Genomic DNA, 55,757 nt, shown 5'->3' with positions numbered 1-55,757 from the left:
CCAGCGCCCGTCGATAGGTGTCCGTCACCTGCGCCGCAGGCGCGTAGGTCGCCGATGCCGGGTCGAACCCGGTCTGCTGCACCGCCCAGCGGTGACACTGGTAGCGGTCCTGATCGACCTGCTGTGGCGACTGCCCGTTGGCCGGGTAGGCAATCACGTCATAACCATTGCCCGGTTGCGCCGGCGCCGCAGCCATCGGCGGGCTTACCACCACATAGTCGCGGCTGTCGTCCAGGTACTGGTAATAGGTGCCTGCAGCCAGAAAGAACAGCGCACTGCCCACCCACACCTGCCGCGCATAGTCGGGCAGGTAGTTCACCCGTACCCCGTAAGGCGGCGCCACCACCACGTAATGCGGCCCCTGCGGGCGATACCAGTAACCACCGGAATAGTAATAGTCACTGCCACGATACGGCACGCGCCGGTACGGTTCCGGGAAGCGGTCTATGGTGTGCCCCGGCCGATACTGAGGCCCGGGGCCCCAGCCATTGCCGTGCCCTTCGCCAGGGCGCTGCCCCGGCCCGCCGGCCTGCCAGTGCTGATTGGCGTCATTGCGCCGCGGCACGTCCTGATAGTACCCCTGGCGTGGCGGCTGGGTCTGGCGGACCTCGTCCGGGCGCGCGTTGAGCGGCGAGGACGCAGGCGGGCGCTCGCCGCCATTGGGGTCCTGCTGTGGTCCGCGACGCTCGTCCTGGGCCTGTGCGCCCAGGCTCAGGCAAAGCAGACCAACACCTGCCAACTGCCAGATGCGCGACTTCATGCTGTTTCTCTCCCGCTGGCATTCATGGCCTACTCTATCAGGCCGCCTGCCACGCGCCAGCAGGCGCCAGATGAAATTGCGGACATTAAAAAAGGGTGACCCTGAGGCCACCCTTCGAGATTTTCGTCCGTGCTCGGCGCTTGTGACGCCGGCTCACCTCACGCTGTCTTGTGAACAGTGTGCAGCCCGGGGGCCGAGCACAACCCGGTGGGGTTGCTGGCCGCAGCGCCCCTGATTGGGGCCGCCGCTGTGGACATGTGTCCGGGCAGTGATTCTGTTGACCATCATAGGCAAGCGCCGCGACAGAGGATTGCGAAAATTGCTCAACAAAACATTACTTGCGCAATTTTTAACTAAGGATTGATAATCCGCAGCAATCGAAACAGAAAAGGCTTCATTCATGAGCAAGCTCGACCGATACGACCTGAGCATTCTTGCCGAATTGCAGCGCGATGCGCGCATCTCCAACCAGGAACTGGCCGAACGGATCGGCCTGTCGCCCTCGCCCTGCTCGCGGCGGGTAAAGCAACTGGAGGACGATGGCTACATCTCGCGCCAGGTCGCCCTGCTCGACCGCAAGAAGCTGGGCCTGAGCCTCACCGCCTACGTGCTGATCGGCATGGACCGGCACACCCCCGAGCGCTTCGAAACCTTCGAGGCCGCCATCCGCAGCCTGCCCCAGGTGCTGGAGTGCAGCCTGGTCACCGGCATGGATGCCGACTACCAGCTCAAGGTGGTGGTGCCAGACATGGATCACTACCAGAAGCTGCTGCTCGGCCACCTGACCCGCATCGAAGGCGTCACCAGCGTGCGTTCAAGCTTCGTGCTCAACCAGGTGCTGGCCAGCACCGAGCTGCCCCTTACGCACCTGCGTTAGTCAGCGCTGCGGGCCGGGCGTATAATCGCGCGCTTCAACCTGGCGGAGAAGATCGATGGATCCTGCGTTGTTCGAAGAATGGATGATGACCATCCTGGTCACCATCCTGATTGGTTTCATGGGTTTCATCGTCTGGGACCTGGCGAAAAAATCCAAGGCTGGCAAGTTCGGCACCTTCATCCTGTTTTTCGTGCTGGGCCTGGGCATTCTCGCCTTCGTCATCAAGAGCGTGGTCATCGGCTTCATCGAAGGCGTCTAGCGCCGCGCCGGCACCTCGCGCCAGCAGCCCTGGTCCAGCCCATCCAGGCTCCAGTCGCCGATCCGCACGCGCACCAGGCGCAGGGTCGGCAAGCCTACCGCCGCGGTCATGCGTCGCACCTGCCGGTTGCGCCCCTCCTTGATCACCAACTCCAGCCAGGCGGTCGGCACGCTCTTGCGAAAGCGTACCGGCGGGTTGCGCGGCCACAGTTGCGGCTCTTCCAGATGACGCGCCTGGGCCGGCAAGGTCATGCCGTCATTCAGTTGCACCCCCTCGCGCAAACGCTGCAGCTGCTCCTCGGTCGGCTCGCCCTCCACCTGTACCCAGTACGTCTTGGGCAACTTGTGCCTGGGGTCGGCAATGCGCGCCTGCAACTGGCCGTCATTGGTCAGCAGCAACAACCCTTCGCTGTCGCGGTCCAGACGCCCGGCCGGGTATACGCCCGGTACATCGATGAAGTCCTTGAGGGTGGCGCGGCCCTCCCCGTCGCTGAACTGGGTCAGCACGTCGAAGGGCTTGTTGAACAGGAGCAGACGCGGCGCGGCCGGCGGCGCCTTGGCCTGGCGACGCGGGCCGGCGGGTTTGGCCGCGGCGGGCCGCGGCTTGGAACGGGGGGGTAACGGCATGGGGCCTCAGCGGAACGGCGGCTCGTCGAAACTGCGCAGTTTACGCGAGTGCAGCGAGTTCAGTTCGGTGCGCAGCAGGTCGAGCGCCGCAATACCTATCTTCAGGTGCTGGCTGACCGCCCGGTTGTAGAAGGCGTTGGCCGCCCCCGGCAGCTTGATCTCGCTGTGCAGAGGCTTGTCGGACACGCACAGCAAGGTGCCGTAGGGCACGCGCAGGCGGTAGCCCTGGGCGGCGATGGTGCCGCTTTCCATGTCCACTGCCACAGCCCGCGACAGGTTGATCAATGGGCGCTCCTGGGCCCAGCGCAGCTCCCAGTTGCGGTCGTCGTAGGTCAGCACGGTGCCGGTGCGCAGGCGCTTTTTCAGCTCGTCGCCACGTTCGCCGGTCACCTGCGCCGCCGCTTCCTGCAACGCCAGCTGCACCTCGGCCAGGGCCGGGATCGGAATATTGGGCGGCAGCACACGGTCAAGGATGCCGTCGCGGCGCATGTAGGCGTGGGCCAGCACGTAGTCGCCGATGGTCTGGGATTGGCGCAGGCCGCCGCAGTGGCCGATCATCAGCCAGCAGTGCGGGCGCAGCACCGCCAGATGGTCGGTGATGTTCTTGGCGTTGGACGGGCCCACGCCGATATTGACCAGGGTGATGCCATGGCCGTCGGCAGCAATCAGGTGATACGCCGGCATCTGGTAGCGGTGCCACACCACCCCGGCCACCAGCGCCTGTGCCTCGCCATTGTCCATGGCCTTTTCGATCACCACGTTGCCCGGCAGCACCATGCGCACGAAGCGCGGGTCTTGGCGCAGTTGCTCCAGGCCGTGGGTGATGAACTGGTCGACATAGCGGTGGTAGTTGGTGAGCAGGATCCATGGCTGCACATGCCGCCAGTCGCTGCCGGTGTAATGCACCAGCCGGCGCAGCGAGAAATCGACCCGCGCCGCGTCGAACAGCGCCAGCGGCAGCGGGTCGACGTTGGCCCAGTCGTACAGCCCGTCGGCGATGCCGTCGGTGGCCGCCGACAGGTCGGTGCTGGGGAACACCCGCGCCAGCGCCGCAGCGGTGATGCCGGTGCCGGCCAGTTCATCGCCCTGCTCGACCACATAGGGGTAGGGAATGTTCTGCTCGCTCAGGCCCACTTCGACCGTCACGGTAAAGTCGCGCATCAAGGGCCCGAGCTGCTCCAGCAGGTAGCCGCGAAACGCCGCCGGCTGAGTCACGGTGATGCTGTAGGTGCCCGGCAACTGAACCTTGGCGTAGGCCCGGGTGATCACCGGTACGTCACCCTGATACTGGTAGGTCAGGCGCAGTTCGGGGTAGCGAAACTGCGCGCGCTCGGCCGCATTGGGCTCGGTGCGGTCCTTGAGGTAGCGCTTGAGCGCCTGGCTCAGTGCGGCGGTGGCGGATTCGTGCAAGGCGGCCAACTGGTCGACGGCTTGCTCGGCGGTTTCCACGACAACGAAGGTTTCATCGGTACGGCTCACAATGTACTTCCTGTCTGTCTGACATGCATGGGCCCATCTTGCCTATATCCGCCGGCAAAGGCACGCACGTTAGAGCGGCCAGTTCGGTGTGGCCCGCTGCACCAGCGCCGCCACGTCCGCCCCGCGCGGCAACGTGCCGTAGACCCGGCCGCTGCCGGACAGCCGGCTGCCGATGAAGGCGTCACTGACCGCCGCGTTGCCGGCCTCCAGCAACAGCTTGGCCTGCACCGCCAGGGCGATGTCCTCGGTGAGCTGGCGGGCGCGGTACTGGATGTCGCCGGTATCGGCGAAGGCCGCCTTGAGGTTGCCGATGTGTGCGGCCAGACGCGGATCGCCATGGCCATCGCCCAGCTCCGCAAACAGCGTGTCCAGTACACCGGGCTCCTTGGACAGGGCACGCAACACGTCCAGGCACTGCACGTTGCCCGAGCCTTCCCAGGTCGAGTTGACCGGGGCCTCGCGGTACAGCCGGGGCAGGATGCTCTCTTCCACATAACCGGCGCCGCCCATGCATTCGGCGGCCTCGTTGATCATGGCCGGCGCGCGCTTGCAGATCCAGTACTTGCCCACCGCCGTCATCAGCCGCGCAAAGCGCGCCTGGTGCGGGTCGTCGGGCTGGTCCAGCGCATGCCCCATGCGCAGGCTCAGGGCCAGCGCCGCCTCGCTTTCCAGGGCCAGGTCGGCGAGCACGTTCTGCATCAATGGCTGCTCGGCCAGCACCCGGCCCCCGACCGTGCGGTGGGCGCAGTGGTGCGCGGCCTGGGTCAGGGCCTGGCGCATCAGCGCGCTGGAGCCGACCATGCAGTCGAAACGGGTCATGGCCACCATCTCGATGATGGTCGGCACGCCACGGCCTTCCTCGCCGATCATCCAGGCCAGGGCGCCGCGAAACTCCACCTCGCTGGACGCGTTCGAACAGTTGCCCAGCTTGTTCTTCAGGCGCTGGATATAGAACTGGTTGCGCGTGTCATCCGGGCGATGGCGCGGCAGCAAAAAGCAGCTCAGGCCCTTGTCGGTCTGCGCCAGGGTCAGGAACGCGTCGCACATCGGTGCCGAACAGAACCACTTGTGGCCCACCAGCTCGTAGGCCTGGCCCGGCCCCGGCGCGCCCACCGGGTAGGCCCGGGTGGTATTGGCACGCACATCGGTACCGCCCTGCTTCTCGGTCATGGCCATGCCCAGCGTAACCCCCACCTTGTGCTGGTCGCCGACATTGCGCGGGTCGTAGGCGGTGGCCAGCACCTTGGGTACCCAGTACTCGGCCAGCTCCGGTTGCAGCCTGAGCGCCGGCACCGCGGCAAAGGTCATGGTCAGCGGGCAGCCGCTACCGGCTTCGGCCTGGCTGTGCAGGTAGGTCATCGAGGCACGGGCGACATGCGCGCCGGCACGCGGCTCGGCCCAAGGCAGCGAGGGCAGGCCATGCTCGATGGCAGTCCGCATCAGCTCATGGTAGGCCGGGTGAAACTCCACCAGATCGATCCGATGCCCATAACGGTCATGGCTGCTGAACTGCGGCTTGTTCTGATTGGCCAGAAAGCCTGCGGCCATCAGCGGCCCACCGGCCAGCGCGCCGTAGGCATCGATGCGCGACTCGGCCCAGCCCGCGCCGTAATGGCGCGACCATTGCTGCAGCGGCAGGTCGAGGCGATACAGATTGGCGCCGTCGAGGCTGGGCGGCTGGTTGGTGACTTCGTGGGTTTCGGCGTACTGGTGCAGGTTCATCGGGGGCTCCTGGCAGATCCGGACGTGACCCCAGTGAATCACGCCCCGCCCCCGGCTCAAAGTGACAAAAACGCCTAATCAGCCGCGATTTGCCCCGATCTGGGCGCCCCGGAAAACCCGCTGGGCACCCGGGCCGTCAAGGTCAGTTCGAAGCAACTGCCCTCGCCCGGGCTCGACTGATGGCTCAGCTGTGCGTCGATCAACAGCGCCAGCTTGCGACAGATCGACAGGCCAATGCCCAGGCCGCCGTACTCGCGGGTCATCGACCCATCAACCTGGAAGAAACGCTGGTAGGGCGCTGCCTCGTCCAGGCAGTGAAAGCCGATACCGCTGTCGCGCACACTGAAGGTCAGGCTCGTCTGATCGACGCCCATGGGCGTGGCCCGCACCTTGAGCAGCACGCCGCCGCGATGGGTGAACTTGAGCCCGTTGTCGAGCAGGTAGCTCAGGCACATGGCCAGCTTGCGCCGGTCGCCGTGGATCACATCCGGCAGATCCATGCCCGGGTCCAGGTTGAAGAACAGGCCCTTTTCCTGGGCCTTGGGCAGAAAGCGCACACGCAGTTCGTGAAGCAACCCATGCACGCTGAACAGCTCGGTCTGCACCTGCAGGCGTCCGGCCTTGAGCTCGGTGAGAATCAGGATGTCGTCGACCATGCGCATCATGTTCTGCGCGGCAGCGTTGGCGGTGTGCTGGTAGGGGGTACGCTCCTGCTCGCTGGTGGCCATCTGCATCAGTTCCAGCGAGCCGATCACACCGTTCATGGGGGTGCGCAGCTCATGGGTGACGGTGGCCAGGAACTCGTCCTTGAGGCGATTGCTGCGCGCCAGCTGCAGGTTGGCCTGCTCCAGTGTCAGCCCGGCCTCGCGCAGCGTGCGCGCCTGTTCTTCGCGCATGCTGTTGATGCGGTCGGCCAGGGCCAGCGACAACAGCCCCACCTCCAGCGCCGAACCGATCTGGCTGGCGTACATGGTCAGGAACACATTGGGCAGGTAGCCCAGCACCATCAGGGTGTTGACCAGCCCGCCGAGCAAAAAGGCCGACCAGGCGATGATGAAGTAGCGTGCCACGCGCATGCCGCGCCACCAGGCAAACAGCCCGGCGGCGAAGATGCTCACCGTGAACAGCAGCGCCAGCGCGGTAGCCAGGCGCAGGGCGATCCCGTAGTCCTGCGCCAGCGACATCACCATCACCAGCACCGAACAGGCCATCAGCCCCTGCAGGAAGCGGTCGAAGGCGCGGCTGTGGCTGGCCATCTGCAGGAAACTGCGCGCGAACTGGCAACCGAACAGGCCCGCGGCGCCGATGAACAACGGGGTGGCGGCGTTGGCCCACCACGGGTGGTCCGGCCAGAAGTACGCCACCCCGGCGCCATTGACCGAGACCTGGTACAGGCCGAACGAGGCGATGTAAAGGATGTAGTAGAGGTAGCTCCTGTCGCGCACACTGATGAAGATGAACAGGTTGTACACCAGCATCCCCAGCAGCACGCCGTAGATCAGCCCCAGCACATACAGCCGCGTGGGCTGCGCCTCCAGGTACGCATCGCTCGACCACAACGTCAGCGGCGCCTGTACCGAACCCTCGCTGTGCAGGCGCAGGTACAAAGTGGTCGCCTGGCCGGGGGCGAACGGCAGATTGAACAGGTAGTTGTTCTGGCGGATCTGGCGGCTGGCGTAGGGCAAGGCATCCCCGGTGCGCTGCGCCAGGTAGTAGTGCCCGGCGGCATCGGGCAGGTAGAGCTCCAGGTAATCGAGTGGCGGGTAGGCCAGCTCCAGCAGCCAGTGACGTGGCGCGGCCTGGGCCGTGGCGGTGTAGCGCAGGTCGAGCCTGATCCAGAAGACCGAGGTCGAATAGCCGGCGTTGAGCACGTCGGCCTGGTGCGGCTCGAACCGGCTGGCGAAGTCCGGCGAGCTCACCTGGGCGATGCTGGCGCTGCCATCGGGGTCTTCATACACCTGCATCAGGCGGCCCAGCGTCAACTGCCGGGTGGTGTCGTCGAAATCGGCAGCGCTGGCCAACAGTGGCAAACAGCACAGCAAGAAAGTCAGCAAATTACGCATACAGCCCCGGCGTGGCATGTGCAGTCGCGTCGCGTTGGCCTCCTGTCCGTTTGAGGCGACGAAATCCGACAGTACCTGTTATCGATTGGCGAGCACTCTAGCATAGGTTCCCGGCGCTTCCAGCGGTGTTGTTTCAATTCAATTCAGAGGCTCTATCTCGCGGCTTTCAGCCTATATCAGAGAAGCAATCTGACCTGTCGATCAAAAACACCGCCTGCCTGGAAGACCCGCCAAAAGCGTTTGGTGGTAAGCTCGCGCACCATGAATACCTACAGCTCCCGCCCCGTTGTCCTCTGTCTCTCCGGCCACGACCCCAGTGGCGGCGCCGGCTTGCAGGCAGATATCGAAGCCCTGATCGCTCAAGGTTGTCACGCCGCCCCGGCCGTCACCGCCCTGACCGTGCAGAATACCGTCAATGTCAGTGACTTCCGCGTGCTCGACCGCGAGTGGGTGCTGGCCCAGGCCAATGCCGTGCTGACCGACTCGACCGTCGCAGCGGTGAAGCTTGGCATGCTTGGCTCGCTGGCCATGGTCGACACCATCGTCGAACTGCTCAGCGCCCACCCGCACCTGCCGCTGGTGTGCGACCCGGTGCTGCGCGCCGGTGGCGGTGGTCGCCTGGGCAAGGACGAGGTCGGCTACGCCATGCGCGAACGCCTGCTGCCGCTGGCCACCATTGCCACGCCCAACCTGCCCGAGGCCCGCATCCTGGCCGAACTGCCCGAAGGCAGTGCCGATGAATGCGCCGAAAAACTGCTGCCATTCGTCAAGCACCTGCTGATCACCGGCGGCCACGGCGACGAACACGAAATTCACAACCGCCTGTACAGCCGCGACGGCGAGCACCACACCTGGACCTGCCAGCGCCTGCCGGGCGACTACCATGGCTCGGGCTGCACCCTGGCCAGCGCCCTGGCCGGACGCCTGGCCCTGGGCGAGCAGTTGCACAGCGCGGTACGCTCGGCGCTGGACTACACCTGGCGCACCCTGCGTGACGCCGAAAAACTCGGCCAGGGCCAGTACGTGCCACGCCGCCTGCCCCTGGATTTCTGTTCCTGACCGACCGCCCCGAGGCCTGCACGATGAAGTTACGTGGTTTGTATGCCATCACCGACAGCCAACTGTTGGCTGGCCGCTTTCTTGCCTACGTCGAAGCGGCCCTCGAAGGTGGCGTGACCCTGCTGCAATACCGCGACAAGAGCCAGGACCACGCACGTCGCCTGGGCGAGGCCGAAGCGCTCAAGGCCCTTTGCGAGCGCTACAACACCCGCCTGATCATCAATGACGACGCCGAGCTGGCCGCGCGCCTGGACGTCGGCGTGCACCTGGGCCAGACCGACGGCCCGCTGACCCCGGCGCGCACCCTGCTGGGACGCAGCGCGATCATCGGCGCCACCTGTCACGCCCAGCTCGACCTGGCCGAGCAGGCGGCCCGCGAAGGCGCCGACTATGTCGCCTTCGGCCGCTTCTTCAACTCGGTCACCAAACCCGGCGCCCCGGCCTGCAACGTGCAGCTGCTGGAGGACGCCCGTGGCCGCATCAAATTGCCGATTGCCGTGATCGGCGGCATCACCCTGGACAACGCCGCACCGCTGGTCGCCCATGGCGCCGACCTGCTGGCGGTGATTCACGGCCTGTTCGGCGCCGACAGCACGGCCGAGGTCACTCGCCGCGCCCGCGCCTTCAACGCCCTGTTCGCATCTGCCTGAGAGAGCCCGACATGTCTCGTTCCGAAACCCTGTTTGCCAATGCCCAGAAGCACATCCCCGGTGGCGTGAACTCGCCCGTGCGTGCGTTCAAGAGCGTGGGCGGCACGCCGCTGTTCTTCAAGCACGCCGAAGGCGCCTATGTCACTGACGAAGACGACAAGCGCTATGTCGACTACGTCGGCTCATGGGGCCCGATGATCCTCGGCCACAGCCACCCGGACGTGCTGGAGTCGGTGCGCAAGCAACTGGCCCACGGCCTGTCCTATGGCGCCCCGACCGCGATGGAAACCGAGATGGCCGACCTGGTCTGCTCGATCGTGCCATCGATGGAAATGGTGCGCATGGTCAGCTCCGGCACCGAAGCGACCATGAGCGCGATCCGCCTGGCCCGTGGCTTCACCGGTCGCGACAGCATCATCAAGTTCGAAGGCTGCTACCACGGCCACTCCGACAGCCTGCTGGTCAAGGCCGGCTCTGGCCTGCTGACCCAGGGCGTGCCAAGCTCGGCCGGCGTGCCGGCGGCGTTCGCCAAGCACACCCTGACCCTGCCGTTCAACGATATCGACGCGGTAGCGAAGATGCTCGGTGAAGTCGGCCAGGACGTGGCGTGCATCATCGTCGAGCCGGTGGCCGGCAACATGAACTGCGTGCCACCGGCACCGGGCTTCCTCGAAGGCCTGCGCAGCCTGTGCGACCAGCACGGCGTGGTGCTGATCTTCGACGAAGTGATGACCGGTTTCCGCGTGGCCCTGGGCGGCGCCCAGGCGCACTACGGGGTAACCCCGGACCTGTCGACCTTCGGCAAGATCGTCGGTGGCGGCATGCCGGTGGGCTGCTTCGGCGGCAAGCGCCACATCATGGAGCAGATCGCGCCGCTGGGCCCGGTGTACCAGGCCGGCACCCTGTCGGGCAACCCGCTGGCCATGGCCGCGGGCCTGACCACCCTCAAGCTGATCAGCCGTCCGGGCTTCCATGACGAGCTGAGCGCCTTCACCAGCCGCCTGCTCGATGGCCTGCAGCAGCGCGCCGATGCGGCCAGCGTGCCGTTCGTCACCACCCAGGCCGGTGGCATGTTCGGCCTGTACTTCAGCGGCGCCGACGACATCGTCACCTTCGACGACGTGATGGCCAGCGATGCCGAGCGCTTCAAGCGCTTCTTCCACCTGATGCTCGAAGGCGGCGTGTACCTGGCGCCGAGCGCATTCGAAGCCGGCTTCACCTCCATCGCCCACGGCGAGACCGAGCTGAAAATCACCCTGGATGCCGCCGAGCGGGCCTTCGCCAAGCTGTGAAACCGCTTAGCCGGCCAGGCCGCCCCCTGCAGGTTGCATGCAATCTCATGCAATCTGCAGGGGCCGGCCTGGCCGGCAAAGACGCCAGAACAGCCACCGCAAGCCTCCCCGCCTTCCTCCCTCGGCAGAAAATCGAGTAAAGACTTTGTAAGGTGGGCGCTGCTTATCCCATAATGTGCCACCAGACACATTGGCCGCAGCTTTGCAGAGGTAAGTCGATCACCATGAACCGCGCCGGCCGCGCCCTCGCACTGGGCTGCCTGTTGCTACTTCAGCCCCTGCTGGCCACCGCAGGCGGTAACTCGTTGCTGATCCCGGCAGCAGGCCGCTGCACCCTCAATACGCCTGCCGACGAACTGCAACAGGCCCTGGCCAGCTGCCAGCAGGCCGCGCAGTCCGGCGACGCACAGGCGCAGTACGAGCTGGGCGAGTTCTATTACGACGGCAAGAACGCCCCGCAAGACCTGAACAAGGCACTCAACTATTTCGAGCAGGCCTCGCTGCAAGGCCACGCCGAAGCGCAATATCGCCTGGGCAGCATGTTCTTTCGCGGCGAAGGCGTCGCTGCCAACAACGTGCAGGCCTATATCGTGCTGAAGATGGCCGCGGTGAACGGCGCTGAAGACGCGCTGGACATGGCCGACGAAGTGTCGGCAAAAATGCAGCGCGACGAACTGGAAATGGCCACCCAGGTACTCGGCCAGATCTTTCGCAAGTACCTGCTGGAGCTGCAGACCGTCGACGGTCGCACCCCCTTCGCACCCCTTCCGTAACGCAGCCGTTACTTCTCGGGCATCGGCATCGGGAACGGCATCACGTTGCTGACGCCACGGGCTTCACTGACCTTCGGCGTGCCCAGGCGCTCGACCTCGTCGATGCGCACGATCGAATGCATGGGCACGAAGCTGCGCACCACACCCTCGAACTGAGCCTTGAGCTTCTCCTCGCTCGGGTCGACCACGACCTGAGTGCGCTCGCCGAACACGAATTCCTCGATCTCCAGAAAACCCCACAGGTCACTCTGGTAGATCTGTTTGGCGTACATCTCGAACACCTGGCCCTGGTTGAGAAAGATGACTTTGTAGATGGGAGCTTCGCGTTTGGTCATTGGGGGCTGGAACAGTCACAGGGGGAAATAAGCCGCAAACTATAACATAGCCGCCCGAACGACAGCGCTAGGAACCCTCGACCACGCGCCCTATAATGCGCGGTTCTTTGAATCACCTGATGATCACGCATGGCCAAGAAGCTCTATATCGAAACCCATGGCTGCCAGATGAACGAGTATGACAGCTCGCGCATGGTCGACCTGCTGGGTGAACATCAAGCGCTGGAGGTGACCGAGCGGGCCGAAGACGCCGACGTCATCCTGCTCAACACCTGCTCGATCCGCGAACGGGCCCAGGACCGCGTCTACTCCCAGCTCGGCCGCTGGCGCGAGCTCAAGGACGCCAAGCCCGACATGGTGATCGCCGTGGGCGGTTGCGTGGCCAGCCAGGAAGGTGATTCGATCCGCAAGCGCGCGCCCTATGTCGACGTGGTGTTCGGCCCGCAGACCCTGCACCGCCTGCCCGAGATGATCGACGCGGCGCGCACCACGCGCCTGCCGCAAGTCGACGTGTCGTTCCCCGAGATCGAGAAGTTCGACCACCTGCCCGAACCGCGTATCGACGGCCCCACCGCCTACGTGTCGGTGATGGAAGGCTGCAGCAAGTACTGCACCTTCTGCGTGGTGCCCTATACCCGCGGCGAAGAGGTCAGCCGCCCGTTCGACGACGTGCTGGCCGAGATCATCCACTTGGCCGAGAACGGCGTGCGCGAAGTCACCCTGCTGGGCCAGAACGTCAACGGCTACCGGGGCCAGACCCACGACGGTCGCGTGGCCGATCTCGCCGAGCTGATCCGGGTGGTGGCGGCCGTCGACGGCATCGACCGCATCCGCTACACCACCTCGCACCCGCTGGAGTTCTCCGACAGCCTGATCCAGGCGCACGCCGAGGTGCCGGAGCTGGTCAAGCACCTGCACCTGCCGGTGCAGTCGGGCTCGGACCGCGTGCTGGCGGCGATGAAGCGCGGGCACACGGTGCTGGAGTACAAGTCCAAGCTGCGCAAGCTCAAGGCGGCGGTACCGGGCATCTGCATCAGTTCCGACTTCATCATCGGCTTCCCCGGCGAAACCGAGAAAGACTTCGAGAACACCATGAAGCTGGTGGCCGAGGTCGGCTTCGACTTCTCCTACTCGTTCATCTACAGCCCGCGTCCGGGCACCCCGGCCTCCGACCTGCCGGACGACACCCCCGAGGCGCTGAAGAAGGAACGTCTGGCCGCACTGCAGCACCGCCTGGACCACCAGGGCTTCGAGATCAGCCGACAGATGGTCGGCACCCTGCAGCGCATCCTGGTAACCGACTATTCGCGACGCGACCCGGGGCAGTTGCAGGGGCGCACGGAGAATAACCGTATCGTCAACTTCCGCTGCGACAATCCCACGCTGATCGGCCAGTTCGTCGACATCCATATCGACGATGCACGGCCACATTCGCTGTTCGGTTCGCTGGTGCAATAAGGGCCTGCGCCGGGCCCGACGAGTGGCCCGGCGACCCTTGATCGTTTCAGCGCTTTCACCGTAGCGCGGGTGGGGTTATCCTTGAATTCATCCAAATTGCCGTAGGGCGGCTAAAAACGACCTTGAACGCACCCATAGAACCTCATCGCTTCATCCTCGAGCCCTTCGAGGCTCATCGCTTCGCCAACCTGTGCGGGCAGTTCGACGAGCACCTGCGCCTGATCGAACAGCGCCTGGCCATCGAGATCCGCAACCGCGGCAATCAGTTCGAACTGATCGGCGAACCCAAACTGACCTCCTCTGCCGAGCAGCTGCTGCGCCGCCTCTACCGCGAGACCAAGGCCACCGAGCTGTCCCCGGAAATGGTCCACCTGTTCCTGCAGGAATCGGCCGTTGAAGCGCTGGAGAACCCGGCAGTCAACGAAGTCAGCGTTTCGCTGCGCACGCGCAAGGGCATGATTCGCCCACGCGGGCTCAACCAGCAGCGCTACGTGAAGGAAATCCTCGGCAACGACATCAACTTCGGTATCGGCCCTGCCGGTACCGGCAAGACCTACCTGGCCGTGGCCTGCGCGGTCGACGCGCTGGAGCGTGAACAGGTGCGTCGCATCCTGCTGGTACGCCCGGCAGTCGAGGCCGGCGAGAAGCTCGGCTTCCTGCCCGGCGACCTGGCCCAGAAGATCGACCCGTACCTGCGCCCGCTGTACGACGCCCTGTACGAGATGCTCGGCTTCGAACACGTGGCCAAACTGATCGAACGCCAGGTGATCGAGATCGCCCCGCTGGCCTACATGCGCGGCCGCACCCTGAACAACAGCTTCATCATCCTCGACGAGAGCCAGAACACCACCGTCGAGCAGATGAAGATGTTCCTCACCCGTATCGGCTTCGGTTCCACTGCCGTGATCACCGGTGACATCACCCAGGTCGACCTGCCGCGCGGCACCAAGTCGGGCCTGGCCCACGTCATCAGCGTGCTCAAGGACGTGCCGGGCATCAGCTTCACCCATTTCCAGCCCAAGGACGTCGTGCGCCACCCGTTGGTCCAGCGCATCGTCGAAGCCTACGAGCGCTTCGAGAATGCACAGGCGGGCCCGACCGAAGGCAAACCGCACGATGCTTGAGCTCGATCTGCAACTGGCCACCCAGGCAAGCGCCCCGAGTGAAGAACAGTTCCGCCAATGGTGCGCCCTGGCCCTGCGCCAGCGCAGTGCCGATTCGGAACTGACCATCCGCCTGGTCGACGAAGCCGAAGGCCGCGAGCTGAACCACACCTGGCGGCACAAGGACTACGCCACCAACGTGCTGTCCTTCCCGGCCGATGTGCCCGACGACCTGCTCGACATCCCGCTGCTGGGCGACCTGGTGATCTGCGTGGCGGTGGTGGAGCGCGAGGCCGCCGAGCAGGGCAAGGCCCTCGAAGCCCACTGGGCCCACCTGGTCATCCACGGTTGCCTGCACCTGCTGGGCTACGACCACATCGACGACGATGAGGCCGAGGAAATGGAAGCACTGGAACGAACGTTGCTTGCCGAACTGGGTCACCCCGACCCGTACGCCGACGACGAACACGACGCACCCCACACTGATATCTGCAAGGATCACGAGTAACCGCCATGAGCGAAGATCGATCGAGCAACGGGCAAAAGTCCTGGCTGGGCAAACTGACCCAGGCTTTTGCCCATGAGCCGAAAAACCGCCAGGAGCTCCTCGAGCTGCTGCGCGAAGCGCACCAGAACAAGCTGCTCGACAGCGAGGCCCTGACCATCGTCGAAGGTGCGATCCAGGTCGCCGACCTGCAGGTGCGCGACATCATGGTGCCGCGCTCGCAGATGATCAGCATCAAGGCGTCGCAGACCCCGCGCGAGTTCCTGCCGGCAGTGATCGACGCCGCGCATTCGCGCTACCCGGTGGTCGGCGAGAGCCACGACGACGTGCTTGGCGTATTGCTGGCCAAGGACCTGTTGCCGCTGATCCTCAAGGAGAACGGCGACAGCTTCAACATCAAGGACCTGCTGCGCCCGGCCACCTTCGTGCCCGAGTCCAAGCGCCTGAACGTGCTGCTGCGCGAGTTTCGCGCCAACCACAACCACATGGCCATCGTCATCGACGAATACGGCGGCGTGGCGGGCCTGGTGACCATCGAGGACGTGCTGGAGCAGATCGTCGGCGACATCGAGGACGAGCATGACGTCGAGGAAGACAGCTACATCAAGCCGCTGCCCAGCGGCGACTTCCTGATCAAGGCCCTGACGCCGATCGAGAACTTCAATGCATTCTTCGACAGCGAGTTCTCCGACGACGAGTTCGACACCGTCGGCGGCCTGGTCATGAGCGCCTTCGGCCACCTGCCCAAGCGCAACGAAACCACCGAGATCGGCCCGTACCGCTTTCGCATCCTCAATGCCGACAGCCGCCGGATTCACCTGCTGCGCCTGACCCCCATCACCCGTTAAGGACAACCATGCGCTGGATCACCCGCCCCGGCTGGCCCGGTAACCTGCTGGCCGTGGCGGCCGGCGCCCTCACTCCGCTGAGCCTGGCCCCGTTCGACATCTGGTCGCTGTCGCTGCTGTCGCTGGCGCTGTTCTACCTGGGCCTGCGCGAGCTGAGCCCGCGCCAGGCGCTGTGGCGCGGCTGGTGCTACGGCTTCGGCCTGTTCGGTGCCGGCACCTGGTGGATCTACGTCAGTATCCACGACTACGGCGGCGCCTCGGCGCTGCTGGCCGGCGGCCTGATGCTGCTGTTCTTCGCCGCCATCGCGTGGTTTTTCGCCCTGCCGGCCTGGCTGTGGGCGCGCTGGCTGCGCCGCCCTGAAGCACCGCTGGCCGACGCCCTGTGCTTTGCCGCCCTGTGGGTGGGCCAGGAGGCGTTCCGCGGCTGGTTTCTCACCGGTTTCCCGTGGCTCTATGCCGGCTACAGTCAGCTGGACGGTCCGCTGGCGGGTCTGGCCCCGCTGGGCGGCATGTGGCTGGTGTCCTTCACCCTGGCCCTGACCGCCGCCCTGCTGTGCAACCTGCATCGCCTGCGCGAGCGCAAGGGCTTCATGGCCATCGGCGCGCTGCTGCTGTTCGCCCCGTGGATCATCGGCCTGGCGCTCAAGGGCCATGCCTGGACCGTGCCTTCGGGCGAGCCGCTGAAGGTCGCGGCAATCCAGGGCAACATCGAGCAGGAACTGAAGTGGGACCCCGAGCAGCTCAACCGGCAACTGGCGCTGTACCGCGACATGAGCTTCAGTTCCCGGCCCGTGGACCTGATCGTGTGGCCCGAAACCGCAGTGCCGGTGCTCAAGGAGCAGGCCCAGGGCTACCTGGACATGATGGGCAGCTTCGCCACTGACCGGCATTCGGCGCTGATCACGGGTGTGCCGGTACGTGAGGTGGTGCACCAGCAGCGACGCTACTACAACGGCATCACCGTGGTCGGCGAGGGTGACGGCACCTACCTCAAGCAGAAGCTGGTGCCCTTTGGCGAGTACGTGCCCCTGCAGGACATGCTGCGCGGCCTGATCGCCTTCTTCGACCTGCCGATGTCGGACTTCGCCCGCGGCCCCGAAGACCAGGCCATGCTGCAGGCCAAGGGTTACCACCTGGCGCCGATGATCTGCTACGAAGTGGTCTACCCGGAACTGGCCGCCAGCCTTGCCGCCAAGAGCGACATCCTGCTGACCATCAGCAACGACACCTGGTTCGGCAAGTCGATCGGCCCCATCCAGCACCTGCAGATGGCGCAGATGCGCGCGCTGGAAGCCGGGCGCTGGATGATCCGCGCCACCAACAACGGCGTCACCGGCCTGATCGACCCGTTCGGCAAGATCACCGCGCAGATTCCGCAGTTCGAACGCGGCATCCTCTACGGTGAAGTGGTGCCGATGCAGAAGCTCACGCCCTACCTGCACTGGCGCTCCTGGCCGCTGACCCTCCTGTGCCTGGGCCTGTTCGGCTGGGCGCTGCTGGCCAGCCGCATTGCCAAGACGGTCTAGTAGAACAGGCGATAACCCAGCAGGCCGACTGCTTCGTTGAGCAGTTGGCCGCTCTGCCACATGGCGCGGCTCTCGGGCATCCAGCCGCCGAACGGGCGTGCATAGGCATGCCCCAGATAGCCAACCGGCGCCGCCACCACGTCGAACCCCGCCTGTTCGAAACTCCACACCGCACGCGGCATGTGCCAGGCCTGGGTGACCACCACCACACGCTTCACCCCCTGCGGCAACAGCAGCGCGGCGCTCATCTGGGCGTTCTCCCAGGTGGTACGGCTCTGCTCTTCGAGCCAGCGTACCGGCACGTCGAAATCGCGCTGCAACGAATCGGCCATCAATCGCGCCTCGCTCGGCGGCGTACCGTAGTGCAGCCCACCGCTGGTCAACAGCGGCAAGCCGCTGGCCTTGGCCAGTTGCGCCGCGTAGCGCATGCGCTCCAGTGCCACGCCGGTGGGCTGGTCGGCCCCACCCCAGGCCGGATCACCGCGCTCGCGCCCGGCGCCCAGCACCACGATCGCGTCGGCCTGGCCGGCCAGCGCCTGCCACTGCTGCGGCGCAAGCGGCGGCACACGCTCCAGCTGGCGCGCCGCGAACTCCACCACCACCGGCAGGCTCATCAGCCACAGCCCGCCCAGGCCGGCGATGAAACACAACAGCGAGGTACGCGGCCAGGACCGGCGCAGCCACCACGCTGCCAGCAGCAGCAACAGCAGCACGCCGGGCGGCAGGATCAGTTGTTTGATGAAATAGCGAAATGGCATCAGGCACCTCCATGGATGCCCAAGGCTACAGACAAACGGCGCCTGGCAACAATGCCGCCAGGCGCCGATCAATGGGAATCATGGTGCCAGTGGCGCACTCCGCCTGCGCCTGATTGTGCCCGGCAACTGCCTATCTATTTGCAGTGCAGCTTTCCGGGCTTTGCCGTGTGGGTGGAACGCGCCGCCTGCTTGAGCCAGACGACCTTGGCCCTGGACGGCGGCTGCGCTTGCTGCATCGCTTCGGCACGACCCGGCGCACCCTCCGGCAACGACGCCAGATAGGCCCTGATCACGTCGAATTCGGCGCGGCTCAGGCCACGCAGTTCCAGTTCGGCAGGCATTTCATCACGCAATCGAGCGGCCGTACGGGCGACATCCAGGGCAAGCCCCAGGCGATCGAGCAACCGCTCGTAAATCTCCGGCTTCAGTGGTTCCAGCTGCGACTCTCCCATCCGTTCACCTCATTGAAGATAAGATTCATCTCCCCCCACACGTCAGCTTAGCGGCACTCCCAAAACCAGCCCGTTGCCGCGACCAACGGAACGCCGGCCGATCCGGTGCAATCAGGGTTTCCCACGATGGACGGGGGTCATGTATGCTACGGCGTTCACTCTTGACACCGGATTGCCGGGCACAACGGTTTTGAACCAGCCTGGATAAGGTCTCCCATTTCTCAGCGCAAAGTAGCCATGCACGAACTCTATCAGCCCCGCGAAATCGAAGCCGCCGCCCAGTCTTACTGGAACGAGCACCACTCTTTTGACGTCAGTGAACAGCCAGGCAAGGACACCTACTACTGCCTGTCGATGTTCCCTTACCCAAGCGGCAAGCTACACATGGGGCACGTGCGCAACTACACCATCGGCGACGTGATCGCGCGCTACCAGCGCATGCTCGGCAAGAACGTCCTGCAGCCAATGGGCTGGGACGCCTTCGGCATGCCGGCGGAAAACGCCGCGATGAAGAACAACGTGGCACCGGCAAAGTGGACCTACGAAAACATCGATTACATGAAGACCCAGCTCAAGAGCCTGGGCCTGGCGATCGACTGGACCCGCGAGATCACCACCTGCAAGCCGGACTACTACCGCTGGGAGCAGTGGCTGTTCACCCGCCTGTTCGAAAAGGGCGTGATCTACCGCAAGAACGGCACCGTGAACTGGGACCCGGCCGACCAGACCGTACTGGCCAACGAGCAGGTCATCGACGGCCGTGGCTGGCGTTCGGGCGCGCTGATCGAAAAGCGCGAAATCCCGATGTACTACTTCAAGATCACCGCCTACGCCGACGAGCTGCTGGAAAGCCTCGACGAGCTGCCGGGCTGGCCTGAACAGGTCAAGACCATGCAGCGCAACTGGATCGGCAAGTCGCGCGGCATGGAAGTGCAGTTCCCCTACGACCAGGCCAGCATCGGCGAAGCGGGCACGCTGAAAGTCTTCACCACCCGCCCCGACACCCTGATGGGCGCCACCTACGTGGCAGTGGCCGCAGAGCACCCGCTGGCGACCCTCGCAGCCAAGGGCAACCCTGAGCTGCAGGCGTTCATCGACGAGTGCAAGAGCGGCAGCGTTGCCGAAGCCGACGTCGCCACCCAGGAGAAGAAGGGCCTGGCCACTTCGCTGCTGGTCGAGCACCCGCTGACCGGCGAGAAGCTCCCGGTGTGGGTCGCCAACTACGTGCTGATGCACTACGGCGACGGCGCAGTCATGGCTGTACCGGCCCACGACGAACGCGACTTCGAGTTCGCCACCAAGTACAAGCTGCCGATCAAGACCGTGGTGCGCACCAGTGCCGGCGATCAAGTGGGCAGCGAATGGCAGGCCGCCTACAACGAGCACGGCCAGCTGATCAACTCCGGCGCGTTCGACGGCCTGGACTTCCCTGGCGCCTTCGATGCCATCGAAGCCGCCCTGATCACCAAGGGCCTGGGCCAATCGCGCACCCAGTTCCGCCTGCGCGACTGGGGCATCAGCCGCCAGCGCTACTGGGGCTGCCCGATCCCGATCATCCATTGCGACGCCTGTGGCGACGTACCGGTGCCGGAAGACCAACTGCCGGTCATCCTGCCGGAGAACGTGGTTCCGGACGGCGCCGGCTCGCCGCTGGCGCGCCTGCCTGAATTCTACGAATGCAGCTGCCCGAAATGCGGCCAGCCGGCCAAGCGCGAAACCGACACCATGGACACCTTCGTCGAGTCGTCCTGGTACTTCGCCCGTTATGCCTCGCCCAACTACGACCAGGGCCTGGTCGACCCCAAAGCGGCCAACCACTGGCTGCCGGTCGATCAATACATCGGCGGTATCGAGCACGCGATCCTGCACCTGCTGTATGCACGCTTCTTCCACAAGCTGATGCGCGACGAAGGGCTGGTCACCTCCAACGAGCCGTTCAAGAACCTGCTGACCCAGGGCATGGTCGTGGCCGACACCTACTACCGTGTCGCCAGCAACGGCGGCCAGGACTGGTTCAACCCGGCCGACGTCGAAGTCGAGCTGGATGCCAAGGGCAAGGCCATCAGTGCGCGCCTGAAGACCGACGGCCTGCCGGTGATCATCGGTGGCACCGAGAAGATGTCCAAGTCCAAGAACAACGGCGTCGACCCGCAATCGATGATCGAAGCCTACGGTGCCGACACCTGCCGCCTGTTCATGATGTTCGCTTCGCCGCCCGACATGAGCCTGGAATGGTCCGACTCCGGCGTCGAGGGTGCCAACCGCTTCCTGCGCCGCGTCTGGCGCCTGGCCCAGGCCCACGTCGGCCAGGGCCTGCCGGGCAAGCTGGAGCTGGGCAACCTGAACGACGCACAGAAGCTGGTACGCCGTGCCACCCATTCGGCGATCCGCCAGGCCAGCATCGACGTGGGCCAGCACAACAAGTTCAACACCGCCATCGCCCAGGTGATGACCCTGATGAACGTGCTGGAAAAGGCCTCGCAAGCCACCGACCTGGACCGCGCACTGATCCAGGAAGGCCTGGAGACCGTGGCCCTGATACTGGCGCCGATCACCCCGCACATCAGCCACGAGCTGTGGCAGCGCCTGGGCCACACCCAGGCCATCATCGATGCCGGCTGGCCGGCGGTCGACGAAAGCGCGCTGGTGCAGGACACCCTCGAACTGGTCATCCAGGTCAACGGCAAGCTGCGCGGGCACATCGAAATGCCGGCCGGCGCCAGCCGTGAAGAAATCGAGGCCGCCGCGCGCAGCAACGAGAACGTGCTGCGTTTCACCGAAGGCCTGAGCATCCGCAAGGTCATCGTGGTACCTGGCAAGCTGGTCAATATCGTCGCCAACTGAGAGCAACGGGCGCCTTGATGGCGCCCGCACCGCCTACAAGGTTCAAGGGAGCAACAAGATGATCAAACGCAATCTGCTGGTGATGGGCCTGGCGGTCCTGCTCAGCGCCTGCGGTTTCCAGCTGCGCGGCACCGGTGTCACCGAGCTGAGCCTCAAGGAAATCGACCTGAGCGCGCGCAATGCCTATGGCGAAACCGTGACCCAGCTGCGCCAGGTACTGCAAACCAGCGGCGTCAACGTGCACACAGGTGCGCCGTACAAGCTGATCCTGACCAACGAACAGGAAAACCAGCGCGCGGCCAGCTATGCCGGCGCCGGCCGTTCGGTGGAGTACGAGCTGACCACCGAGCTTAGCTACGAAATCAAGGGCCTGGACAACCTGAGCCTGCTGAACGACAAGATCGAAGTGCAGAAGGTCTACGTGCACGACAGCAACAACCTGACCGGTTCCGATCAGGAAGCCGGCCAGATCCGTGACGAGATTCGTCGCGAGCTGGTACAGCGCATGGTGCTGCGCCTGCAGCAACTGACCCCCGAGCAGCTCGATAGCCTGCAACAGCAGGCCGATGAGCGGGCCAAGGCCGAAGCCCAGGCGCTTGAAGCTGCACGCCGTGCCCAAGATGCAACCCCCCAGCAATCGCCGCTGGAACTGCCGGCCAACTGAGCCTGAACGGGGCGCTTCGGCGCCCCGTCTATCTGTCCTATGAAGCTCACACCTGCCCAACTGCCCAAACACCTGCAAGGCAACCTCGCACCGGTCTACGTGATCAGTGGCGACGACCCGTTGCTGTGCCAGGAAGCCGCCGATGCGGTGCGCCTGGCGGCTCGCCAGCAAGGGTTCGACGAACGCCAGGTGTTCAGCGCCGACGCCAACTTCGACTGGGGCACCCTGCTGCAAGCCGGTGCCAGCCTGTCGCTGTTCGCGCAAAAGCGTGTGCTGGAGCTGCGCCTGCCATCGGGCAAGCCCGGCGACAAGGGCGCGGCGGCACTGATCGAATACTGTGCGCGCCCGGCCGACGACACCCTGCTGCTGGTCAGCCTGCCCAAACTTGATGGCAGCGCGCAGAAGACCAAGTGGGGCAAGGCCCTGATCGAAGGCCAGCAGGTGCAGTTCGTGCAGATCTGGCCGGTCGACACCCAACAGCTGCCGCAATGGATCAACCAGCGCCTGGCCCAGGCCGGGCTCTCGGCCCAGCGTGATGCGGTGGAGCTGATCGCCGCACGGGTCGAAGGCAACCTGCTGGCCGCAGCGCAGGAGATCGAAAAGCTCAAACTGCTGGCCGATGGCAACACGATCACCGTGGAAACCGTGCAGGCAGCAGTGGCCGACAGTGCACGTTTCGACGTGTTTGGCCTGGTCGATGCGATCCTCAACGGCGAGGCCGCGCATGCGCTGCGCATGCTCGAGGGGCTGCGCGGCGAAGGGGTCGAGCCACCGGTGATCCTCTGGGCACTGGCGCGCGAACTGCGTGTACTGGCCGGCCTGGCCCAGCAGTTCGCCCAGGGCGTGCCGCTGGACAAGGCGTTCAGCCAGGCTCGCCCGCCAGTGTGGGACAAGCGCAAGCCGTTGATGAGCAAGGCCCTGCAGCGTTACTCGGCGCAACGCTGGGCGCAGCTGCTGCAGGATGCCCAGCGCATCGATGCGCAGATAAAGGGCCAGGCCCAGGGCTCGCCCTGGGTGAGCCTGTCGCGGCTGTCGCTGTTGATGGCGGGTCAGCGGCTGGCATTGCCTGCCGAGTAACCCCCCTGACGGTCAGCACCGGCGAAGCTTCCGGGGGCCGCTGCGCAGCCCATCGCCGGCAATGCCGGCTCTGCCCTTGCCTGCGAGGGGTTCAGCGCCTATATTGCGCCCACACCCATCTGAGCAGGACCTCTGCCATGAGCAAAAAGCCCGCAAAGCACCGGCCCAACAAGGCCAAATCGATCATCGCCCAGCCCTTGTTCCGCAGCCGTCAGGAACCCGCCGGCAAAGGCAAAGGCAGCTACCGCCGCGAAGCCTTCCAATCGAGAGATTGGGAGGCTTCTCACTTTTTGGCCGCATGAAAGCAAGAAACCCACAGGCATGATATGGTCGTCACCTGACCTGAAATACCTGGACCCATGCATGCCCTTATGCCCCTCCCGTCGCCGGCAACTTCGCCAGCTGACCGCAGCTTCCAGCCTTATCCTGCTCGTCGCCTGTGCCGAGCAACCTACCGTCGCCGACACCCTGCCCCTGGCTCCCGCGCAACCTGCCCCGGTGGTCACCCTGCCCACCCCGAACACCGACGCCAGCCCGGAAATCCAGCCCCTGCAGACCTTTGCCCAATGGCAAGCCGGCTTTCGTCAGCAGGCCCTGCAGGCCGGCATCACCCCGGCCACCTTCGACCGCGCGTTCATCGGCATCACCCCCGACATGGACGTGATCAAGGCCGACCGCAGCCAACCCGAATTCACCCGGCCGGTGTGGGAATACCTCGAGGGCGCGCTGTCGCCCCTGCGCGTTCGCAACGGCAAGAAGCTGCTCGACCAGCATGCCATCCTGCTCAGCCAGCTGGAGCAACGCTATGGCGTGGACCGCAGCGTACTGGTGTCGGTATGGGGCATGGAGAGCAACTTCGGCCAGTTCCAGGGCAGCAAGTCGGTGATCCGCTCCCTGGCCACTCTGGCCTATGAAGGACGCCGCCCGGCATTTGCCCAGGCGCAGCTGATCGCGGCCCTGCAGATCCTGCAGAACGGCGATATCCAGCCCGAGGCCATGCTGGGTTCGTGGGCCGGCGCAATGGGCCAGACCCAGTTCATCCCGACCACCTACAACACCCACGCCGTGGACTTCGACGGCGACGGTCGCCGCGACATCTGGAAGAGCTCGGCCGATGCGCTGGCCTCCACCGCGCACTACCTGCAAAGCTCCGGCTGGAAACGTGGCGAGCCCTGGGGCTTCGAAGTCCAGGTGCCAGGCAGCTTCGACTACTGGCTGGCCGATGGCAGCCTGCGCAAGAGCGTGGCCGAGTGGCAGCAACTGGGTGTGACCCTGCCTGCCGGTGCCCGTGCCCCGGCCGGTACCGAACAGCTCTCGGCCGCCCTGCTGCTGCCGGCGGGCGCCCGTGGCCCGGCATTCCTGGTGCTGGACAACTTCCGCGCGATCCTCAAATACAACAACTCGTCGTCCTATGCGCTGGCCGTAAGCCTGCTGGCGGAACGCTTCGACAACTCGGGCTTCATTCGCGGGTCGTGGCCCAAGGATGACCTGCCGCTGAGCCGCAGCGAGCGGATCGAGCTGCAGCAACTGCTCAGCGCCAACAATTATGACGCGGGTACCGCAGACGGGATCATCGGCGCCAACACGCGCAAGGCCATCCGCAGTGCGCAGCAGGCGCAGGGCTGGCCGGCCGATGGCTACCCGACGCACAAGCTGCTGGAAAGCCTGCGCAAGCGCTGACAGCGTGACGGCAAGGCCGGCTCCCACAGCCTGTAGGAGCCGGCCTTGCCGGCGAAGAAGCCAGTGAAGCCATCAACAAAAAGGCCCCCGTACCATCGCTGGTACGGGGGCCTTTTTTCAGCCAGTCACACGCCGGTCACAGCTTGATCTTGGCCTCGTGCGCCTGTTGGTCGGCATGGTACGACGAACGCACCAGCGGGCCCGAGGCGACATTCTTGAAGCCCATCTTGTAGCCTTCCTCGGCGAACCAGGCGAAGGTGTCCGGGTGCACGAAACGCTGCACCGGCAAGTGGCTGCGCGATGGCTGCAGGTACTGGCCCAGGGTCAGCATGTCGATGTTGTGCTCGCGCATGCGATGCATCACCTCGATCACTTCCTCGTCGGTCTCGCCCAGGCCCAGCATCAGGCCGGACTTGGTCGGTACGTGCGGCACCAGCTCCTTGAACTTCTGCAGCAGGGTCAGCGACCACTGGTAGTCCGAACCCGGACGCGCGGCCTTGTAAAGGCGCGGCACGGTTTCCAGGTTGTGGTTGAACACATCCGGCGGCTCTTGGGCCGTGATCGCCAGTGCCACGTCCATGCGTCCGCGGTAATCCGGCACCAGGGTTTCCAGCTGCACGCCCGGCGACAGCTTGCGGATCTCGCGCAGGCAGTCGGCAAAGTGCTGGGCACCGCCGTCACGCAGGTCGTCGCGGTCCACCGAGGTGATCACCACGTACTTCAGGCGCAGGTCGGCGATGGCCACGGCCAGGTTCATCGGCTCGTCGACATCCAGCGCTTTGGGCCGGCCGTGGCCGACGTCGCAGAACGGGCAGCGACGGGTGCAGATGTCACCCATGATCATGAAGGTGGCGGTGCCACCCGAGAAGCACTCGCCCAGGTTCGGGCAGGAAGCCTCTTCGCACACGCTGTGCAGCTTGTGCTTGCGCAGCAGCTGCTTGATGCGGTCGACTTCCGGCGACACCGGGATGCGCACGCGGATCCAGTCAGGTTTTTTCGGCAGTTCCTCGGTCGGGATGATCTTGACCGGGATACGTGCAACCTTTTCGGCGCCACGCAGCTTGACGCCAGCTTCGACCTTGGGCCGTGGGGCCGGGCGTGCGCTGACGTCCTGAGTGGGAATAAGGGTTTGCTGCGGTTCTTGCACAACAGTATTCATATTCAGTCGATTCCGCCCGCAAGGGTCGTCTGCTCAGCATAGTCGAGGTGCTTGACCAGCTGCCCGCGCAGCCTTGCCCTTACCTCGGTGAGTTCGATCGGGCCTGCCTGATCGCGCAGCTGGGTCATGGCCAGCCCCGCATACCCGCAGGGGTTAATCCGGCGGAATGGCGCAAGGTCCATGTCCACGTTCAAGGCAAGGCCATGGAAAGAACAGCCATTGCGAATGCGCAAGCCGAGGGAGGCGATCTTCGCCCCGTCGACGTAGACGCCAGGCGCGTCGGGCTTGGCCGCCGCCTCGACGCCATAACTGCCCAGCAGCTCGATCAGGCAGCGCTCCATGCGGCTGACCAGGTCACGCACGCCAAAGCCCAGGCGGCGTACATCGAGCAACAGGTAGGCCACCAGCTGACCCGGCCCATGGTAGGTCACCTGGCCACCGCGGTCGGTCTGCACCACCGGGATATCTCCCGGCAGCAGCAGGTGCTCGGCCTTGCCGGCCTGGCCCTGGGTGAACACTGGCGGGTGTTCAACCAGCCACACTTCATCGGCCGTGCCCGGGCCACGCTGGTCGGTGAACCGACGCATGGCCTCGAGCACGGCCGTGTAAGGCAGCAGGCCGAGGTCGCGAAAGCCGAGGCTGGCCGACATCAGAGCACCATTTTCACGATTCCGGTCGCGCGCAGGGCACTGTTGATGTTCTGCAACTGGTCTTCACTGATGGCAATGATGTGCAGCTGCACCGTGGTGTACTTGCCTTCCTTGCTCTGGCGCTCGGCCAGGGTCTTGAGGTCGACCTCGGCGTATTTCTTGAGAATCTCGATCACCGTGTCCCTGAAATGGACCACGGTGTCGCCGATTATCTTGATCGGGTAATCGGCGCAGGGGAATTCGATCTTGTGCGACTTGACGTCTGGTTCGGTCATGGCAGTAACGGCCTCGTAAGCCGTGGCAACAACAATGCCCCCGCGTGAGTGTGCGGGGGCATGGCAGGTCACGATATCAGTTGAACAGCCCGTAGAAGAATAGCCGAATGCTATCCCACGCACGACGCAGGAAACCACCTTCCTCCACGTCGTCCAGCGCGATCAGGTCGGCGCTGTGTACCACATTGTCATCCAGTTTGACTTCCACTTTACCGATCACGTCACCTTTGGCGATGGGCGCGGTCAGCTGCGGGTTCATGGTCATGCTTGCAGCCAGCTTCTTCAATTGGCCTTTAGGCAAAGTCATGCTCAGGTCTTCGGCAAGACCTGCCTTGACCTGGGCTGTCTTGCCCTTCCACACCGGCGCCTGGGCCAGTTCGGTGCCCTTCTGGTAGAAGGTCTGGGTCTCGAAGAAGCGGAAACCGTAGGTCAGCAGCTTCTGGGTTTCGGCAGCGCGCGATTGCTCGCTGTTGGTACCGAACACCACGGCGATCAGGCGCATGCCGTCACGTACTGCCGAGGACACCATGCAGTAGCCCGCCTCGTCGGTGTGGCCGGTCTTCAGGCCGTCGACGGTCTTGTCGCGCCACAGCAGCAGGTTGCGGTTGGGCTGCTTGATGTTGTTCCAGAAGAATTCCTTCTGCGAGTAGATCGCGTAGTGCGCCGGATCCTCGTGGATGATCGCCCGTGCCAGCACCGCCATGTCGTGCGCCGAGGAGTAGTGCTCGGGGTTCGGCAGGCCGGTGGGGTTCATGAAGTGGCTGTTGCTCATGCCCAGGTCGGTGGCAGTCTTGTTCATCATGTCGGCGAAGGCGTCTTCACTGCCGGCAATGTGCTCGGCCAGGGCGACGCTGGCGTCGTTGCCCGACTGGATGATGATGCCGTGCAGCAGGTCGCTGACGCTGACCTGGGTGCCGACCTTGATGAACATGCGCGAACCGCCGGTACGCCAGGCGTTTTCGCTGACGGTGACCGGATCGTTCTCGCCGATCTGCCCGCGACGGATGTCCAGGGTGGCGATGTAGGCGGTCATCAGCTTGGTCAGGCTCGCCGGAGGCAGGCGCTGGTCGCCATTGTTCTCGACCAGGATGTTGCCGCTGGAGGCTTCCATGAGCACGTAGGACTTGGCTGCCAGTTGCGGCGGCGACGGCATCATCTGCTCTGCCGCGAAAGCGGCAGGAGCGATCATCAGCGGTACAAGCAGGCAAAGGCGTTTGGCAAAGCTGGTTATGTTCATCCGTCTCTCGAAATGGCTATTGGGCTCATGCCCTCGCGGGCAAAACGTATTCCAGGCGCTGGGCCTGGCGAGCAAAACGGCCATTGTACATGGCTGCTCTGCCCGACTGCATGACAAACCGATCAGTCCCCCCGATCAGTCTGCCGTGACGACTTTGGGTTGCCCCAGGTTGGCCAGGCGCACGCTGTCCTGCATCTGCTGGGCCTCGCCCTGGCTGTTGATCGGCCCCAGGCGCACGCGGTGCAGGGTCTGCTGGTTGCGCACGATGGAACTGATGAACACCGGCGCGCTGACCATGCCGCTGAGCTTGGAGCGCAGCAGTTCGGCCGCATCCGGGTTGGCGAACGCGCCGACCTGCAAGTAAAGACCATTGCTCGCCGGCCCGCTGCCGTTGTTGGCAACCTGCACCGGCACCACGGCCGCCGCGTGCTGCTGCGGCGGCGGGGTCCATTGCTCGACGGTGCCGGTACTGGCCGGCAGCGGCTGGGTCTGGGCCACCTGGGGCTGGTTGAGCACCATCGGCGCCTGCTGACCACGCTGGGCCCACCATTGCTGCGGGTCGATGCCCTCGACGCGCACCCGGGCGGTACCGGTTTCGGCGTAGCCGAGCTTCTTGGCCGCGGCGTAGGACAGGTCGATGATGCGGTCCGAATAGAATGGGCCACGGTCGTTGACCCGCAGGATCACGCTGCGCTGGTTGTCCAGGTTGGTCACCTTGACGTAGGCCGGCAGTGGCAGGGTCTTGTGCGCCGCACTCATGCCGTACAGGTCGTACACCTCGCCATTGGCGGTGTTCTGCCCATGGAACTTGGTGCCGTACCACGACGCCGTGCCCTCGGCGCGGTAGTTGCGCGAGTCCTGGATCGGGAAGTAGGTCTTGCCCAGCACCGTGTAGGGGTTGGCCTTGTAGTTGCCGGTGTGCACCGTTGGGGTGGCGTCGGGGATCTTCGAGACATCCACGTCCCACCACGGCGCGCCGTCCTTGTGGGCCCGGTTGATGTCCAGGCCCGGCTTGGCGCGAACCACGTTGCTGCCACCTTGCGGCGTCGGGCGGCTGGAGGAGCAGCTGACCAGCAACAGACCCAGGGCCGCGCAACCGATCAGTTTGAGAGATGTGTCAGTAAACAGTACGCGCATTACCTGGCGCCCCTTGCCTGGACCAGCTGATCCGAGAGTTGATGTACCGCCATGGCGTACATCACGCTGCGGTTGTAGCGAGTGATCGCGTAGAAATTCTTCAGGCCCAGCCAGTATTCCGGGCCGTTGTCGCCTTCGAGCCGGAAGGCGGTGACCGGCAGATCATCGCGCAGCGCATCATGACTCGACCAGCCCAGTGCCCGCAACTGCGCGACGGTCTTGACCGCCTCGATACCCGGGCTCAGGCCCTCGTCGACACGTTCGCCACGCACCTGGGCGCGGCTGACCACGCCCTCGCCGGCCACCCAGCCATGGCGCTTGAAGTAGCTGGCCACGCTGCCGATGGCATCGTCCGGGTTGGTCCAGATATTGATGTGGCCGTCGCCGTCGAAGTCCACGGCATAGGCGCGAAAGCTGCTGGGCATGAACTGCGGCAGGCCCATGGCGCCGGCGTACGAGCCCTTGAGGGTCAGCGGGTCGACCTGCTCTTCGCGGGCCAGCAGCAGGAACTCGCGCAGCTCCTTGCGGAAGAACTCGGCCCGCGGCGGGTAATCGAAGCCCAGGGTCGACAGCGCGTCGATCACCCGGTAATTGCCGGTGTTGCGGCCAAAGAAGGTCTCCACGCCGATGATCGCCACGATCACCTGGGCAGGCACGCCGTATTCCTTTTCGGCGCGCGCCAGGGTGGCCTCGTGCTGGCGCCAGAAGTCCACACCGCGGGCGATGCGCGCGTCGGTGATGAACATCGGCCGGTATTCCTTCCACGGCTTGACCCGCTCGGCCGGGCGCGAGATCGCATCCAGGATCGACTGCTTGCGCTGCGCCTCGCGAAACACCGCCATCAGTTGCTCGCCGGCAAAACCGTAGTCGCGGGTCATCTCGCCGACGAACTCGGCCACCTGGGGCGAGCCGTCATAATCGGCGGCACTCGCCTGCTGACCTGGGGCCAGCAGCCCCAACAGCCCGACCCAGGGGGCACAGCGAGCCACCCAGCCACGCATTGCTTGCATTGAATTGTTCACCTTATTCAAACCTGCGCGATCCATTTGCGGTGCGTGTGGATCGACATCAAAACCCCAAACGCTGACAGCAGCGTCACGAGCGAAGTTCCGCCATAGCTGATGAAGGGCAGCGGCACGCCCACCACGGGCAACAGGCCGCTCACCATACCGATATTGACGAACACGTATACGAAGAAGGTCATGGTCAGGCTGCCGGCCAGCAGCTTGCCGTACAGCGTCTGCGCCTGGGCCGTGATCACCAGGCCGCGACCGATCAGCAGCAGGTAGATCAGCAGCAGCGCGCAGATGCCCACCAGGCCGAATTCCTCGCCGAGCACGGCGATGATGAAGTCGGTGTGGCTCTCGGGCAGAAAGTCCAGGTGCGACTGGGTGCCGAGCAGCCAACCCTTGCCGAATACCCCACCCGAGCCGATCGCCGCCTTGGACTGGATGATGTTCCAGCCGGTGCCCAACGGGTCGCTTTCCGGGTCGAGGAAGGTCAGCACGCGCTGCTTCTGGTAGTCGTGCATGACGAAGAACCACATCGCCACCGCCACCGGCACTGCCGCCGCCAGCACGCTGAGGATCCAGCGCCAGCGCAGCCCGCCCATGAACAGCACGAACGCGCCCGAGGCCAGAATCAGCAACGCGGTGCCCAGGTCGGGCTGGCGCACGATGAGAATGAACGGCACACCGATCAGGATCAGGCTGATCATCACGTGCTTGAGGTGCGGCGGCAGGGTGCGCTTGGCCAGGTACCAGGCGATGGTCGCCGGCATGATGATCTTCATGAACTCCGACGGCTGGAAGCGGATCACCCCGGGGATGTTGATCCAGCGCGTGGCGCCCATGGCGTTGTGGCCCATCACGTCCACCACCACCAGCAGGATCACCCCGCCGACGTACGCCAGTGGCACCCAGCGCGCCATGAAGCGTGGCTCCAGCTGGGCGATGACGAACATCGACACTAGGCCCAGGCCGAACGAGGACGCCTGCTTGAGCAGCATGTCCCAGTTCTTGCCGCTGGCCGAATACAGCACGAACAGGCTGCCGGCGGCCAGGGTCAGCAGCAGCACCAGCAGCGGGCCGTCGACGTGGATGCGCTGCAGGAAGCTGGCGCGGCGGCGCATCACGTCCTCGCTGGAGAGCATGCGATCGAAATTACTCTTCACGGGCCGTTTCCTGCGCGGTTGTAGGGTTGGCTGGCGGGGCGGCCGGGGTGGTCACCGACACATTGGTCGGGGCGCCCGCGGGGTTGGCGTATTCAGGCTTGAGGCGACCGTTCTGGTCGAGCAGCCAGGCGTCCATCACCTGGCGCACTACGGGGGCGGCCACGCCGGAGCCGGACTCGCCGTTCTCGACCATCACCGACACCACGATCTTCGGGTTTTCGGCCGGGGCGAAGGACACGAACAGGGCGTGGTCGCGGTGACGCTCCTGCACCTTGTTGCGGTCATACTTCTCGCCCTGCTTGATCGCGACCACCTGCGCAGTACCACTCTTGCCGGCGATGCGGTACTGCGCGCCGATGGCGGCCTTGCGCGCGGTACCACGGGCACCGTGCATCACCATCTCCATGCCGTGGGTGACCCTGTTCCAGTCGGCCTTGTCACGCAGCACGATGTCTTCCATCGGGTTCTCGTCCACCGGGCGCACGCCCTCGACGGTCTTGGCCAGGTGCGGGCGGTTCCACTTGCCCTTGCTGGCGATCAGCGCGGTGGCCTGGGCCAGTTGCAGCGGCGTGGCCTGCATGTAGCCCTGGCCGATGCCGAGGATCAGTGTTTCGCCGGGGAACCAGGCCTGGCGCCGGGTCGCGCGCTTCCAGTCACGCGACGGCATCAGCCCGGAGGATTCCTCGAACATGTCCAGCGCGACCTTCTGGCCGATGCCGAAGCGGTTCATGTAGGCCGAAAGCCGGTCGATGCCGACCTTATGCGCCAGGTCGTAGAAATAGGTGTCGTTGGAACGCATGATCGCCGTGTCGAGGTCGACCCAGCCATCGCCGGTGCGGTTCCAGTTGCGGTACTTGTGGTCATAGTTGGGCAGTTGGTAGTAGCCCGGGTCGAACACTCGCGAGGTGGCCGTGACCGCGCCGGTGTCCAGGCCGACGATGGCCACTGCCGGCTTGATCGTCGACCCCGGCGGATACAGGCCGCGCAGTACGCGGTTGAACAGCGGGCGGTCGATCGAGTCGCGCAGCTCGGCATAGGCCTTGAAGCTGATGCCGGTGACGAAGGGGTTGGGGTCGAAGCTCGGCTGACTGACCATCGCCAGCACTTCACCTGTGTTCGGGTCGAGCGCCACGATCGCGCCACGACGACCGCCCAGCGCCGCTTCGGCGGCTTCCTGCAGCTTGATGTCCAGGCTCAGGACGATGTCCTTGCCGGGGATCGGATCGGTACGCTTGAGCACCCGCAGCACCCGGCCACGGGCGTTGGTCTCGACCTCTTCGTAGCCGACCTGGCCATGCAGCTCGGCTTCGTAGAAGCGCTCGATACCGGTCTTGCCGATATGGTGGGTGCCACTGTAGTTGACCGGGTCGAGGGACTTGAGCTCTTTTTCGTTGATGCGCCCCACATAGCCGACCGAATGCGCAAAGTGCGCACCCTGCGGGTAATGGCGTACCAACTGCGCCGCCACCTCCACACCCGGCAGACGGAACTGGTTCACCGCTATCCGGGCGATCTGCTCTTCGGTCAGCTCGAACAGGATCGGTACCGGCTCGAAGGGCCGACGCCCCTGGCGCATGCGTTTTTCGAACAGTGCCCGGTCGTCCTCGGTCAGCTCCAGCACCTCGACAATGGAATCGAGTACCTGCTGCCAGTCACCGGAACGCTCGCGGGTCATGGTCAGGCTGAAGCTTGGCCGGTTGTCGGCGACGATCACCCCGTTGCGGTCGAAGATCAGCCCGCGTGTCGGCGGGATCGGCTGCACATGCACCCGGTTGTTCTCCGACAGCGTGGAGTGGTAGTCGTACTGAATGACCTGCAGGTAGTACAGCCGGGCGATCAACACGCAAATCAGCAGCACGATCGCGACTGCGCCGACCACGACGCGGCTACGCACCAGGCGGGCGTCTTTCTCGTGGTCCTTGAGGCGAATCGGCTGCGACATTGAAAAGGCTTACGACTATTTGTGGTAAGGGTGCCCGGACAACACGGTCCAGGCGCGGTACAGCTGTTCGCCGATCAGTATCCTTACCAACGGGTGCGGCAAGGTCAGCGGCGACAGCGACCAGCGCTGCTCGGCCCGCGCACAGACTTCCGGCGCCAGCCCTTCGGGGCCGCCGACCATGAAGTTGACGGTACGCGAGTCGAGGCGCCAGCGGTCCAGTTCGACCGCCAGCTGTTCGGTGCTCCACGGCTTGCCGTGCACCTCGAGGGTGACGATACGCTCGCCCGGCTGGACCTTGGCCAGCATGGCCTCGCCCTCCTGACGGATCAGGCGGGCAACGTCGGCATTCTTGCCGCGCGTGTTGAGCGGTATCTCCACCAGCTCCAGGGACAGCTCCGAAGGCAGGCGCTTGGCATATTCATGCCAGCCGTCCTCGACCCATTTGGGCATGCGCGAGCCGACCGCGATCAGACGCAGACGCACGGGGCTACCTTATTCCTGGTCTTTGTTGAGCTTGGCGAAGTGCTCGTGGGTGTGCTCCGGGCTGTGGTGCTTGCCATCGGCGGCACGGCTCTGCTCGGCACCTTTCCACAGGCGCTCCAGGTCGTAGAACTGACGGGCCGAGGCGGTCATCATGTGCACGATGACGTCGTCCAGGTCCAGCAGCACCCAGTCGCTGTCGCCCTTGCCTTCTTCGCCCAGCGGACGAACGCCCTTCTCCTTGACCATCTGGCGGACCTTGTCCAGCATCGCGCTGATCTGGCGGTTGGAGGTACCGGTGGCGATGATCATGTAGTCGGTGATGCTCTGCTTGTCGCGAACGTCGATGACCAGGACGTCCTGGGCCTTGACGTCTTCAAGGGCAGCTACCGCGACCTTGACCAGCTCTTCGCCTTTAATCATTTCTTGCTTGCTCATATAAAACTCATTCAACTCGTAGGTATGAGGCGCCGTTGGCGCACTCAGTTCGGCACACGGTACAGGCCGTGCGCATCGATATAGGCCAGTACTGCGTCCGGCACCAGAAACCGCACCGACTTGCCGCTGGCCAGCAGCTGTCGGATCTGCGTGGCCGACACCGACAAGGGTGTCTGCCAGACGAATGCTATGTGCCCGGCCGGCCCCTGCAGGGCTTGCGGGTCACTCACCGAACGTGCGGCCAGCAGGTTGCGCAGGGCATCCGGCGACTCGACGTCGGCATCCGGGCGCTGAAGCACCAGGATATGACAGTGTTGCAACAACTCTTCCCAGCGATGCCAGCTCGGCAGGCCGCAGAATGCGTCCCAGCCCAGCAGCAGGAACAACTGGTCGTCAGCGGCCATTTCGGCGCGCATCAGCTCCAGCGTATCGATGGTGTAGGACGGCTTGTCCCGGGCCAGCTCACGCGCATCGACGCTCAGCAGGGGCACGCCCTCGACCGCGCGCTCGACCATGGCCAGGCGATCCTGCGCCGACACCTGCGGCATGTCGCGGTGCGGCGGGCGCGCATTGGGCATCAGGCGCAGTTCGTCCAGCGTCAGCACCTCGGCCACCTCCAGCGCACTGCGCAGGTGACCGATGTGCACCGGATCGAACGTGCCGCCGAGCACGCCGATGCGCCGGGCGGGCGACGGCGTGGCAGCAACGGCGAGCGGGCTGTGCTCGGCCAAGGTCAGAACGACTCCTGACCGCGCAGCTGGCCGTCACCGATCACCACGTACTTCTCGCAGGTCAGCCCTTCCAGGCCGACCGGGCCGCGTGCGTGCAGCTTGTCGGTGGAAATGCCGATCTCGGCCCCCAGGCCGTACTCGAAGCCGTCGGCAAAGCACGTCGGGGTGTTGATCATCACGGACGAGGAGTCGACCTCGGCGGTAAAGCGCCGGGCCTGACCCTGGTGTTCGGTGACGATCGAATCGGTATGGTGCGAACCATAGTGGTTGATGTGCTCGATGGCCGCATCCAGGCCATCGACCACGCGAATCGACAGAATCGCCGCCAGGTACTCGGTGCTCCAGTCGTCTTCGCTGGCCGGCAGTGCCTCGATGATCTGCCGGGTGCGCTCGCAGCCCCGCAGCTCCACGCCCTTGTCGCGAAACTGGCTGGCCATCGCCGGCAGGAACGCCGCGGCGACCGACTGGTCGACCAGCAGGGTTTCCATGGCGCCGCAGATGCCGTAGCGATAGGTCTTGGCGTTGAAGGCGATGCGTTGGGCCTTGTCCAGCTCGGCGTGCTCGGCCACGTACACGTGGCAGATGCCGTCCAGGTGCTTGATCACCGGCACCCGTGCGTCGCGGCTGACCCGTTCGATCAGGCCCTTGCCGCCACGGGGCACGATCACGTCGACGTACTCGGGCATGCTGATCAGCGCGCCCACCGCCTCGCGGTCGGTAACCTCGACCACCTGCACCACCGCCGCGGGCAGGTCGGCCTCGGCCAGGCCGCGCTGGATGCAGGCGGCAATGGCACGGTTGGAATGAATGGCTTCGGAGCCGCCACGCAGGATGGTGGCGTTGCCCGACTTCAGGCACAGGCTGGCAGCGTCGATGGTCACGTTGGGGCGCGACTCGTAGATGATGCCGATGACGCCCAGCGGTACGCGCATCTTGCCGACCTGGATGCCGGAGGGGCGATAGCTCATGTCGCGGATGGCACCGACCGGGTCCGGCAGGCTGGCCACCTGGCGCAGGCCGACGATCATGCCGTCGATGCGGGCCGGGGTCAGCGCCAGGCGCTCGAGCATGGCCGGCTCCAGACCATTGGCGCGGCCGGCAGCCAGGTCCAGTTCGTTGGCGGCGCCCAGCTCGGCGCGGGCGGCATCCAGGGCATTGGCAGCAGCGTGCAGGGCGCGGTTCTTCTGCGCGGTGCTGGCGCGGGCAATCACGCGCGCGGCCTCACGGGCGGCGCGACCCAGGCGGGTCATGTAGTCAAGAACGGACTCAGTCATGGGCTCAGTGTCTTGGCGGAGGGGAAAATCGGCTGATTATAACTGTCATGCAGGTATACGCCCAGCGGTGTCAGGCGGATGGTCGAAAACAGTGTATGAAGATGTACCGTAGCGCGTCCCTTCGCCGGCAAGGCCGGCTCCAGCAAAGCCCCGCCGCCGACCCGGACCATAAATTGCTATTATCGCGCCCATGACCGAATTCGCCCCCTGCCCGCCCCGGGCCCTCCCCGACAGCTTCTTCGACCGCGACGCCCAGACCCTGGCCAAGGCCCTGCTCGGCAAGGTAATCCGCCATCGTCAGGGCGAGCTGTGGCTGTCGGCGCGCATCATCGAGACCGAAGCCTATTACGTCACCGACAAGGGCAGCCACGCCTCGCTGGGCTACACCGAAAAACGCAAGGCCCTGTTCCTCGATGGCGGCCACATCTACATGTACTACGCCCGTGGCGGCGATTCGCTCAACTTCAGCGCCCACGGCCCCGGCAACGCGGTGCTGATCAAGTCGGCCTACCCCTGGGTGGATGCCGTCAGCGACCACAACAGCCTGGCGCAGATGCAGCTGAACAACCCCGACGCCAACGGCCAGCCGCGCGCCGATCAGCGCCTGTGTGCCGGCCAGACCCTGCTGTGCAAGGCCCTGGGGCTGAAAGTCCCGCACTGGGACGCCCAGCGTTTCGACCCCGAGCGGCTGTTCGTCGAAGACTGCGGCATAACCGTGAAACACATTATTCAGACCACACGCCTGGGCATTCCCCAAGGGCGCGACGAACATCTGCCCTACCGTTTCGTCGACGCCGACTTCGCCGCGCACTGCACCCGGAACCCACTGCGCCGTGGGCAAGTCGAAGGCCGCGACTATTTCTTACTGACACAAGGAAACTGACACCATGGGCCCATGGCTCGACAGCCTGACCGGCTGGCTGACCGCGAACCCGCAATGGCTCGGCCTGGCAATCTTCATCGTGGCCTGCGTCGAATGCCTGGCCATCGCCGGGCTCATCGTGCCCGGCACCATCCTGCTGTTCGCCGTGGCGGTTCTCGCCGGCAGCGGCGCACTGGGCCTGAGCGAAACCCTGCTGCTGGGCTTTCTGGGCGGGCTGCTGGGCGATGCGATTTCCTACACCCTGGGCCGGCGCTTCCACCAGAACATCCGGCGCCTGCCGCTGCTGCGCCACCACCCCGAATGGATCGGCAGCGCCGAGAGCTACTTCCAGCGCTATGGCATCGCCAGCCTGCTGGTGGGGCGCTTCATCGGCCCGCTGCGGCCGATGCTGCCGATGGTGGCGGGCATGTTCGACATGCCCTTGCCACGCTTCATCGCCGTCAGCCTGTTGGCAGGTGCCGGCTGGGCGGTGGCCTACCTGCTGCCCGGCTGGGCCACCGGCGCGGCCATGCGCCTGCCGCTGCCCGAAGGGTTCTGGACCGAAGCAGGCATCATCGCCGCCGGCCTCGCACTGCTGATCGGCCTGAGCATCAGTACCAGCCTGCGCAGCAAGCGCTACGGCACACGGCTGATCGCCGGCCTGAGCCTGGTAATGCTGGCTGCGGTGTTCATCGGCTGGCCGTACCTGAACGATTTCGACCAGGGCCTGATGACCCTGGTGCAGGAACACCGCCGCGCCACGCTGGACGGCACCATCGTACTGATCACCCGCCTGGGCGACTTCCGCACTCAGTTCGTGGTGGGCGGCGTGCTCACCGGCCTGCTGCTGCTGAGCCGGCAGTGGCGCCCGGCGATCTTCGCCGCCTGCACGCTGATGGGCACGGCGCTGGCCAACGGCACACTCAAGTGGCTGTTCGCCCGCGCGCGCCCCGAAGTGCTCAGCGACCCGCTGACCTCCTACAGCATGCCCAGTGGCCACAGTTCGGCGTCATTCGCGTTCTTTCTGACGCTGGCGGTGCTGGCCGGTCGTGGCCAGCCGCCACGCATGCGCCTGACCTGGATTCTGCTGGGGTGCCTGCCGGCGATGTCGATTGCCCTGTCCAGGGTCTACCTGGGTGCACACTGGCCCACCGACATCCTCGCCGGCTCGCTGCTGGCCTGCTGCGTGTGCGCCGCCAGCCTGAGCCTGGTGCAGCACCGCGAGCCGCTCGGCGCCATGCCGCTCAAGGTGTGGTGGCTGATCCTGCCGGCCTGCGCCGGCACCCTGGCGTTCTTCGCCCTGCATGCCTTGCCCCATGCTCTGCTGCGCTACCAGTACTGAGACCTAGGCGAACAACTCGCCCTGCAGCCGCTCGAGCAGCGCCTGGATCGCGTCCAGGCGCTGGCGGGGCGAATCGATGGCCAGCAGGTCGAGCTTGTCTTCATCCTCGAAGGGCAGCAGGTAGGCCAGCTGGTTGGCCAGTGCCTGCTGGCCGATGACTTCGACCGGCATGTCCAGTGCCGCCACCATCGGGTGCTCGCCCAGCGCGCCGAGCAAGGCCAGCAGGTCGTGATCGTCCTCCTCCAGGGGGGCGTCGGGCTGTTCGCTGCGCCAGTTCACGTCGGCCAGCAGCAGTTGGTCCCTCTGCACCTCGTAGGGGCCGACATCGAAGCGCCGCACACCTTCGACGCGAATGCCCAGCAGGCCGTTGTCCTGCTGCTGGAAGTCGCGTATCAACGCCTCGCAGCCGATTGTCGCGAACCCCGACGGGGCATTGCCCACCTGCTCGCCTTCGAGGATGCACACCACGCCGAACCCGCCGCCCTGCTTCATGCAGCGGCCGATCATGTCCAGGTAGCGCGCCTCGAAGATCTGCAGGTCGAGCTTGCAGCCGGGGAACAGCACGGTATTGAGTGGAAACAGGGGCAATGTCATCGAATATCCTCAGGCAACCAGGCTGACCGCCAACGGCAGGAACACCGCCGTGACCACTCCCATCAGGCTCATGCCCAGGGCCGCGAAGGCCCCGGTTTCCTCGCTTTCTTCCAACGCCACCGCCGTGCCCACCGCGTGCGCACTGATGCCCAGTGCCATGCCGCGAGCTTCCGGGCTGCTCACCCCGCAGGCCGACAGCAGGGCCGGGCCGAAGATCGCCCCGATCACCCCGGTGATCAGCACGAACACTGCCGCCAGCGCCGCCACCCCGCCGATCTGCTCGGCCACCAGCATCGCAATCGGCGAAGTCACCGACTTGGGCGCCATGGTCATCAGGATCATGTGTTCGGCACCGAACCACCAGCCCAGCAACAGGCAGGCACAGGTCGCGACCAGGCCGCCGATTACCAGCGTAGTCAAGGTCGGCCACAACAGCTGGCGAATACGCCGCAGGTTCAGGTAGAGCGGGACCGCCAGGGCCACGGTGGCCGGGCCCAGCAGGATGTTCATGATCTCGGTGCTCTTGCGGTACTCGGCATAGGACACGCCGCACGTCACCAGTACACCGATCACCACCAGCATCGATACCAGTACCGGCTGCAGGAAGATCCAGCGGGTCTTGTCGTAGGCCGCCAGCACCAGCTGATAGGCCCCCAGGGTGATACCGATGCCGAACAGCGGGTGGTGGATGACCGCATCGAGGGCGCCGTGCCAGTCCAGGCTCATGGCTTTTCCTCACGACGGGCCTGACGGGCAATCATCTTCTGCATGAGCACGCCACAGAACGCCAGGGCGATCAGCACCGACAGCACCAGCGAACCGACGATGGCCCAGAAGTCGGCAGCAATGTCGGCGGCGTACACCATCACCCCCACCGCCGGCGGCACCAGCAGCAACGGCAGGTAGCGCAGCAGGCTGCTGGCCGCCTCGCTCAACGGCGCACTGACCTCGCCGCGCAGCATCAGGTACGCCAGCAACAGCACCAGCCCGATGATCGGCCCCGGCAGCATCGACAGAAACAGGTGATTGATCGCCGTCCCCAGCAACTGGAACAGCACGAGCCACGTCAAACCACGCAACAACATTGCACTTCTCCCTCAGGCCTGGCGGCCATTATAAGCACGCTAACGACTGGTCTATACCCCGATATTCGCTGAAACAACGGTGACTTGACCGCATCCGGTCGGCGTGCTGATCTTAAGCAGTCGAACCTGTAGCAGTCACAACAAAATCAAAGACAACCAGGAGAGTCGCAATGCCCTATGTACCCGTTGCAGAGCTGGCGCAGTACGTTGGAAAGGAACTGGGACGTTCCGAGTGGCTGACCATCGACCAGGAGCGCATCAACCTGTTCGCCGAGGCTACCGGCGACTTCCAGTTCATTCATGTGGACCCGGTGAAGGCGGCAAAAACGCCATTTGGCAGCACCATTGCCCACGGTTTTCTCACCCTTTCGCTGATTCCCAAGCTGATGGAAGACATCCTCGTGCTGCCCGAGGGGCTGAAGATGGTCGTCAACTATGGCCTGGACAGCGTGCGCTTCATCCAGCCGGTGAAGGTCGGTTCGCGGGTTCGTCTCAAGGTCGACCTGAGCGAGGCCATCGAGAAGAAACCGGGCCAGTGGTTGCTCAAGGCCACCACCACCCTGGAAATCGAAGGCCAGGACAAACCCGCCTATATCGCCGAGCCACTGTCGCTCTGCTTCGTCTGACCCGCCCAAGGTGAAACAGCTGCCAGCGGCTGTTTCACCCGCGACAAACTGCGGCATACTCGGGGCCTGACTTGCCCGGACCCCGCCATGCGCCCATTCGTACCCCTTGCCCTGACCCTGCTGCTCGCCGCCTGTGGCGACGGTGAACCGCTGTCACCGCCCGATGCACGCCTGCCCGATGGCGGCCGCTACCGTGGCGACGTGGTCAATGGCCTGCTGCAGGGCCCGGGGCGCATCGACTACCCCAATGGCAGCTGGTATGCCGGCAACTTCCAGCAGGGCCAGTGGCAGGGCCGCGGCGAATGGCACGGCAGCAATGGCGAGGTGTACCGCGGCGAGTTCCAGCAGGGTCTGTTTCACGGCCAGGGCGAGCTGACCACCCCGGGCAGCCACTACAGCGGCGGCTTCAAGCTTGGCCGGCGTGACGGCGAAGGCACCCTCAGGGAAGGCCAGGTACAGTATCGCGGGCAGTTCAAGGACGACCAGTACAACGGCGCCGGCGAACTGACCCTGGCCGACGGCAGCCAGTACCAGGGCCTGTTCGCCAAGGGCAAACCCCACGGCGAAGGCATCCGCAGCGATGCCAGTGGCAACCAGTTCAGCGGGCGCTTCGTCGACGGCCAGTTGCAGGGCAGCGGCACCTTCAACAGCGCCGAAGGCGACCAGTACATCGGTGAATTCAAGGACAACCACCTGCAAGGTCGTGGCCGTTACGAAAACGCCGATGGCGACGTGTGGATCGGCCAGTTCCGCGACGGCTCGCTGACCGGCAAGGGCGAGCTGTTCGGCAGCGACGGCAGCCACTACAAGGGCGAGTTTCGCGACTGGCGCTTCGCCGGCCAGGGCCGCCTGCAATTGCCCGACGGCAGCCTGTACGTCGGCGGTTTCGAAAACGACACCTACCAGGGCAAAGGCCGGCTGACGCAGGTCGACGGCAGTGTCGAAAGCGGCCACTGGGTCAACGGCCTGCGCGTGCGCGACGAACACGGGCGCCTGTTGCCCGACCCCCTGGAGCTGGCCCTGCTCAAGCAGGGCACCCTGCTCGACAAGGCGCTGGCCCAGGTACCGGCCTCCACCCCGGCCATCGAACTGTACAGCCTGGCCCTGGCCGGCGATGGCAACCAGAGCGTGTTCATGCGCGAGGCCGACTACGTCAGCGACATGCTCAAGACCCGTTTCGGTGCCACTGGCCAGGTCGCCCTGGTCAACCACCGCGACCACATGGCCGACCGCCCCCTGGCCACCCGCGAGAACCTGGCGCGGGCCGCACGCACCCTGGCCGAGCGCAGCGGCCCCGAAGACCTGGTGTTCATCTACCTGACCAGCCACGGCAGCCACGAACATGAACTGGTGCTGGATCTGCCGCGCCTGCAACTGGCCGACCTGCCCGCCGATGAACTCTCGGCCGCGCTTGCCCCACTAAAGGAACGTGACAAGATAATCGTGATCTCTGCGTGCTACTCGGGGGGTTACATCGATTCACTCAAGGACGACAAGACCTTGATCATGACCGCATCGCGTGCCGACCGGGTGTCATTCGGCTGCTCCGAAGAGGCCGACTTCACCTATTTCGGCGAAGCACTGTTCGCCCGGGCACTGAACCAGACCGACGACCTGCAGCAGGCCTTCGAACTGGCCAAGACCACGGTGCAGCAGCGCGAGCAGGCCGATGGCTTCGAGGCTTCCGAACCTCAGCTGTGGGCGCCGCAACGGGTGCTGCAGCACTGGCAGAAGCTGCGCCAGCAACAGGCACGAAAAGCACTGCAAAGTGCCGATGCGGTACAAGCAGAAAATACAAGCAGCCACTAAGCTGACTGTATCAAGGGAGAGACATCATGTACCTGACGCCTCAGCACATCCTGATTGCCGGAGCCACCGGGCTGACTGGTGAGCATTTGCTGGATCGGCTGCTCAACGAGCCGACCGTGAGCCGTGTGCTGGCCCCCACGCGCCGGCCGCTGGCCGAACACCCGCACCTGGAGAACCCGGTCGGCGACCCGGCGGTGTTCCTGCCGCAGTTGAGCGGCCGGGTGGACATCGCCTTCTGCTGCCTGGGCACCACCATCAAACAGGCAGGTTCAGAAACGGCGTTTCGCGCCGTCGACCTGGACATGGTGGTGGCGTTCAGCAAGCGGGCGCGGGAAATGGGTGCACGGCACCTGCTGGTGGTCAGCGCGATTGGCGCCGACCCCAAGTCGTCGGTGTTCTACAACCGGGTCAAGGGCGAGATGGAACAGGCACTCATGGCGCAGGACTGGCCGCAATTGACCATCGCGCGGCCGTCGGTGCTGCTGGGCGAGCGTATCGAGCCTCGGCTCGGTGAGCAGTTTGCCGGGCCGTTGTCGCGGCTGCTGCCGGGCAAGTACCGCGGCATCGAAGCCTGCCAACTGGCGCGGGCGCTGTGGCGCCTGGCGCTGGAAGAGCAGGACGGGGTCCGGACCGTGGAGTCCGATGAACTGCGTAGATTGGGTAAGTAATTCAAAGGCCTCATCGCGGGTCGAGCCCGCTCCCACAAGGACAGCTCAGCCCCTTGTGGGAGCGGGCTCGACCCGCGATGAGGCCGCTGGCTACAACCCGCCGGTAGCCTGAAACCCCACCCCCAGCACCGTCAGCACCGACAACGGCAGCAACACCGTATCGAGCAGTGCACTGCCCGGCAGGTCCAGCCCCGGGTACGCCGGTGCCGGCGCGCCAAAACGGTCTTCAGGGCAGCAACCGCCCCGCAGCGCATACAGATCCAGCCGCGTACCCGAATACACCACCGGTGCCCCCGGCTTGGCCGCATCCAGCGTGCGCACCGTGGCGCAGCCGCTGCTCAGTGCCAGCACCGCCAGGCCTGCCACCAGCAGCGCCTTCACTCCTCGCCGCCAACATGGTGCTCGCCCCAGCGCGGCAGCATGTCCTGCGGAACATCCAGCAGGTTGAGAATCCGCGCCACCACAAAATCCACCAGGTCGTCGATGGTCTGCGGCTGGTGATAGAAGCCCGGCGAGGCCGGCAATATCACCGCGCCCATCTGCGACAGCTTGAGCATGTTCTCCAGGTGGATAGTCGAGAAAGGCGCCTCGCGCGGCACCAGAATCAACTGCCGACGCTCCTTCAAGGTCACGTCCGCGGCCCGCTCGATCAGGTTGTTGCAGGCCCCGGTGGCGATTGCCGACAGCGTGCCGGTGGAACAGGGCACCACCACCATCGCTGCCGGCGCCCCGGAGCCCGAGGCCACCGGCGACATCCAGTCCTCGCGCCCGTATACCCGGATCTGCCCGGCCGCAGCGCCGGTGTACTCGGTCAGAAACGCCTGGATCGACTGCGGCTTGGCCGGCAACACCACGTCGGTCTCGGTCGACATCACCAGTTGCGCAGCCTTGGAGATCAGAAAATGCACCTCGCGGTCTTCACGCACCAGGCAATCGAGCAGACGCAACCCGTACTGCGCCCCGGAGGCACCGGTCATGGCCAGCGTGATGCGCTCCGGGCCGCTCATCGCAGTGCCTCGGCCAGCTTGCCGTGCAGCCCGCCAAAGCCGCCGTTGCTCATGATGACCACCTGGGTGCCCGGCGCGGCCTGGCTTTTGACCCGCTCGATGATCGCCTCGAGACTGTCGGCGACAACCGACGGCACCGTGCACTCGGCGGCGGTGGCGGCCAGGTCCCAGCCCAGATTGGGCGGTGCATACCAGATCACCTGGTCGGCATCGCACACGCTCTGGGGCAGGCCATCACGGTGGGCGCCCAGCTTCATGGAGTTGGAGCGCGGCTCGATCACCGCGATCAACGGGGCGTCGCCGATGCGCTTGCGCAGCCCGTCGAGGGTGGTGGCAATGGCGGTCGGATGGTGGGCAAAGTCATCATAGATGGTCACACCCTGGACTTCAGCGACCTTTTCCATGCGCCGCTTGACGCTCTTGAACGCGCTCAAGGCGGCAATCCCGATGGCCGGCACCACGCCCACATGGCGGGCAGCGGCCAGGGTGGCCAGGGCGTTGGCCACGTTGTGCTGGCCGGTCAGCTCCCACTCCACCACGCCCTGGGCTTGGCCTTCGAAACTGACTTCGAAGCGCGAACCGTCGGCGCTGAGCAGTTTCACCTGCCACTGGCCACCGGCGCCGGTAGTCTGCACCGGGGTCCAGCAGCCCATCTCGATCACCTTCTGCAGGGCCGGCTCGGTGGTGGGGTGAATGACCAGGCCTTCGCTCGGAATGGTGCGCACCAGATGGTGGAACTGGCGCTCGATGGCAGGCAGATCAGGGAAGATGTCTGCGTGATCGAACTCGAGGTTGTTCAAAATGGCGGTGCGCGGACGGTAGTGCACGAACTTGGAACGCTTGTCGAAGAACGCGCTGTCGTACTCATCGGCCTCGACCACGAAGAACGGCGTGGCGCCCAGGCGCGCCGACACCGAGAAGTTCTGCGGCACACCGCCGATCAGAAAGCCCGGGCTCATCCCGGCATGCTCCAGCACCCAGGCCAGCATGCTGCTGGTGGTGGTCTTGCCGTGGGTGCCGGCCACGGCCAATACCCAGCGGCCCTGCAGCACGTGGTCAGCCAGCCACTGCGGGCCCGACACGTAGGGCAGGCCCTTGTTCAGCACGTACTCCACCGCCGGGTTGCCCCGCGACAGTGCGTTGCCGATCACCACCAGGTCGGGGGCCGGCTCCAGCTGGGCGGCGTCATAGCCTTGATGCAGCTCGATGCCCTGGGCCTGGAGCTGGGTGCTCATGGGGGGATAGACGTTGGCGTCGGAGCCGGTGACGCGGTGGCCAAGCTCCTTGGCCAGCACCGCCAGCGAGCCCATGAAAGTACCGCAGATACCGAGAATATGAATGTGCATGGTCGACCTCACGAAACGTGGAGGCAGGGTAGCTTAGGGTGGGAAAAATCGCATCCTGAGTTTGCCTAGGCGCCCCGTGCAATCCCGTGCTTGCGCAGCTTGCGGTACAGCGTATTGCGGCTGACCCCCAGTTGCGCCGCCACCTGGGTCATGTGCCAGCGCTTGTGCTCCAGCGCCTGCAGCAGCGCGGCCCGCTCGGCGTCGTCCAGCGGGTGTTCGGCCTGCGGCCTGGCCACCGTGGGCTCGAGCGCTGCCGGGGGCTGGCGCACTACCGGCGGCAGGTCGTCGAATGCGATGCGGCCATCCTCGCACAGGGCCACCAGGGTACGCAGCACATTGCGCAACTGGCGCACGTTGCCGGGCCAGGCAAACTCCAGCAGCGCCCGGCGTGCCGACGGCTCGAGCCGCACAGGTTGGCCCGCGGCCTCCTCGGCCAGGACAAAGTCGAGCAACTGCGCCTTGTCGCTGCGCTCACGCAATGCCGGCAGGGCGACCTCCAGGCCATTGAGGCGGTAATACAGGTCTTCGCGAAAGCTGCCGGCCTCGACCCGGCCCAGCAGGTCACGGTGGGTGGCACTGATGATGCGCACATCCACCGCCTGCGGCTCGCCGCCGATCGGTACCACCTGGCGCTCCTCGAGCACCCGCAGCAGGCGCGTCTGCAGGGCCAGCGGCATGTCGCCGATCTCGTCCAGCAGCAAGGTGCCGCCGTCGGCCTGTTGCAGCTTGCCGCGCATGCCCTCCTTGCGCGCCCCGGTAAAGCTGCCGCCGCGATAGCCGAACAGCTCGCTCTCGATCAGGCTCTCCGGGATCGACGCACAGTTGAGCGCGACGAACGGTTTGCCCGCGCGCTGGCTGGCCTGGTGCACGGCCTTGGCGAAGGCCTCCTTGCCGCACCCGGTTTCGCCGTTGAGCAGCAGCGGCACGTCGCGCTCGAACACCCGTAGCGCACGCCGAAAATCCTGTTGCAGTGCCGGGTCGACCAGGCAGATGCGTTGTGCCGGCATTGGCGTGCTGGTGGCCGACGGTGCAAGCGGTGGCGCCACCGCACGGGCCTGGCCGCGCAGGCTGGCGAACAGCACACGGCCATCGCGGGTACGCAGCGGCCAGCTGGTGCTGGCGGCCGCCGTGGCACGCCCGAGCAGTTCATCCAGCGCGCAGTCGAAAAACGCCTCCACTGGCTGGCCGAGCAGCCCACCGCGTGCCGTTGCCAGCAGGTTCAGCGCACTCTGGTTGACCGCACAGATACGCCCCTCGCCATCGAACGCCAGCAGCCCCTCGCTGAACAGCCCGACCGATTCGGCCTGCAGGTGAAAGCGCAACAGCCAGTGGTGTTCGAAATGGCGCAGGAAGTAGCAGCTCTCGATCATCTTGGCCGAGAGGTTGACCAGCGCCATGGTGTGGAACTGGCTCTGGCGCGACATGTCGGGGCGCGCCGACGACACGTCGAGCACTGCCAGCAGCTCGCCCTGCGGATCGAACACCGGGCTGGCCGAGCACGTCAGCCCGGTATGGCGCCCGCGAAAGTGTTCATCCTGGTGAATGGTCAGGGCCTGGCGCTCGACCAGGCAGGTGCCGATACCGTTGGTGCCTTCGCAGGCCTCACTCCAGTCGGCGCCCAGCCAGAGCCCGGCGCGCTCGAAGATGCGCCGCTCGGTGGGTGCGGTGACGCAGTTGAGGATCACACCGCGCGCATCGGTCAGCAGAACCGCGTGCCCGGCGCCGCAGAGTTGCTGGTGCAGGCTGTTCATCTCGTTGCCGGCGATCTGCAGCACCTGCTGCAGGCGCTCACGGCTCTCCAGCAGCCGCCCGTGCTCGAGCACGGTGGGCGCAACGCTCTGGGCCGGGTCGAGGTGGTAGTCCTCCAGGCAGCGCAGCCAGGAACGGGCGATCGACGGGTCGCTGCCCGGCCCCTGCAACAGCGCCTTGCCCTGGGTGACGGTGAGCACTTGCCGGGCGTGCCGGCTCAGATGATTGCTCTGCACTTTTTATTGTTCTCCGCACACGAGATGAACCCAGCATCCTCCTGCCGCCAGTGCATTGCAATGGTGGCGGGACCGTCGGGTCACGTTGTGTGCCACAACGGGTACAGAGTGTCACCCAGGCTGTGCCGGGGCTGGCACACAGCGCCTGCGGGGCGCCCTCCGCGCGGCGCCAAGCCCTTGATTTCACTAGGCCACCGGGCAGTGGCCCGTGCCTTGCACTACGCTTTACATCCTCCCTACAAGCACAATAGCCAGGAGACACACCATGCGTTACGCACATCCCGGTACCGACGGCGCGATCGTTTCCTTCAAGAGCCGCTACGGCAACTACATCAACGGCGAGTTCGTGCCACCGGTCAAAGGCGAGTACTTCACCAACACCTCGCCGGTCAACGGCCAGCCGATTGCCGAGTTCCCACGCTCCAGTGCCGAAGACATCGACAAGGCGCTGGACGCCGCCCATGCGGCCGCCGATGCCTGGGGCACCACCTCGGTGCAGGCGCGCTCGCTGATCCTGCTGAAAATCGCCGACCGCATCGAGCAGAACCTCGAACTGCTGGCCATCACCGAAACCTGGGACAACGGCAAGGCGGTACGCGAAACCCTCAACGCCGACATCCCGCTGGCCGCCGATCACTTTCGCTACTTCGCCGGCTGCCTGCGCGCCCAGGAAGGCAGCGCCGCTGAAATCGACGGCAACACCGTGGCCTATCACATCCACGAACCGCTGGGCGTGGTCGGGCAGATCATCCCGTGGAACTTCCCGATCCTGATGGCCGCCTGGAAGCTAGCCCCGGCCCTGGCCGCCGGCAACTGCGTGGTGCTCAAGCCGGCCGAACAGACCCCGCTGGGCATCAGCGTGCTGCTCGAAGTGATCGGCGACCTGCTGCCACCGGGCGTGCTCAACGTGGTGCAGGGCTATGGCCGTGAAGCCGGCGAAGCGCTGGCCACCAGCAAGCGCATCGCCAAGATCGCCTTCACCGGCTCCACCCCGGTGGGTTCGCACATCATGAAATGCGCCGCCGAGAACATCATCCCCAGCACCGTGGAGCTGGGCGGCAAGTCGCCGAACATCTTCTTCGAAGACATCATGCAGGCCGAGCAGAGCTTCATCGAGAAGGCCGCCGAAGGCCTGGTGCTGGCGTTCTTCAACCAGGGCGAGGTGTGCACCTGCCCGTCGCGCGCACTGGTGCAGGAATCGATCTACCCGGCGTTCATGCAGGAGGTGATGAAGAAGATCAAGCAGATCAAGCGTGGCGACCCGCTGGACACCGACACCATGGTCGGCGCCCAGGCCTCCGAGCAGCAGTTCGACAAGATTCTCTCGTACCTGGAAATCGCCGAGAAGGAAGGCGCCGAACTGCTCACGGGCGGCAAGGTGGAAAAACTCGAGGGCAACCTGTCGACCGGTTACTACATCCAGCCGACCCTGCTCAAGGGCACCAACAAGATGCGCGTGTTCCAGGAAGAGATCTTCGGCCCGGTGGTCAGCATCACCACCTTCAAGGACGAAGCCGAGGCCCTGGCCATTGCCAACGACACCGAATTTGGCCTGGGCGCCGGTGTATGGACCCGCGACATCAACCGCGCCTATCGCATGGGCCGCGGCATCAAGGCTGGCCGCGTATGGACCAACTGCTACCACCTGTACCCGGCGCACGCCGCGTTCGGCGGGTACAAGAAGTCCGGCGTGGGTCGTGAAACCCACAAGATGATGCTTAACCACTACCAGCAGACCAAGAACCTGCTGGTGAGCTACGACATCAATCCACTGGGCTTCTTCTAGGAAGCCCGGCTGCAAGCGGCAAGCTTCAAGCAGCAAGAAATAGCAGACCCCATGCGATTTGCCTTCTCTTGCGGCTTGCGGCTTGAAGCTTGCAGCTGTTCTGGCCCCTTTCGTGCAAGACCATCACCACAGGCCGGCACCCGCCGGTGACTAAAAAAAGAACAGGTGAATCCCCATGCCAAGCGATCATTCCGGCAACGCGCCGGCTTCCGTCGATTTCGAAAAGGTCGGTTCCGAGTATTTCCAGCAACGTGAACTGAAAAAAGGTGCCGCAGGCTGGGTCCTGCTGGTGGGTCTGGGCGTCGCCTACGTGATCTCCGGCGACTACGCCGGGTGGAACTTCGGCCTGGCCCAGGGTGGCTGGGGCGGCATGTTCCTGGCCACGCTGCTGATGGCCACGATGTACCTGTGCATGTGTTTTTCGCTGGCCGAACTGTCCTCGATGATCCCCACCGCCGGCGGTGGCTACGGCTTCGCCCGCAGCGCCTTCGGGCCCTGGGGCGGGTTTCTGACCGGCACCGCGATCCTCATCGAATACGCCATCGCCCCCGCCGCCATCGCGGTGTTCATCGGCGCGTACTGCGAATCGCTGTTCGGCATAGGCGGCTGGGTGATCTACCTGGCGTTCTACATCATCTTCATCGGCATCCACATTTTCGGCGTGGGCGAAGCGCTCAAGCTGATGTTCATCATCACCGCCGTGGCCGCGATTGCCCTGGCGGTGTTCCTGATCGCGATGGTGCCGCACTTCGATTCGAACAACCTGTTCGACATCGCCAAGACCGACGCAGCCGGCGCCAGCAGCTTCCTGCCGTTCGGCTACGTCGGCGTGTGGGCGGCAATCCCCTATGCCATCTGGTTCTTCCTGGCGGTCGAAGGCGTGCCGCTGGCCGCCGAAGAAACCAAGAACCCCAAGCGCGACCTGCCCCGCGGCCTGATCGGTGCGATGCTGGTGCTGCTCAGCTTCGCGCTGCTGATCCTGGTGATCGGCCCGGGCGGCGCCGGCGCCGAAGCACTGAAAAGCTCGGGCAACCCGCTGGTGGAGGCGCTGGCCAAGGCCTACGGCGGCTCGACCTGGATGGGCGGCTTCGTCAACCTGGTGGGCCTGGCTGGCCTGATCGCCAGCTTCTTCTCGATCATCTACGCCTATTCGCGGCAGATCTTCGCCCTGTCGCGCGCCGGCTACCTGCCGCGCAAGCTGTCGCAGACCAACCGTAGCAAGGCCCCGGTACTGGCGCTGATCATCCCCGGCATCATCGGCTTTGCGCTGTCGCTGACCGGCCAGGGCGACCTGCTGATTCTGGTGGCGGTATTCGGCGCTACGCTGTCCTATGTACTGATGATGGCCGCGCACATCACCCTGCGCATAAAACGCCCCAAAATGGAGCGTCCGTACCGGACCCCGGGCGGCATCTTCACCTCGGGCGTGGCGCTGGTGCTGGCCTGCCTGGCGGTGGTCGCAGGTTTCCTGGTCGACCCACGGGTGGTGATTGGCGCTGCGATCATCTATGGCGTGCTGATTGCGTACTTCGCCTTCTACAGCCGACACCACCTGGTGGCCGGCACACCGGAGGAAGAGTTTGCCGCGATCCAGAAGGCCGAAGAGGCCTTGCACTGACCGCCCCGCGCCGCAGGCCTGGCCTGCGGCGCCATGGAGATTGCGTATGAGCAGTTTTGTACACACGGTGGGCAACCAGACCTACCGCTTCGACAGCCTCAAGGACGTCATGGCCAAGGCCAGCCCGGCCCGCTCCGGCGACTTTCTCGCCGGGGTGGCGGCCGGCAACGACGCCGAACGGGTGGCCGCGCAGATGGCGCTGGCCGATATCCCGCTCAGTCACTTCCTCAGCGAGGCGGTGATCCCTTACGAAGACGACGAAGTCACCCGCCTGATCATCGACACCCACGACAAACAGGCCTTTGCCGCCGTCAGCCACCTGACCGTGGGCGGGCTGCGCGACTGGCTGCTGAGCGAGCAGGCCGACGAAGACAGCCTGCGCGCCCTGGCCCCGGGGCTGACCCCGGAAATGGCCGCTGCGGTCTCGAAGATCATGCGCGTGCAGGACCTGGTGCTGGTGGCGCAGAAGATCCGCGTGGTCACGCGCTTTCGCGGCACCCTGGGCCTGCGCGGGCGCCTGTCCACCCGCCTGCAGCCCAACCACCCCACGGATGAGCCGGCCGGCATCGCCGCGAGCATTCTCGACGGCCTGCTGTACGGCAACGGCGACGCCATGATCGGCATCAACCCGGCCACCGACAATATCGCCTCGATCTGTGCCCTGCTGGAGATGCTCGACGCGATCATCCAGCGCTACGACATCCCCACCCAGGCCTGTGTGCTGACCCACGTCACCACCTCGATCGAGGCCGTCAACCGCGGCGTACCGCTGGACCTGGTGTTCCAGTCCATTGCCGGCACCGAGGCGGCCAACGCCAGTTTCGGCATCAACCTCAACCTGTTGCAGGAAGGCTACGACGCCGGCCTGAGCCTGAACCGCGGTACCCTCGGGCAGAACCTGATGTACTTCGAGACCGGCCAGGGCAGCGCGCTGTCGGCCAACGCGCACCATGGCGTCGACCAGCAGACCTGCGAAACCCGGGCCTATGCCGTGGCACGGCATTTCAAGCCGTTTCTGGTCAACACCGTGGTCGGCTTCATCGGCCCGGAGTACCTGTACAACGGCAAGCAGATCATCCGCGCCGGCCTGGAAGACCACTTCTGCGGCAAGCTGCTGGGCGTGCCGATGGGCTGCGATATCTGCTACACCAACCATGCCGAGGCCGACCAGGACGACATGGACACGCTGCTGACGCTGCTGGGGGTGGCCGGGATCAACTTCATCATGGGCATCCCCGGCTCCGACGACATCATGCTCAACTACCAGACCACCTCGTTCCACGACGCGCTGTACGCACGCCAGACCCTGGGCCTGAAACCGGCCCCGGAGTTCGAGGCGTGGCTGGCGCGCATGGGCATCTTCACCCAGGCCGATGGCCGGGTGCGGTTTGGCGACAACCTGCCACCGGCCTTCCGCCAGGCGCTGGCGCAACTGGGATAAGCGAGCCATGGACAAGCAACCCACGCAGCACGACAACAGCGACAACCCCTGGCTCGACCTGCGCCGCCTGACCCCGGCGCGCATCGCCCTGGGGCGCACCGGTACCAGCCTGCCGACCCGCGCACAGCTGGACTTCCAGTGCGCCCACGCCCAGGCCCGCGATGCCGTGCACCTGGCATTCGACCATGCGGGCCTGCGCGAACAGCTGAGCGAACGCGGGCGCGACAGCATCCTCTTGCACAGCGCCGCCAGCGACCGCCACAGCTACCTGCAACGCCCGGACCTGGGGCGGCGCCTGCATGAGGAATCGGCCCGGCAACTGCGCGAGCATGCCCAGGCCAACCCGGGCGGGGTCGACCTGGCGATCATCGTGGCCGACGGCCTCTCGGCCCTGGCGGTGCACCGGCACACGCTGCCGTTTCTCAACCGTCTGCAGGAGCACATCGATGCCGAGGGATGGTCCACCGCCCCGGTGGTGCTGGTGGAGCAGGGCCGGGTGGCGGTGGCCGATGAAGTCGGCGAATTGCTGGGCGCGAAAATGACTGTGATCCTGATCGGCGAACGTCCGGGCCTGAGCTCCCCCGACAGCCTGGGCCTGTATTTCACCTACAGCCCCAGGGTCGGCCTCACCGACGCCTACCGCAACTGCATTTCCAACGTACGCCTGGAGGGGCTGAGCTACGGCATGGCCGCCCACCGCCTGCTGTACCTGATGCGCGAGGCCTGCCGTCGGCAGCTCTCGGGGGTCAACCTGAAGGATGAAGCCCAGGTCCAGACCCTGGAATCAGACGCCGACACCCCTAAAAATGGAAACTTCTTACTCGGCAATGATTGAGAACTGACCACTTTTTAGCGGATTGCGCTTTTTTCGCGCTTTAGGCAGCATCTGGGGTGACGGCTGCCCGAGGTTCGCCGCCACTCCCCATGGACCCGAGGCCTGCTTATGCGAATTATCAAAGCAACTCTTGAGCATCTGGATCTGCTCGCCCCTCTGTTCGTCAAATACCGCGAGTTCTATGGGCAATTGCCCTATCCGGACTCTTCGCGCTCGTTTCTGGAAAAACGCCTGGAGCGCGACGAGTCGATCATCTACCTGGCGCTGCCGGACGACGATGACAACAAGCTGATGGGTTTCTGCCAGCTGTATCCGAGCTTTTCGTCGCTGTCGCTCAAGCGCGTATGGATACTCAACGACATCTATGTGGCCGAAGACTCGCGGCGCATGCTGGTGGCTGACAACCTGATGCGCGAGGCGAAGAAACTGGCCAAGGACACCAACGCCGTGCGCCTGCGCGCCTCGACCAGCAGCGACAACGAGGTGGCAATGAAGACCTACGAGTCGATGGGGTTCAAGGCAGATACCGAGTTCAAGAGCTATATCCTCCCGATCCATTCCGACTGACGGGCATCCTTCGTCAGCAAAGCCGGCTTCCACAGGTCTGCGCACTGGCCATGTAGGCGCCAGCCTTGCTGGCGATGGGCTGCATAGCAGCCCCGCTGCGCTGGGGCCCAGAAATCCGCCGCTACAAACTGCTCCGCCATAATCACGCCATGCCCGTATAATGCGGCCTTTCAATTTGTGTGAAATTTTACCCTTACCCTGGGTAACGGCTACACACTTCGCACTGCCAGTCCTCGCATGCCCGTAGAGCCGGGTCTTGAACAAGGTGCCGTACATGGATTTCAACCCGCTGGACCTCATTCTGCATCTCGATACCTACCTCGATTTGCTGGTCAACAATTACGGTCCGTGGATCTACGCCATCCTGTTCCTGGTGATCTTCTGCGAGACCGGCCTGGTCGTCATGCCGTTCCTGCCGGGCGATTCGCTGCTGTTCATCGCCGGTGCCGTGGCCGCCGGCGGCGGCATGGACCCGGTACTGCTGTGCGGCCTGCTGATGGCGGCAGCCATCCTGGGCGACAGCACCAACTACGTGATCGGGCGAACGGCCGGGGAGCGCCTGTTCCGCAACCCCGACTCGAAGATCTTCCGCCGCGACTACCTGCAGCAGACCCACGACTTCTACGAACGCCATGGCGGCAAGACCGTCACCCTGGCGCGCTTCCTGCCGATCCTGCGCACCTTCGCGCCTTTCGTCGCGGGCCTGGCAAAAATGGTATATCCGCGTTTTCTGATGTTCAGCGTCGCCGGCACCATCCTGTGGGTGTGCGGCCTGGTGACGCTGGGCTACTTCTTCGGCAACGTGCCGTTCATCAAGTCCAACCTGTCGCTGATGATCGTGGCAATCATCCTGCTGTCGCTGGTGCCGATGATCATCGGCCTGGTGCGCAGCCGCATGGGCCGTGGCCAGGCCAAGGCCCAGTAAACCGCGCACATGTGGAGCCTGAGCGCCTGGCGGCGCCGTCGTACCCTGGCCCGCTACCCGATCGAGCCGCAGCAGTGGCAGCGGGTACGCGAGGGCCTGCCGATGCTCGACGGCATCAGCGACGAAGAAGATCACTGGCTGCGTGAAGCCTGCATCCTGTTCCTGCAGCAAAAGCACCTCACCACCCTGCCCGGCGTCGACGCCGATGCCGAGCAGCGCCTGCACCTGGCGGCCCAGGCGCAACTGCCGCTGCTGCACCTGGGCGATCTGAACTGGTACCAGGGCTTCCATGAAATCGTGCTGTACCCCGATGACTTCGTCAGCCCCCAGCGCCACCGTGATGCCAGCGGTGTGGAGCATGAATGGGATGGCGAACACAGTGGCGAGGCCTGGCAGCAGGGCCCGGTGATCCTGGCCTGGCCCGGGGTGCTGGCCAGCGGTGGCTGGGAAGGCTACAACCTGGTGATTCACGAACTGGCGCACAAGCTCGACATGCTCAACGGCGATGCCAATGGCCTGCCGCCGCTGCATGACAGCATGCGCGTGGCGGACTGGGCGCAGGCCATGCAGCAGGCCTACGACGATCTCAACCGCCAGCTTGACCGCAACCCCGATGCCGAAACGGCCATCGACCCCTACGCCGCGGAAAACCCGGCCGAATTCTTCGCCGTGACCAGCGAATACTTCTTCAGTGCCCCGGACCTGCTGATGCAGGCCTACCCCGCGGTTTACGCGCAACTGAGCGCGTTCTACCGCCAGGATCCGCTGGCCCGCCTGCAACAGCTGCAACGTAGCCATCCGCACTACCAGCACACGACTAATTGACCAGGCCGGGCATCTGGCCGGGCGTGGCAAGCGTTACGGAATGTGCCTATAATCGCGACCAATTTTTGGCCAAACATGGGGGCAATGCCCAATGAGCTACAGCAAGATTCCGGCTGGCAAAGACCTGCCG

The 55,757-nt window shown here is 65.1% G+C and carries 56 protein-coding genes (2 of these 56 only partly in view); 29 read left to right on the top strand and 27 right to left on the bottom strand.

Annotated elements, in window-relative coordinates; translation table 11 throughout:
* On the bottom strand, positions 1 to 760 hold the 5' portion of the coding sequence (locus FW760_RS17875) for a DUF6515 family protein (protein ID WP_253086437.1). It extends 38 nt beyond the left edge of the window; 760 of the gene's 798 nt are visible here — the first part of the coding sequence; its start codon is at positions 758 to 760; its stop codon lies off the left edge, out of view.
* Between the two features lie 400 nt (positions 761 to 1,160).
* Between FW760_RS17875 and FW760_RS17870 the strand changes: the two genes are divergently transcribed.
* Both FW760_RS17870 and FW760_RS17865 read left to right on the top strand, forming a co-directional pair.
* On the top strand, positions 1,161 to 1,637 hold the full coding sequence (locus tag FW760_RS17870; protein WP_043863878.1) for an Lrp/AsnC family transcriptional regulator: 477 nt from the start codon (positions 1,161 to 1,163) through the stop codon (positions 1,635 to 1,637).
* Between the two features lie 55 nt (positions 1,638 to 1,692).
* Entirely contained in the window at positions 1,693 to 1,896 is a 204-nt protein-coding gene (locus tag FW760_RS17865) for a DUF2788 domain-containing protein (RefSeq protein WP_043863879.1), read from the top strand.
* Here the strand turns inward: FW760_RS17865 and FW760_RS17860 are convergent.
* From FW760_RS17860 to FW760_RS17845, 4 genes are all read right to left on the bottom strand, one after another.
* The gene (locus tag FW760_RS17860) at positions 1,893 to 2,522 is read right to left on the bottom strand and encodes a pseudouridine synthase (RefSeq protein WP_043863880.1); all 630 of its coding nucleotides are present in this window, start codon (positions 2,520 to 2,522) and stop codon (positions 1,893 to 1,895) included. The genes FW760_RS17865 and FW760_RS17860 overlap by 4 nt on opposite strands.
* A gap of 6 nt (positions 2,523 to 2,528) precedes the next feature.
* Positions 2,529 to 4,001 carry an AMP nucleosidase gene (gene amn, locus FW760_RS17855; protein ID WP_043863881.1) on the bottom strand — a complete coding sequence of 491 codons (1,473 nt, stop codon included), beginning with the start codon at positions 3,999 to 4,001 and terminating at the stop codon, positions 2,529 to 2,531.
* Between the two features lie 69 nt (positions 4,002 to 4,070).
* Positions 4,071 to 5,723 carry an acyl-CoA dehydrogenase family protein gene (locus FW760_RS17850; protein WP_116052298.1) on the bottom strand — a complete coding sequence of 551 codons (1,653 nt, stop codon included), beginning with the start codon at positions 5,721 to 5,723 and terminating at the stop codon, positions 4,071 to 4,073.
* A 74-nt stretch (positions 5,724 to 5,797) separates the two neighbouring features.
* The gene (locus FW760_RS17845) at positions 5,798 to 7,786 is read right to left on the bottom strand and encodes a 7TM diverse intracellular signaling domain-containing protein (protein ID WP_446443904.1); all 1,989 of its coding nucleotides are present in this window, start codon (positions 7,784 to 7,786) and stop codon (positions 5,798 to 5,800) included.
* 261 nt (positions 7,787 to 8,047) lie between these two features.
* Between FW760_RS17845 and FW760_RS17840 the strand changes: the two genes are divergently transcribed.
* From FW760_RS17840 to FW760_RS17825, 4 genes are all read left to right on the top strand, one after another.
* The gene (locus tag FW760_RS17840; protein ID WP_054916370.1) at positions 8,048 to 8,845 is read left to right on the top strand and encodes a hydroxymethylpyrimidine/phosphomethylpyrimidine kinase; all 798 of its coding nucleotides are present in this window, start codon (positions 8,048 to 8,050) and stop codon (positions 8,843 to 8,845) included.
* 23 nt (positions 8,846 to 8,868) lie between these two features.
* The gene (thiE, locus tag FW760_RS17835; RefSeq protein WP_043863883.1) at positions 8,869 to 9,495 is read left to right on the top strand and encodes a thiamine phosphate synthase; all 627 of its coding nucleotides are present in this window, start codon (positions 8,869 to 8,871) and stop codon (positions 9,493 to 9,495) included.
* An 11-nt stretch (positions 9,496 to 9,506) separates the two neighbouring features.
* Positions 9,507 to 10,787, top strand: a complete 1,281-nt coding sequence (hemL, locus tag FW760_RS17830) for a glutamate-1-semialdehyde 2,1-aminomutase (RefSeq protein WP_054916347.1) — start codon at positions 9,507 to 9,509, stop codon at positions 10,785 to 10,787.
* Positions 10,788 to 11,011: 224 nt separating this feature from the next.
* The gene (locus FW760_RS17825) at positions 11,012 to 11,560 is read left to right on the top strand and encodes a tetratricopeptide repeat protein (RefSeq protein ID WP_043863885.1); all 549 of its coding nucleotides are present in this window, start codon (positions 11,012 to 11,014) and stop codon (positions 11,558 to 11,560) included.
* An 8-nt stretch (positions 11,561 to 11,568) separates the two neighbouring features.
* On the opposite strand, the gene FW760_RS17820 is transcribed toward FW760_RS17825, so the two are convergent.
* On the bottom strand, positions 11,569 to 11,895 hold the full coding sequence (locus FW760_RS17820) for a DUF1820 family protein (protein ID WP_043863886.1): 327 nt from the start codon (positions 11,893 to 11,895) through the stop codon (positions 11,569 to 11,571).
* A 129-nt stretch (positions 11,896 to 12,024) separates the two neighbouring features.
* On the opposite strand from FW760_RS17820, the gene miaB reads away from it, so the two are divergent.
* The 5 genes from miaB (at position 12,025) to lnt (ending at position 17,335) form a co-directional block, all read left to right on the top strand.
* The gene (miaB, locus tag FW760_RS17815) at positions 12,025 to 13,353 is read left to right on the top strand and encodes a tRNA (N6-isopentenyl adenosine(37)-C2)-methylthiotransferase MiaB (RefSeq protein WP_043863887.1); all 1,329 of its coding nucleotides are present in this window, start codon (positions 12,025 to 12,027) and stop codon (positions 13,351 to 13,353) included.
* 122 nt (positions 13,354 to 13,475) lie between these two features.
* Positions 13,476 to 14,477 carry a PhoH family protein gene (locus FW760_RS17810; RefSeq protein WP_043863888.1) on the top strand — a complete coding sequence of 334 codons (1,002 nt, stop codon included), beginning with the start codon at positions 13,476 to 13,478 and terminating at the stop codon, positions 14,475 to 14,477.
* Positions 14,470 to 14,964, top strand: a complete 495-nt coding sequence (ybeY, locus tag FW760_RS17805; RefSeq protein ID WP_043863889.1) for an rRNA maturation RNase YbeY — start codon at positions 14,470 to 14,472, stop codon at positions 14,962 to 14,964. The genes FW760_RS17810 and ybeY overlap by 8 nt, the downstream gene beginning before the upstream one ends.
* 5 nt (positions 14,965 to 14,969) lie before the next feature.
* Positions 14,970 to 15,809, top strand: a complete 840-nt coding sequence (locus tag FW760_RS17800) for an HlyC/CorC family transporter (RefSeq protein ID WP_043863890.1) — start codon at positions 14,970 to 14,972, stop codon at positions 15,807 to 15,809.
* An 8-nt stretch (positions 15,810 to 15,817) separates the two neighbouring features.
* Positions 15,818 to 17,335 (top strand): apolipoprotein N-acyltransferase, encoded by a 1,518-nt coding sequence (gene lnt, locus FW760_RS17795; RefSeq protein ID WP_043863891.1) that lies wholly within the window; start codon positions 15,818 to 15,820, stop codon positions 17,333 to 17,335.
* Here the strand turns inward: lnt and FW760_RS17790 are convergent.
* Entirely contained in the window at positions 17,332 to 18,093 is a 762-nt protein-coding gene (locus FW760_RS17790; RefSeq protein WP_058540592.1) for a YdcF family protein, read from the bottom strand. The genes lnt and FW760_RS17790 overlap by 4 nt on opposite strands.
* A gap of 134 nt (positions 18,094 to 18,227) precedes the next feature.
* Positions 18,228 to 18,545 carry a hypothetical protein gene (locus FW760_RS17785; RefSeq protein WP_043863893.1) on the bottom strand — a complete coding sequence of 106 codons (318 nt, stop codon included), beginning with the start codon at positions 18,543 to 18,545 and terminating at the stop codon, positions 18,228 to 18,230.
* Between the two features lie 237 nt (positions 18,546 to 18,782).
* Here FW760_RS17785 and leuS point away from each other — a divergent pair, with 237 nt between their 5' ends.
* The 5 genes from leuS (at position 18,783) to FW760_RS17760 (ending at position 24,810) form a co-directional block, all read left to right on the top strand.
* Positions 18,783 to 21,389 (top strand): leucine--tRNA ligase, encoded by a 2,607-nt coding sequence (leuS, locus tag FW760_RS17780; RefSeq protein WP_054916346.1) that lies wholly within the window; start codon positions 18,783 to 18,785, stop codon positions 21,387 to 21,389.
* Positions 21,390 to 21,447: 58 nt separating this feature from the next.
* Positions 21,448 to 22,053 (top strand): LPS-assembly lipoprotein LptE, encoded by a 606-nt coding sequence (locus FW760_RS17775; protein WP_054916345.1) that lies wholly within the window; start codon positions 21,448 to 21,450, stop codon positions 22,051 to 22,053.
* A 39-nt stretch (positions 22,054 to 22,092) separates the two neighbouring features.
* Positions 22,093 to 23,130, top strand: a complete 1,038-nt coding sequence (holA, locus tag FW760_RS17770) for a DNA polymerase III subunit delta (protein ID WP_058540594.1) — start codon at positions 22,093 to 22,095, stop codon at positions 23,128 to 23,130.
* A gap of 137 nt (positions 23,131 to 23,267) precedes the next feature.
* Positions 23,268 to 23,432, top strand: coding sequence for an alternative ribosome rescue factor ArfA (gene arfA, locus FW760_RS17765; protein ID WP_054916343.1), 165 nt, complete (start codon positions 23,268 to 23,270; stop codon positions 23,430 to 23,432).
* Between the two features lie 61 nt (positions 23,433 to 23,493).
* Complete coding sequence (locus tag FW760_RS17760) at positions 23,494 to 24,810, top strand: lytic murein transglycosylase (protein ID WP_123753492.1); 1,317 nt, start codon at positions 23,494 to 23,496, stop codon at positions 24,808 to 24,810.
* A 136-nt stretch (positions 24,811 to 24,946) separates the two neighbouring features.
* Here FW760_RS17760 and lipA read toward each other — a convergent pair whose 3' ends face one another.
* The 12 genes from lipA to FW760_RS17700 form a co-directional block, all read right to left on the bottom strand.
* Positions 24,947 to 25,969 (bottom strand): lipoyl synthase, encoded by a 1,023-nt coding sequence (lipA, locus tag FW760_RS17755; RefSeq protein WP_043863898.1) that lies wholly within the window; start codon positions 25,967 to 25,969, stop codon positions 24,947 to 24,949.
* A gap of 2 nt (positions 25,970 to 25,971) precedes the next feature.
* Positions 25,972 to 26,619: a lipoyl(octanoyl) transferase LipB gene (gene lipB / locus FW760_RS17750; RefSeq protein WP_043863899.1), complete on the bottom strand. Its 648-nt coding sequence runs from the start codon at positions 26,617 to 26,619 to the stop codon at positions 25,972 to 25,974.
* Positions 26,619 to 26,894, bottom strand: coding sequence for a DUF493 domain-containing protein (locus FW760_RS17745; protein ID WP_116052303.1), 276 nt, complete (start codon positions 26,892 to 26,894; stop codon positions 26,619 to 26,621). The genes lipB and FW760_RS17745 overlap by 1 nt, the downstream gene beginning before the upstream one ends.
* A 76-nt stretch (positions 26,895 to 26,970) precedes the next feature.
* Positions 26,971 to 28,131: a D-alanyl-D-alanine carboxypeptidase family protein gene (locus FW760_RS17740; RefSeq protein ID WP_043863901.1), complete on the bottom strand. Its 1,161-nt coding sequence runs from the start codon at positions 28,129 to 28,131 to the stop codon at positions 26,971 to 26,973.
* Positions 28,132 to 28,266: 135 nt separating this feature from the next.
* Positions 28,267 to 29,268: a septal ring lytic transglycosylase RlpA family protein gene (locus FW760_RS17735; RefSeq protein ID WP_043863902.1), complete on the bottom strand. Its 1,002-nt coding sequence runs from the start codon at positions 29,266 to 29,268 to the stop codon at positions 28,267 to 28,269.
* A complete protein-coding gene (gene mltB, locus FW760_RS17730; protein ID WP_043863903.1) occupies positions 29,268 to 30,278 on the bottom strand; it encodes a lytic murein transglycosylase B in 1,011 nt (336 codons plus the stop codon). Before mltB ends, FW760_RS17735 begins: the two co-directional genes overlap by 1 nt.
* Before the next feature lie 17 nt (positions 30,279 to 30,295).
* Positions 30,296 to 31,399, bottom strand: a complete 1,104-nt coding sequence (gene rodA / locus FW760_RS17725; RefSeq protein ID WP_043863944.1) for a rod shape-determining protein RodA — start codon at positions 31,397 to 31,399, stop codon at positions 30,296 to 30,298.
* A 31-nt stretch (positions 31,400 to 31,430) separates the two neighbouring features.
* On the bottom strand, positions 31,431 to 33,383 hold the full coding sequence (gene mrdA, locus FW760_RS17720) for a penicillin-binding protein 2 (RefSeq protein ID WP_054916341.1): 1,953 nt from the start codon (positions 33,381 to 33,383) through the stop codon (positions 31,431 to 31,433).
* Between the two features lie 15 nt (positions 33,384 to 33,398).
* The gene (gene rlmH / locus FW760_RS17715) at positions 33,399 to 33,866 is read right to left on the bottom strand and encodes a 23S rRNA (pseudouridine(1915)-N(3))-methyltransferase RlmH (RefSeq protein ID WP_010222895.1); all 468 of its coding nucleotides are present in this window, start codon (positions 33,864 to 33,866) and stop codon (positions 33,399 to 33,401) included.
* Between the two features lie 9 nt (positions 33,867 to 33,875).
* The gene (rsfS, locus tag FW760_RS17710) at positions 33,876 to 34,301 is read right to left on the bottom strand and encodes a ribosome silencing factor (RefSeq protein WP_088514344.1); all 426 of its coding nucleotides are present in this window, start codon (positions 34,299 to 34,301) and stop codon (positions 33,876 to 33,878) included.
* A 44-nt stretch (positions 34,302 to 34,345) separates the two neighbouring features.
* On the bottom strand, positions 34,346 to 35,032 hold the full coding sequence (gene nadD / locus FW760_RS17705; RefSeq protein WP_043863906.1) for a nicotinate-nucleotide adenylyltransferase: 687 nt from the start codon (positions 35,030 to 35,032) through the stop codon (positions 34,346 to 34,348).
* A 2-nt stretch (positions 35,033 to 35,034) separates the two neighbouring features.
* Complete coding sequence (locus FW760_RS17700) at positions 35,035 to 36,306, bottom strand: glutamate-5-semialdehyde dehydrogenase (protein ID WP_043863907.1); 1,272 nt, start codon at positions 36,304 to 36,306, stop codon at positions 35,035 to 35,037.
* A gap of 190 nt (positions 36,307 to 36,496) precedes the next feature.
* On the opposite strand from FW760_RS17700, the gene FW760_RS17695 reads away from it, so the two are divergent.
* Together FW760_RS17695 and FW760_RS17690 are read left to right on the top strand one after the other, a co-directional pair.
* Positions 36,497 to 37,189, top strand: a complete 693-nt coding sequence (locus tag FW760_RS17695) for a DNA-3-methyladenine glycosylase (protein ID WP_116052304.1) — start codon at positions 36,497 to 36,499, stop codon at positions 37,187 to 37,189.
* 4 nt (positions 37,190 to 37,193) lie between these two features.
* Positions 37,194 to 38,510 carry a bifunctional DedA family/phosphatase PAP2 family protein gene (locus tag FW760_RS17690; RefSeq protein WP_054916340.1) on the top strand — a complete coding sequence of 439 codons (1,317 nt, stop codon included), beginning with the start codon at positions 37,194 to 37,196 and terminating at the stop codon, positions 38,508 to 38,510.
* 3 nt (positions 38,511 to 38,513) lie between these two features.
* Here FW760_RS17690 and FW760_RS17685 read toward each other — a convergent pair whose 3' ends face one another.
* From FW760_RS17685 to FW760_RS17675, 3 genes are read right to left on the bottom strand one after another with little or no spacing between them, the layout of a single operon-like run.
* The gene (locus tag FW760_RS17685; protein WP_116052306.1) at positions 38,514 to 39,104 is read right to left on the bottom strand and encodes an LON peptidase substrate-binding domain-containing protein; all 591 of its coding nucleotides are present in this window, start codon (positions 39,102 to 39,104) and stop codon (positions 38,514 to 38,516) included.
* Positions 39,105 to 39,113: 9 nt separating this feature from the next.
* Positions 39,114 to 39,824 (bottom strand): LrgB family protein, encoded by a 711-nt coding sequence (locus FW760_RS17680; protein ID WP_173925073.1) that lies wholly within the window; start codon positions 39,822 to 39,824, stop codon positions 39,114 to 39,116.
* Positions 39,825 to 39,826: 2 nt separating this feature from the next.
* Positions 39,827 to 40,189 (bottom strand): CidA/LrgA family protein, encoded by a 363-nt coding sequence (locus FW760_RS17675; protein ID WP_043863912.1) that lies wholly within the window; start codon positions 40,187 to 40,189, stop codon positions 39,827 to 39,829.
* 170 nt (positions 40,190 to 40,359) lie between these two features.
* On the opposite strand from FW760_RS17675, the gene FW760_RS17670 reads away from it, so the two are divergent.
* From FW760_RS17670 to FW760_RS17660, 3 genes are all read left to right on the top strand, one after another.
* Positions 40,360 to 40,815, top strand: coding sequence for a MaoC family dehydratase (locus tag FW760_RS17670; protein WP_043863913.1), 456 nt, complete (start codon positions 40,360 to 40,362; stop codon positions 40,813 to 40,815).
* Positions 40,816 to 40,902: 87 nt separating this feature from the next.
* Entirely contained in the window at positions 40,903 to 42,624 is a 1,722-nt protein-coding gene (locus tag FW760_RS17665; RefSeq protein ID WP_078481390.1) for a C13 family peptidase, read from the top strand.
* 26 nt (positions 42,625 to 42,650) lie between these two features.
* Complete coding sequence (locus FW760_RS17660; protein WP_043863915.1) at positions 42,651 to 43,292, top strand: oxidoreductase; 642 nt, start codon at positions 42,651 to 42,653, stop codon at positions 43,290 to 43,292.
* A gap of 90 nt (positions 43,293 to 43,382) precedes the next feature.
* Here the strand turns inward: FW760_RS17660 and FW760_RS17655 are convergent, their stop codons facing one another.
* The 4 genes from FW760_RS17655 to FW760_RS17640 all read right to left on the bottom strand — a co-directional run bounded on the left by FW760_RS17655 (position 43,383) and on the right by FW760_RS17640 (position 47,630).
* On the bottom strand, positions 43,383 to 43,673 hold the full coding sequence (locus FW760_RS17655) for a YceK/YidQ family lipoprotein (protein WP_088514348.1): 291 nt from the start codon (positions 43,671 to 43,673) through the stop codon (positions 43,383 to 43,385).
* Positions 43,670 to 44,299, bottom strand: coding sequence for a flavin prenyltransferase UbiX (ubiX, locus tag FW760_RS17650; RefSeq protein WP_043863917.1), 630 nt, complete (start codon positions 44,297 to 44,299; stop codon positions 43,670 to 43,672). Before ubiX ends, FW760_RS17655 begins: the two co-directional genes overlap by 4 nt.
* Positions 44,296 to 45,645 carry a UDP-N-acetylmuramate:L-alanyl-gamma-D-glutamyl-meso-diaminopimelate ligase gene (gene mpl, locus FW760_RS17645; RefSeq protein ID WP_104571893.1) on the bottom strand — a complete coding sequence of 450 codons (1,350 nt, stop codon included), beginning with the start codon at positions 45,643 to 45,645 and terminating at the stop codon, positions 44,296 to 44,298. Before mpl ends, ubiX begins: the two co-directional genes overlap by 4 nt.
* A gap of 65 nt (positions 45,646 to 45,710) precedes the next feature.
* Positions 45,711 to 47,630, bottom strand: coding sequence for a sigma-54-dependent Fis family transcriptional regulator (locus FW760_RS17640; protein ID WP_116052307.1), 1,920 nt, complete (start codon positions 47,628 to 47,630; stop codon positions 45,711 to 45,713).
* Positions 47,631 to 47,895: 265 nt separating this feature from the next.
* Here FW760_RS17640 and exaC point away from each other — a divergent pair, with 265 nt between their 5' ends.
* From exaC to ppa, 8 genes are all read left to right on the top strand, one after another.
* The gene (exaC, locus tag FW760_RS17635; RefSeq protein WP_116052308.1) at positions 47,896 to 49,416 is read left to right on the top strand and encodes an acetaldehyde dehydrogenase ExaC; all 1,521 of its coding nucleotides are present in this window, start codon (positions 47,896 to 47,898) and stop codon (positions 49,414 to 49,416) included.
* A 175-nt stretch (positions 49,417 to 49,591) separates the two neighbouring features.
* Positions 49,592 to 51,034, top strand: a complete 1,443-nt coding sequence (eat, locus tag FW760_RS17630; protein ID WP_043863921.1) for an ethanolamine permease — start codon at positions 49,592 to 49,594, stop codon at positions 51,032 to 51,034.
* Positions 51,035 to 51,080: 46 nt separating this feature from the next.
* Entirely contained in the window at positions 51,081 to 52,475 is a 1,395-nt protein-coding gene (locus FW760_RS17625; protein ID WP_446443903.1) for an ethanolamine ammonia-lyase subunit EutB, read from the top strand.
* Between the two features lie 7 nt (positions 52,476 to 52,482).
* On the top strand, positions 52,483 to 53,310 hold the full coding sequence (gene eutC / locus FW760_RS17620; protein ID WP_054916334.1) for an ethanolamine ammonia-lyase subunit EutC: 828 nt from the start codon (positions 52,483 to 52,485) through the stop codon (positions 53,308 to 53,310).
* Between the two features lie 108 nt (positions 53,311 to 53,418).
* Positions 53,419 to 53,877 (top strand): GNAT family N-acetyltransferase, encoded by a 459-nt coding sequence (locus FW760_RS17615; protein WP_043863924.1) that lies wholly within the window; start codon positions 53,419 to 53,421, stop codon positions 53,875 to 53,877.
* Positions 53,878 to 54,151: 274 nt separating this feature from the next.
* Positions 54,152 to 54,802: a DedA family protein gene (locus tag FW760_RS17610; RefSeq protein ID WP_043863945.1), complete on the top strand. Its 651-nt coding sequence runs from the start codon at positions 54,152 to 54,154 to the stop codon at positions 54,800 to 54,802.
* 9 nt (positions 54,803 to 54,811) lie between these two features.
* Positions 54,812 to 55,627 carry a M90 family metallopeptidase gene (locus FW760_RS17605; RefSeq protein ID WP_043863925.1) on the top strand — a complete coding sequence of 272 codons (816 nt, stop codon included), beginning with the start codon at positions 54,812 to 54,814 and terminating at the stop codon, positions 55,625 to 55,627.
* A 91-nt stretch (positions 55,628 to 55,718) separates the two neighbouring features.
* Positions 55,719 to 55,757, top strand: the 5' portion of a protein-coding gene (gene ppa / locus FW760_RS17600; protein WP_043863926.1) for an inorganic diphosphatase. 489 nt of this gene lie beyond the right edge of the window; 39 of the gene's 528 nt are visible here — the first part of the coding sequence; it begins with the start codon at positions 55,719 to 55,721; its stop codon lies beyond the right edge, outside the window.

The sequence above is a fragment of the Pseudomonas sp. 1176_21 genome (assembly GCF_052850635.1).
This window is presented reverse-complemented; position numbering and strand designations above follow the sequence as displayed.

Excerpts from the sequence above, each read along its gene's own strand:
- FW760_RS17870 (WP_043863878.1), top strand. The coding sequence starts at position 1,161 with ATGAGCAAGCTCGACCGATACGACCTGAGCATTCTTGCCGAATTGCAG.
- FW760_RS17865 (WP_043863879.1), top strand. The coding sequence starts at position 1,693 with ATGGATCCTGCGTTGTTCGAAGAATGGATGATGACCATCCTGGTCACC.
- FW760_RS17860 (WP_043863880.1), bottom strand. The coding sequence starts at position 2,522 with ATGCCGTTACCCCCCCGTTCCAAGCCGCGGCCCGCCGCGGCCAAACCC.
- FW760_RS17850 (WP_116052298.1), bottom strand. The coding sequence starts at position 5,723 with ATGAACCTGCACCAGTACGCCGAAACCCACGAAGTCACCAACCAGCCG.
- FW760_RS17845 (WP_446443904.1), bottom strand. The coding sequence starts at position 7,786 with ATGCGTAATTTGCTGACTTTCTTGCTGTGCTGTTTGCCACTGTTGGCC.
- FW760_RS17840 (WP_054916370.1), top strand. The coding sequence starts at position 8,048 with ATGAATACCTACAGCTCCCGCCCCGTTGTCCTCTGTCTCTCCGGCCAC.
- thiE (WP_043863883.1), top strand. The coding sequence starts at position 8,869 with ATGAAGTTACGTGGTTTGTATGCCATCACCGACAGCCAACTGTTGGCT.
- hemL (WP_054916347.1), top strand. The coding sequence starts at position 9,507 with ATGTCTCGTTCCGAAACCCTGTTTGCCAATGCCCAGAAGCACATCCCC.
- FW760_RS17825 (WP_043863885.1), top strand. The coding sequence starts at position 11,012 with ATGAACCGCGCCGGCCGCGCCCTCGCACTGGGCTGCCTGTTGCTACTT.
- FW760_RS17820 (WP_043863886.1), bottom strand. The coding sequence starts at position 11,895 with ATGACCAAACGCGAAGCTCCCATCTACAAAGTCATCTTTCTCAACCAG.
- miaB (WP_043863887.1), top strand. The coding sequence starts at position 12,025 with ATGGCCAAGAAGCTCTATATCGAAACCCATGGCTGCCAGATGAACGAG.
- ybeY (WP_043863889.1), top strand. The coding sequence starts at position 14,470 with ATGCTTGAGCTCGATCTGCAACTGGCCACCCAGGCAAGCGCCCCGAGT.
- FW760_RS17800 (WP_043863890.1), top strand. The coding sequence starts at position 14,970 with ATGAGCGAAGATCGATCGAGCAACGGGCAAAAGTCCTGGCTGGGCAAA.
- lnt (WP_043863891.1), top strand. The coding sequence starts at position 15,818 with ATGCGCTGGATCACCCGCCCCGGCTGGCCCGGTAACCTGCTGGCCGTG.
- FW760_RS17790 (WP_058540592.1), bottom strand. The coding sequence starts at position 18,093 with ATGCCATTTCGCTATTTCATCAAACAACTGATCCTGCCGCCCGGCGTG.
- FW760_RS17785 (WP_043863893.1), bottom strand. The coding sequence starts at position 18,545 with ATGGGAGAGTCGCAGCTGGAACCACTGAAGCCGGAGATTTACGAGCGG.
- leuS (WP_054916346.1), top strand. The coding sequence starts at position 18,783 with ATGCACGAACTCTATCAGCCCCGCGAAATCGAAGCCGCCGCCCAGTCT.
- FW760_RS17775 (WP_054916345.1), top strand. The coding sequence starts at position 21,448 with ATGATCAAACGCAATCTGCTGGTGATGGGCCTGGCGGTCCTGCTCAGC.
- holA (WP_058540594.1), top strand. The coding sequence starts at position 22,093 with ATGAAGCTCACACCTGCCCAACTGCCCAAACACCTGCAAGGCAACCTC.
- arfA (WP_054916343.1), top strand. The coding sequence starts at position 23,268 with ATGAGCAAAAAGCCCGCAAAGCACCGGCCCAACAAGGCCAAATCGATC.
- FW760_RS17760 (WP_123753492.1), top strand. The coding sequence starts at position 23,494 with ATGCCCTTATGCCCCTCCCGTCGCCGGCAACTTCGCCAGCTGACCGCA.
- lipA (WP_043863898.1), bottom strand. The coding sequence starts at position 25,969 with ATGAATACTGTTGTGCAAGAACCGCAGCAAACCCTTATTCCCACTCAG.
- lipB (WP_043863899.1), bottom strand. The coding sequence starts at position 26,619 with ATGTCGGCCAGCCTCGGCTTTCGCGACCTCGGCCTGCTGCCTTACACG.
- FW760_RS17745 (WP_116052303.1), bottom strand. The coding sequence starts at position 26,894 with ATGACCGAACCAGACGTCAAGTCGCACAAGATCGAATTCCCCTGCGCC.
- FW760_RS17740 (WP_043863901.1), bottom strand. The coding sequence starts at position 28,131 with ATGAACATAACCAGCTTTGCCAAACGCCTTTGCCTGCTTGTACCGCTG.
- FW760_RS17735 (WP_043863902.1), bottom strand. The coding sequence starts at position 29,268 with ATGCGCGTACTGTTTACTGACACATCTCTCAAACTGATCGGTTGCGCG.
- mltB (WP_043863903.1), bottom strand. The coding sequence starts at position 30,278 with ATGCAAGCAATGCGTGGCTGGGTGGCTCGCTGTGCCCCCTGGGTCGGG.
- rodA (WP_043863944.1), bottom strand. The coding sequence starts at position 31,399 with ATGCGCCGCCGCGCCAGCTTCCTGCAGCGCATCCACGTCGACGGCCCG.
- mrdA (WP_054916341.1), bottom strand. The coding sequence starts at position 33,383 with ATGTCGCAGCCGATTCGCCTCAAGGACCACGAGAAAGACGCCCGCCTG.
- rsfS (WP_088514344.1), bottom strand. The coding sequence starts at position 34,301 with ATGAGCAAGCAAGAAATGATTAAAGGCGAAGAGCTGGTCAAGGTCGCG.
- FW760_RS17700 (WP_043863907.1), bottom strand. The coding sequence starts at position 36,306 with ATGACTGAGTCCGTTCTTGACTACATGACCCGCCTGGGTCGCGCCGCC.
- FW760_RS17695 (WP_116052304.1), top strand. The coding sequence starts at position 36,497 with ATGACCGAATTCGCCCCCTGCCCGCCCCGGGCCCTCCCCGACAGCTTC.
- FW760_RS17690 (WP_054916340.1), top strand. The coding sequence starts at position 37,194 with ATGGGCCCATGGCTCGACAGCCTGACCGGCTGGCTGACCGCGAACCCG.
- FW760_RS17685 (WP_116052306.1), bottom strand. The coding sequence starts at position 39,104 with ATGACATTGCCCCTGTTTCCACTCAATACCGTGCTGTTCCCCGGCTGC.
- FW760_RS17675 (WP_043863912.1), bottom strand. The coding sequence starts at position 40,189 with ATGTTGTTGCGTGGTTTGACGTGGCTCGTGCTGTTCCAGTTGCTGGGG.
- FW760_RS17670 (WP_043863913.1), top strand. The coding sequence starts at position 40,360 with ATGCCCTATGTACCCGTTGCAGAGCTGGCGCAGTACGTTGGAAAGGAA.
- FW760_RS17665 (WP_078481390.1), top strand. The coding sequence starts at position 40,903 with ATGCGCCCATTCGTACCCCTTGCCCTGACCCTGCTGCTCGCCGCCTGT.
- FW760_RS17660 (WP_043863915.1), top strand. The coding sequence starts at position 42,651 with ATGTACCTGACGCCTCAGCACATCCTGATTGCCGGAGCCACCGGGCTG.
- ubiX (WP_043863917.1), bottom strand. The coding sequence starts at position 44,299 with ATGAGCGGCCCGGAGCGCATCACGCTGGCCATGACCGGTGCCTCCGGG.
- mpl (WP_104571893.1), bottom strand. The coding sequence starts at position 45,645 with ATGCACATTCATATTCTCGGTATCTGCGGTACTTTCATGGGCTCGCTG.
- exaC (WP_116052308.1), top strand. The coding sequence starts at position 47,896 with ATGCGTTACGCACATCCCGGTACCGACGGCGCGATCGTTTCCTTCAAG.
- eat (WP_043863921.1), top strand. The coding sequence starts at position 49,592 with ATGCCAAGCGATCATTCCGGCAACGCGCCGGCTTCCGTCGATTTCGAA.
- FW760_RS17625 (WP_446443903.1), top strand. The coding sequence starts at position 51,081 with ATGAGCAGTTTTGTACACACGGTGGGCAACCAGACCTACCGCTTCGAC.
- eutC (WP_054916334.1), top strand. The coding sequence starts at position 52,483 with ATGGACAAGCAACCCACGCAGCACGACAACAGCGACAACCCCTGGCTC.
- FW760_RS17615 (WP_043863924.1), top strand. The coding sequence starts at position 53,419 with ATGCGAATTATCAAAGCAACTCTTGAGCATCTGGATCTGCTCGCCCCT.
- FW760_RS17610 (WP_043863945.1), top strand. The coding sequence starts at position 54,152 with ATGGATTTCAACCCGCTGGACCTCATTCTGCATCTCGATACCTACCTC.
- FW760_RS17605 (WP_043863925.1), top strand. The coding sequence starts at position 54,812 with ATGTGGAGCCTGAGCGCCTGGCGGCGCCGTCGTACCCTGGCCCGCTAC.